The sequence below is a fragment of the Leptospira harrisiae genome (genome assembly GCF_002811945.1).
Taxonomy (GTDB): domain Bacteria; phylum Spirochaetota; class Leptospiria; order Leptospirales; family Leptospiraceae; genus Leptospira_A; species Leptospira_A harrisiae.
Genome location: NZ_NPDX01000004.1, coordinates 115,343 through 173,013, shown reverse-complemented (window position 1 = coordinate 173,013; position 57,671 = coordinate 115,343). Strand labels below are relative to the sequence as shown.

Here is a 57,671-nt window from a genome sequence, read left to right as displayed (position 1 = left end):
CCTTTGATCTGCAAAATAAAACCCAATGACAGACAAAGAGTATGCAATTGCATAAAGAAAAATTTGGTTCACTGTTTTTTGGATTCCAGAAACAACAGGCATCATTGGAATTCCCGCAAATTCATAATCATCTTTTAGGAAGATGGCGAGTGCCCAAAAATGTGCAGGTGTCCAGAGAAAAATCATCAGAAACAAAACCCATGCTTGGATGGGAAGTGCATTTGCCATAGCAGCATATCCAATCAGTGGACCGATACATCCAGAAATCCCACCAATGACAATGTTTTGCTCTGTCCTTGGTTTAAGCCAGATCGTATATAAGAACACATACAACAATAATGCAGAGAGGGCACAAACTGCTGTTAGAAGGTTGACAAAGTGGGTTAAAATGACAAAAGCAATGACTGCAACTGCTATGCCGAGGAAAAGCGCGAATCCCGGCGAGATTTCGCCTGCAGGGATTGGCCTTTGTTTCGTACGATACATTACTGCATCTCTTTCTCTTTCTATGTATTGGTTGAGAATAAAAGACGCAGAACTCATTAAATAGGTTCCAAAAAGGGTAATAGAAATTTCGAATAGAGATGGATATCCTGTTGTGCCTAGATACATTCCAGGAAGAACAGTTGCCAGTACAAGTACAGTGACCCTAGGTTTTGTCAGTTGGTTCCACAATCGGAACATTATTGGACCTCTTTTCCTGGAGACCTAAAATGATAAAAAGCCGCAAGAAAACAAAACATAAACACTAGAACGCCATTTAACGTGTGTAAACCTGTGATTAGTTTGGGGAGTTGGTACAAAACGTTCATTGCACCAAGAAAAATTTGAAAAGATATCAAATAAGCTGCAATTTTCAAAGATGTTTTGACCAAGTTATTTTTTAGGTAGAGAATACCATAAGCAGACAATGATAAAACTGACAATGCTGCTAAATAACCAAACAATCGATGTTCCATTTGGATTCGTATTGGCCCAACCATTTGAGGAAACCATTCACCATTACAAGTCGGGAAGTCTGAACAAACAAGACCCGCATAGTGAGAACTCACTTTTCCGCCGAGGAAAAGTTGATACAAAACTACAATGAGCACGAAAAGAAAAAAATATTTACCAGGCTGATTCCATTGGAATTTAGAATCAGAATCTTCTGAGATGAGTAAACGTACCGTTAAACAGGATGCTAAAAGCAATACGGCATTGAGCAAATGTAGGTTAACTGTTGTTGGGTGGAGTAGTTTGGTAACAGTGAGTCCACCAAGGATGACTTGTGAAACAAGAAAGATAAGTGATAGTGTGGCTGGGATCCCCATTTGTTTGCGAGTGTTTTGGTTTTGTATTACCCAGACAAAACCAATCCCTACAAGAATCCCTAAAATCCCAGAATAGTATCGATGGCCCACTTCCATAAAAATCTGAAATGTAAATTCTGGAACAAATTTTCCATGGCACAATGGCCAATCAGGGCATGCGAGTCCTGAATCTGTAGCTCTTACGAGTGGTCCGTAGAGGAGATTGATAAGGATCATTGCGGAAAGGATGGTGTAAAAACGTTTGAGTGTCATACGTCTATCTGTTTCCTCCAGGTTTTGTGATCTGAGTTTGGGGAAAATAAAATTAATCTTGCATCTTTTAAAAATTGTTGGATAAAAAGAGCAGTTTTTCGTATAGACTATATCAGGTAAAATTATGCAAAACACAGACCTTTATAATAAGGGTGGCTACTGGACTTTCCTTGTCACACTCGTATTAAACATTCTTTTCTTCGCTTATATTTCCTTTGTTCACCCGGGTACACCGGACAACCCAGGAATGGAATCCAAAAGCGTTCAGTCCAAATAGGGTAACAACCAAACCTTCGTGAACATTCGACTTTTCTTTTTTCTTTTTTTGTTGTTTGGGACTGGCGTGTCTGCGTATGACCCGCATTCCAATTTGACTCGGGAGAATAATCTCCCGAAAGAACTTGAGAATATTGGATTTTCTGATGTCACAGGGAAGTCTCTGAATCTCGAAATTCCGTTCCGAGATGAATCTGGAAAAACCGTTAAGTTTTCCGATTTTCTCTCCAAAGGAAAACCAATCCTCCTTTCTCCCGTTTACTTCAAATGTCCTACTCTTTGTAATATCCACCTCAACGGTGTGTTCCAAGGATTAAAAGCCCTCGATTGGACTCTTGGCAAAGAATACCAATACATTGCTGTATCCATTGATCCAAAGGAAAATGAATCTGTTTCTTTTCCTAAAAAAGGTGCTTATTTGAAGGAATATGGTAGAGAAGGTGCAGAATCTGGCCTTCATCTCCTCACAGGAACTCAAGAATCCATTGATGCTCTGACCAAACAATTGGACTTTCGGTATGCATGGGACGCGGAAGCAAAACAATTCATCCACGCAAGTGGGGTTTATGTTTTGACTCCGGAAGGGAAGGTTTCTCGCATTTTCCAAGGGATCCAATTGGAACCTAGGGATTTGAAATTTGCCTTTCTTGAGGCATCTTCTGGTAAGATTGGGAGTTTTGTAGACAAGTTTGCTTTATTTTGCTTTCAATTTGATCCGAGAAAAAATAAATATACGATATACGCATACAGGATGATGCAATTCGGGGGGGCGGTCACCTTACTCCTTCTCGGTGCGTTTTTATACATAAACTGGCGAAAAATAACAAATAACAACCGTCAAGGAGTCACATAGATGTCTTGGAGCAGTCTCATTCCAGCGACCTCGTTCATGCCTATCCAGGCAACTGAAATCGCAAAAGAAGTCGATCTTCTCTATGCGTTTCTGATCATAGCAAGCCTTGTTTCGTTTGTCATCTTGATTGGTGGAATGACATGGTTCCTCATCAAGTTCAAACGTACAAGTTTAGACCAGAAATCCGCATACATTACTCACAATAATTTTGCAGAATTTCTTTGGTCGTTTATCCCTCTCATCATTATGATGGGGATTTTCTACTGGGGTATGGTCATTTTCGAAAAACTTAGAACCCCACCAGAGGACATTGCTGCCGAAATTCATGTCACTGCTGAGCAGTGGGCGTGGACATATCGTTACGCAAACGGAAAAGAATTTTATAGCTCTGCAAATGATCCAATGATTGTTCCCGCAGGAAAAGCCACAAAACTCATCCTCACTTCTAAAGATGTCATTCATAGTTTCTATGTTCCTGCTTTCCGCACCAAACAAGATGCGGTTCCAGGAAAACTCACTCAACTTTGGTTCGAACCAAAACAACCGGGCGAATACATCGTTTTTTGTACAGAGTACTGCGGAACCAAACACTCTGGTATGATGATCAAAATCAAAGCCATTCCTTCTGAGGAATACGCAGCTTGGTATCATGCTGAGAAAAAAGGGGCGGACACTCCTGCGGATCTTGGAAAAACACTCTTTGCTCAGAAAGCTTGTGCAGCCTGCCACTCGGTCGATGGATCTAGAGTCGTTGGACCTACAATGAAAGGACTTTTTGGTTCTGAGCGTAAATTTACAGATGGTAGCAAAACAAAAGCGGATGAGAATTATCTTCGTGAATCCATTCTTGTTTCTACTGCTAAAGTTGTAGATACTTACCAACCGGTGATGCCAACTTTCCAAGGCCAATTGTCTGACGAAGACGTTGCCAACCTAATTGAATATATCAAATCCATTAAATAAGGAAGAGAGATGAGTTCAGCACATACAAAAACCGAACATGGTCACACAGACCATAATTATCTGAACCACGGATCCGGAATCTGGTCTTGGATGACCACTCTGGACCACAAACGCATTGGTCTTATGTACTTTGCAACAGTTTCTACCCTTTTCTTAATCGGTGGATTCTTTGCTTTAGGGATTCGTTTGCATCTAGCAAAATTTGGCGCTACGCCACTTTTGGAACCAGATACTTACAATAAGTTTATGACCTTCCATGGTGCCATCATGGTATTTATGGTAATCATTCCTGGAATTCCTGCTTTCCTTGGAAACTTTGTTCTACCCATCCAATTGGGTGCTAAAGACGTAGCTTTCCCAAGGTTAAACCTTGCCTCTTACTACATTTTCATTGCAGGAGCTGCCATTGCTGCTTCTTCCATGATCTTTAACCAAGTAGATACAGGTTGGACATTTTATACTCCTTACTCGACTGCAAAAACTTCCAATGGAGTGATTTTGCTTGTTTTGGGTGCATTTACAATGGGTTTTTCTTCCATCTTAACAGGACTAAACTTCATCGTAACCACTCATAAACTAAGGGCTCCTGGAATGACAATGGATCGAATCCCACTGATGATTTGGGCTTTGTATTCCACTTCTATCATTCAAATCCTTGCAACACCAATCCTTGCGATCACTCTTCTCCTCATCGGAGCAGAAAAAACTCTTGGAGTAGGGATTTTTGATCCAGATCTTGGTGGAGACCCAGTGTTATTCCAACACTTCTTCTGGTTCTACTCTCACCCTGCGGTTTATATCATGATCCTTCCTGCGATGGGTGTGATTTCTGAACTCATCACTGCGTTCTCCAAAAAAACAATTTTCGGTTACCGTGCGATTGCTTATTCATCAGTAGCGATTGCGGCAGTTTCCTTCCTTGTTTGGGGACACCATATGTTTGTTTCTGGTCAATCCACTCTAGCTGGTATCATCTTCTCCATCATCACAATGTTTGTTGGGGTTCCAACCGCTATCAAACTCTTCAACTGGATCTCTACAATGTATCGCGGAACTGTTACCTTCGAAGCGCCAATGCTCTTCGCTCTTGGTTTTATGTTTCTCTTTACTATCGGTGGTTTGACAGGAGTATTCCTTGCATCAACTGGTATGGACGTTCACTTCCATGATACATACTTCGTAGTTGCTCACTTTCATTACGTAATGGTGGGCGGAACACTTATGGCACTCATGGGCGGTATTTTTTACTGGTTTCCAAAAATGTTTGGAAGGATGACTTCTGATCTTGGTGGACGTATTTCTTGGGTTCTCATCTTTACTGGATTCAACGTAACCTTCTTCCCACAATTTGTCCTCGGAGCAATGGGAATGCCAAGACGTTACTTTGATTACCTACCTGAATATACAAACCTCAACCAAATCTCAACTGTAGGTTCTTGGCTGATTGGTCTCGGATTTTTGGCGGGCCTTATCACAATCATTCATGGAATTTTCAAAGGGGAAAAAGCTTCTGACAACCCTTGGGGTGCAAAAACACTCGAATGGCAAACGTCTTCTCCTCCTCCACACGAAAACTTTATCAATACTCCAACAGTAACTGCAGGGCCATATGACTTCCGTTAGTTCTTCAAGTGAATTTCAACATCAACACCATTTTAAGAGTGCAGAACACCAATATGCCTCTTCCAAACAAGGAATCTGGTTATTCCTTTGCACTGAAATCCTGATGTTCGGTGGCCTATTCGTAGGTTACCTCATCTATCATTCTCTTTACCCAACTGTTTTTAAAAATGGTTCGGAAACATTGGATTGGAAAATGGGCGCGGTAAACACCGTAGTCCTTCTGATCAGTTCCTTCACCATGGCTGCTGCGATTAACTACGTGCAACGTGGTTTGCATAAAATTGCAGCTATCATGCTTGCCTTAACCATAGCTTGTGCTGGTGCCTTCATGGTAATTAAATACTTCGAATACAGCCACAAGTTCCATGTAGGAACTGTTCCCGGCAAATTTTCGTTAGTTGATCCTTCTTGTGGGGCAGGTGGAAAAAGAGCAGAGTGTGAATCTAAAATTTCCGCTCTCTTAAAAAATCCTGCAGAACTAGAAAAGAACCATGTAAGCGCAGAAGAAGTCACTCGTTTGAAAGCGGTGATCTCACAGCCAAAATGGGAAATGTTTTACGGCTTTTACTTTGTTATGACGGGTCTTCACGGAGTTCACGTAGTAGCTGGCGCTTTCCTTATCTTCTGGGTTTTTATCAAAACTCTTCGAAGAAAGGTTGGTCCTGAATATTACACTCCTGTTGAAGGTGTGGGTCTTTTCTGGCACGTTGTGGATTTGGTATGGATTTACCTCTTTCCACTTCTTTATTTGGTAGGATAAAAGGTATTATCGAATGGAATACGTAATCAATTACGGACTTTACTTCATAGCCCTCGTTGCGGTGTTCACTCCAATTCTTGGATTTGGAATCTTTGCTCCGGGGATTGCAACTGCTACCATTTTAGGATTTATCGTAAACTGGTTCGGTCAGTTTTTTCAAACAGATCGTTTTGCAAAATTTACAGAAGAAAACAAAGATAACAAGTTATTGAAATTTGTTATGGGTGATGAAGATCACAAAGAAGACCATGCTTCTGCTTCCATGTGGGTTGAAGATGGAGAAGAGGAAGAAGAACCGGATCACCATGTGATTTCGATTAAAACATATGTTTTTGTTCTTTTAGCCTTATTCTTTGGAACATTCATCACAGTTTGGGTAGCGCAATATGATTTAGGAAAGTGGAACATGATTGTCGCAATGGCTGTGGCAACATGTAAGGCTTTTTTCGTTTTGGCTTACTTCATGCATTTAAAGTATGATAATATGCTGAACCGTGTTATTTTCCTATCTGCATTTGCCTTCTTGGCACTGTTGTTTGCTTTCTCTTTTGGAGACATTATTTCTAGGATTGCTCCTTCGACAGAGTTCCCAGCAAAACCATTCTTCTAGAAAAAAATAGACAAAACATTTTCAAAGAAGCCCGCCCTCGTGCGGGCTTTTTCGTCTAATGAAGAATCGTGTATCACTACCTAAAAACGATTCTCTCACAATTTTTAGATCTAATTCCTGAGAGGAAAATCTATAACGACGATTACGTAAAGGAATTAGACAGACACACTCGAATCATTCAAATTCCCGGAAGTATCATTGGCGTCTTTGGTATGTTAGGTTTTGCATTTGATACGGATGCAAAACTCCATCCCGAATTTCCCGAATTATTTTACTTTCGCATTGGATATAGCCTCTTTTGTTTTTCCTATATTGTTTTTATTTTCTACAATCATTTTAAAAACAAGTTTTCTTCTTGGGAAGGACTTACATGGGCTTACCTCACTTATGCTTACCTCTTGTTCACGGCCGCATATTATACAGGTCGGATCGCAGACGATGCACCTTATGTTTCTGGATACCAGATGCTCGTGATGATCCTTCCTTTTTTACCACTCCCTAGAAAAACTTTATTTTTCTACTATCCTATCTCTATATTGCTTTTTTTTATTTCAGTCATTGTATATAAACCTGATCTAAGCACGGCAGCGGCAAGTTATTCGATGCAAAACTTAGCAATTAGTTATGTTCTTGGGATTTTTAGTGGTCTCATTATGGAAAGATATCGATTTCATTCTTTTTTAAACCACAAACTAATTATTAATAAAAATGAAGAAGTTACCAAAACTGTTGAAGAAATACAGACATTAAAGTCTCAGCAAGACGGAGATTATTTTTTAACATCATTGCTGTTGGAACCTTTGTTGGGGCATGAAACTGATGGGAATGCTCTAAATATTGATACTATTGTCAATCAATACAAAAAATTTAAGTTCAGGAGCAAGGAATACCAGTTAGGTGGTGATTATGTATCTGTTTATAATTTAATCTTGCAGGGTAAACGATACAAAGCCTTTATTAATGGGGATGCAATGGGTAAGTCTATCCAAGGTGCAGGTGGTGCAATTGTCCTTGGGGCAGTTTATAATTCCATCGTCATCCGTTCGAAAATGGATCCAACTTCATCGAATAGGTCACCTGAAAGATGGTTACATGATTGTTATCTTGACCTTCAAAAAATCTTTGAAACTTTTGATGGGGCAATGTTGGTATCCGCAGTTCTCGGACTCCTTGAAGAATCAACTGGAACTTTATACTTTATTAATTTAGAACATCCTTGGGTCATTTTATATCGAGATGGAAAAGCAAGATTTATAGAAGATGAAATTCATTATTATAAATTAGGTGTAATGGAAGTTCCAACCAATCGATTTATTTCAGTTTTTCAAATGCAAAAAGGAGATAAAATAATTTGTGGTTCGGATGGTAAGGATGATCTTGTAATATCGGAATCAGGAAGGTATCGTGAAATTAACGAAGATCAAAATTTAATTTTAAACTGTCTTGAGGAATCTGATGGAGATATTAAAAATGTGATCTCTATTTTGAAGACAAAAGGGAAGTTCTCGGATGATTTAAGTTTGATTTCATTGGAATATAAATTAGGGTCTTTTACTAAACCGGGAGTTTACTGGAAAGAGGCTAAGAAGTTTATTAAACTAAAACAATATAGCAAAGCTTTGGATGTACTTTTGTCTTATAATTCAGCTTTAGAAATATCCATTAAGGAATTAAAATATATAACTAGGTTATATGAGAAAGAAGGTGTATTACTTAAGGCAATGGAATATGCAAGTTTGGCATTGGAAAATTTCCCATCCGACACAAGATGGATGTTTCATACCTCTGTTTTATACAAACGGCTGTATTCTATTTACAAATCAAAATCCTTTTTAGAAGAGTCTCAAGAGTTAAGTGAAAGAGTGAGGTTGCGGCAGCCTTCAAATATTGGAAATTTGGTTCACTTAGCAGATGTTTGTCGGTTAAGTGGAGATAAAGACAGATTTGTATACATACTCAAACAAATTGAAATATTGGAGCCGGATAATTCTAAATTAATTGAGTTAAGAGAAAAAACTTAAAATATCAAATCCGTGGAGAGTTTACTTTTTGAATTGAATGATTCGATCCTCAATTTCCAAGTTTTTGAATCCATAATGATTTAAGATCCATACGAAAGATTCTTTTGTATAAAAGAAAGTATGTGTTTGGTCGTTTTTGTAATACCATTTTTCGAAATCTATATCGTCATCATACGGATGAGTTAGGATATAAAGGCTTCCGTTTGGATTTAATAAATTGTATAAAGTTTGAAATTCATTTTTTGGAAAATGGAAATGTTCTACCACTTCTGTCAGGATGATGTAATCATAAGATTGTTTGATTTTTTCTGGATCATTATGAAAAAAGGGATCATACAAATGGATGGGATAACCAGCTTCATTCAATAGATATTGAACGACAGGACCGGGTCCGGCTCCATAATCCAATCCACGATCTGTAGATTTTTGATTTAACAAAACCTTTTCCACTATAGGCTTTAAAAAGTTTTGGTAACGGATGTCTTTCACATCGTTATTGTGTTCTAAATATCTTTGTTTCTCTTCCTCTTGATTTGGCCAAAACTTTGGATCCATAAAGATAGAAAGGCAATTTCGGCATCGATTGTAAGAGCGAAACCGATTGGTAAAAAACTGGTTTGATTCAGATTCACAAAGAGGGCAATTCACGATTTTGTTATCACATTTTTGAACTAGGACTAGTGGATTCAACTACGATCTAGGTGAATTTGGAATCATTCTGTTTTCATTAAAAAACAATTCTATTTTTTCGAATTGGTGTCCGACAATTAAAGTAATAGAGATACCGGAACGCCCATGCAAAATATAGACTATTCGAGAAAGCTTAGATCCGGCCGACCTTTAGAAGGTGAGGTTCCATCCTATTCTCCACAAACACATTCTTATCTCGGTAACACTCAAAAGCCTAAATCGGCCTTCATTCTTCTCATTGGTGGAATTTTATTGTTCACTTCCGGTATGGTGGTAGGCATCCAACTAGGCCAAAAAGAAACTAAATTTAAAGAAAACTCGGAGACTTCCTTTTCGAATGTCGGTGCAACACAAAGGTTACCGGCACCCAAAGTCACAACGGCAAACCCAGAAGAAGAGGGTAGGGATAAGGAAGGGAACCAGTCCAATGAACCGAGCCCATCCGTTGGATCTCCATTCCCGCAAACTTTGAAGTTCCCTCCGAAAAATGACCAGATCAATTATATGGTTCAAATTGGGGATTTCACACCGGAAGAAGCCGTGGCTGTCGGAAAACAGTTAATTGATACAAATCCTAGTCTGCGAGGAAGGATCTTTCGTACTTCAACGGGCAAACTCTTTGCCGGATATTTTTACCGTTTGGAAGACGCAAAGGAAACTTTGGAAGCTGTTAAGTCCAAACTTCCTGCTTTGTCCGATGCCCAAGTAAAAACTATTCGATTCTGAACTATTTTTGCCAACTTCCTTGACATTCGTCAATTTTCAGGTATACTCATGGCAAGAGTATTTACGGAAGTTATTATACTTACTTGGCTACAAAAAAACTAAACGAAAAAACTAAAGAGCCTAAATTCAAGGTTGGGGACTACGTTGTATACCCTATCCATGGTGTAGGTGAAGTCACAGAAGTTGCGAAAAAGCTGATTCTGGGAAAGAAAAAAGACTGTTACAGTTTGGAAATTCAAGGTTCCAAAATGAAGGTCTCTATCCCTGTGGATCGGGCAATGGATGTGGGTATCCGGTCGATCATTGATAAAAAAGAGATCAAAAAAGTTCTCACTCTCCTAAAAAAGGATGAGGTCGACACGGAAGAGGACTGGAAAGTCCGTTACCAGAACAATATGAACAAGATTAAATCTGGTTCCATTTTCGAAGTGGCTGATGTTTGCCGTAATCTTTACAGACGTGCCTATGGCAAAGAACTTTCCATTATGGAAAGAAAGCTCTATGAGAGCGCCTATAATTTAGTAAAGATGGAAATTGCACTTAGTAAAGGTGTACCCCAAGAAGAAGCAGGAAACATCGTCTCAGACGTGCTTGCGGCTTCGGTTCAGGGATTGGCTCCAGCACCACCTCCAAAAGAATTGGATGATGATCTAGATTTAGAATAAACTTCCGTTTTTGCTCAACTCTTTTACAAGGATTGAGTTATGAAACACTTACTTTCAACCCTTGGGACAATTTTTGTCTCTTCGGTATCGTTTTTCTTCTTATATTCAGAATCGCAAAACCTCGTTTTGGCGGGGTCTCTTGCTGGAATCATTCTCACGTATTCCCTAGTGCTCGTGTTAGGTGAAAGAAAATTGTTCCCTGAAATCAAAGCCGATGTTGTACTTTGTGCAAGCGTTGGAGCCCTCCTCGGTTTGTCCATTGCTGCATTCCCTGTCAGCCTCTTAAACGAATCTGGTTATAAATCCATTGCAATTTTTGTTGCGGTTCTTTTGTTTTTAACAGGAATCAAAACGGGAGTGGCTTTTGCTAAAAAACCTGGACTTGGTATTTTCGGAGGCGGAAGTTCTGCAGGTGGATCCAGTTTCCAAATTCCTGGACTAGAAACAGGAAACAGTCAAATTCGCGATAAAATTTTAGATACGTCTGTTGTCATCGATGGTCGTATTTTGGATATTGCAGACACACATTTTTTAGATGGTCCACTCATCCTTCCAAATTTTGTGTTACGTGAGATCCAACTTATCTCCGATTCTTCAGATCCTATCAAACGAGCTCGTGGTCGACGAGGCCTCGAGATGTTGAACAAACTCCAAAGAAAAGGTTCTATTGAAGTAAAAATCACTTATACTGATTATTCAGACACAAGAGAAGTCGATGCAAAACTAGTCAAACTAGCACGTGATACTGGTGGGGCAGTTGTTACCAACGACTTCAACTTAAACAAAGTGGCTGAGTTACAAGGGGTTCGCGTTCTCAACTTAAACAATCTTGCGAATGCTCTGAAACCAGTGGTTCTTCCTGGGGAAGAATTCCAAATTTCCGTCATCAAAGAAGGAAAGGACGAAAACCAAGGGATCGGTTATTTAGAAGATGGAACCATGGTTGTGATTGAAAACGGTGGTCACTTAGTTGGTAAAGATGTGCGAGTGGTTGTCACAAGTATCATCCAAACCGCTGCTGGTAAAATGATTTTTACAAAAGTGCAAAACGGTAACAATAACTACAACAAATCGTAATTTAATTTTAGTAGTCTAACGGATATGAAGCTGATACGTTTTTTAATTTCACGCGAAGGGTTCATATCCGTTTTTTGTTATTCGATCACTGCTGCATTTTCTTTTCTCTCATTTGCACCCCTAAATTTACCTTTTTTTGTTTGGTTTGCTCCCTTTGGTCTTTTTCTCATTGAAAAAAGAAATCGTGGTGAGTGGAAAAAACTAATTTTTCACGGGCTTGGTTTTTCAATTCTATTTTATTTCATTTCCTTCCATTGGATTTACCATATGACCACTGTTTTTGGTGGATTTGATTGGTATTTAGCTGTTCCTATTTTTATTGGTTCTGCGATTCTTTTGAATTTTAAATTTCCTGTTTATCTTTTGGTTTTTTCTTTTTTAGCCAAACGAGTAGGGCGATTTTTTCCTCTCATTGCTTCGTTTTCAATTCTTTTTGCCGAATTTTTCACTCCCCAAGTTTTCCCCTGGTATTTTGGGAATGTTGTCGCCGAAAATCATATTTTAGCACAAAACGCTGAATATACGAGTGCGTACGGATTGTCCGCATTTTTGTTTTTTGTTTCTTATTATTTATTTTATTTAAGAAAACCAAAAACTTTTTTTAGGTTACTGACAAACTTTCTTTCGAAACACAAAGGTTTTCAAAAACAATTTTTATTCGGTGGACTTGGTTTTGTTTTGGTTCTGGTTTTGTTTTTTGGGAACGGATATTACTTATTCCAAAAATGGTCCAAGGTAAAACCGATCGCTGAAAGGGATGTCCTAATCGTACAACCAAATGCACCTTTGGAATTTCGAGACGGCAGAAATCCTATTGAAGAGATTCGAAATTTAATGGCACGAATCGATTCTATGACGGAGAGAGAATTAAAAGAAAACCCCGTGGATCTAGTGGTTTTACCAGAGTCTGGTGTGCCTTTTTTTACAACCCATGATTCTGATATCACTCGGTACAGTCGCATTTATTGGCATCAGTTTGAATCGCTAATGGCCATTATTAGTTTAAGGCATGGAACAAATCTATTTTATAATGAATTGGATGCAGACCTAAATCCAGATGCCCCACCCGGTCGGGTCTCTCGACGAGATGTTCGGATGTATAATTCTTCTGTGATTATGAATCCCAACGGAGAAAGAAGGAATAGTTACCAAAAGGTTTTTTTGCTAATCTTTGGGGAGTATATGCCATTTGATTGGATGTATGCTTTGTCTGGACAAACCGGACAGTTTGCACCGGGAACCAATCTAAATTTAATTCCTTATTATGAACCAAGAAAGACGAGTTCTACGCAAACAAAAGACCTTCATTTTGAAGATACTGTGACGATGGGACCCGCAGCAGTTAGGGAATATTATTCCAAGGACAGAGTGGAAGAAAAACAAATCGGCAGTTTTTTGCCTTTGATTTGTTATGAAGTAATCATCTCCGAGTTTGTGAGAAAGTTTTCTGGTGATCCTGATTTCATTGTCAATGTAACCAATGACAAGTGGTATGGAAATTCAGTAGAAACATACCAACACCATACGTTAGGTCGACTTCGTGCAATAGAATTTCGTAAGTGGATTGTTCGTTCAACTAACTCTGGCACGTCGGTTTTTACGGATCATCTTGGTCGCAACATTGATAATGATTTTACTCCTATCGAAACAACGGCTATCATTCGCAAAAAAGTTCAAGTAATTCCAGGTGAAATGACTTTTTATAGATTGTATGGAAATCTACTTTCTTATTTGTATATGGGAATTGTTGGGTTAGCGTTTTTCTTTTATGCAAAAAGGAATCCTTAAATTTTTATTTGAAAGCAGGTTCTATATTGCTCTCTATATTTCGGTTGTTTTCCACATAACATTAATTATATATTCCTTCAACAACGTAGAATCTCCTTATCAAAAAATTCTTTGCGGTCCAGCTTGGATTTACGAGCAGGAAGGAGAAAAAGAACTCACTTTTCAAATGAACTTTGGTAAAATTGGAGGAGAAACTGGAAATGCTGAATCTTCTGAAGAACCTGGTGAAGGAGAAGAGGGAGAGGAAGGTGATGGAAATGGATTTTCCAAAGGCAAATATAAGGGGAGTCAGTGGGAAAATTTAGTCAAAGATTTGGAAGGGACATCCTCTTTACGTAAACAATTCAAAAATGATTACGACCAAATCAGTGAAAACTCAGGTGTTGCAGATTCGTATATCAAACGGAATCGTGATTTTGAAGATATCATTGTTAAAGATGTACTACCCACTGTAAAGGGAATTCGTGACCCTTTTCATGTGGATATTGAAAATGCAGAAGATAATTTATTTGTCCATAAAGAAAGAAACCGCATCATAGAAGAGTTTCGAAAGGGAGATGAATCTTCGCCACCGATCACAATGAGGATTTCCAAAGAAGGAGAGGCTCTGCCAAAGTCTCCTTTATCAATGCCAAAAGAAGATCGGGCTCGTTATTTAGATAAAACGCTCAAACAAAAAAAAGAAAAACAATTGGATGAGTTTATCTCTAGGTTTATGGGTTATGATCCAGACAAAGGAGATCTTAGTTATTTTGTTAGAGATTTGTATTACGAAAACTTACAAAGATTAGCATATCCTTTTAGTGGTGATCCCAGTTATTTTGCTATTGATTATTTTCAGGAGAACTTAAACAAAGAAGATTTTCTTAGGCAAATGATGGCGGCGCTTTCTGCAAATTTGGGGACAAATACAGGAACAGAAATACTATTTACGATTGAGAATATTTATGAAATTCAAAGTCGGGCGCTCGAACAATACTTTCAGGCAAAGGAATATTTGAAACTGGCAACACCAGAACAAAAACAAACTTTGCGTTATGAAACTTTACGACGAGTGGATGAAAAATATAAAAAACTTTTACGTGAAAAAAAAATACTCACGAATAAAGATGTAGAGGAAGTTTATTCTAAAAAGCGAATCGATATTTTAGAGACGTTAATTTCAAAAACACCAAAGGGGTACCGAATCAAAGATGGATATTTTGAAAAGGGGAGGGTTCTTTGGGAAGCCGGGAACAGTCGTAAAGATACAAAACTCCAATCAGAAGCCATCAAAACTTGGAATCGAATTTCCAACCTACCAACAAACGGTGACTTTTTGAATGAACATGCATATGAAGCAATTCAACTGTTGTTAAGAGATCTTGGAAATATTTCTGATGCAGATCGTTTGCCACTTCAAACAAAAGACCAAATAGAATACATTTTAAGAACACGACTCACAGAGTCGATGAATCGAAAAAAAGAACGAGAAGATAAATTACTTTGGCCTAAATTCAAACAAGAAAATCGCAGAAACTAAAACAAAAAACGAATTCTTGTGACACAGGTGTTAGTTGCCTTTTTGTGAATCATCCAACAAATTGGATTTGGTAAAGAGAGAAAGGTTTAGATCTTTAAATTTTCTAGACCGTTTTCGTGAAACTCTTGTGCCCATTTGTCATGGAAAGGAGTTTCTTTTTCGATTCTTTCTTCAATTGCCATTTGGGAAATGGCAGTTTCGCCGTAATGGCGAAGGAAATCTCTATGCGCCAGCCGTTCGATGAGGGCTTGCCAGAAAACTTCATCTTCATAATCTTCTAAAATATCAACGAGACCACTTTCTTCTTCAAATTCTCGGGTCAAATACGGTTCCCCGTTGTTTTGATCAATTTGTACAATATTGCCGAGTCCTGCGTGGTCCGCTTGAGCAAACACATGACGAACTACATCGGCAAAACGAGAGTCTGTATCGGGCTCATCTTCCGAACGATCCTTGGCTTGCAAGGTGGAAATGACCCAATCCCCCATGTACACTAACTTGAGTAGGGTTTCGTATTGTTCGAGGGACAGTTCCATTTCCATTTAGGATCAGGTTCGGTCATGAGGTTATGAAGAAAAGAGTTTTTTTACAGAAAGAATTGATCCCTAGGTGCGAAAATTTAATCTTCGAGAAGGATTTCTTTGTTACGAAGAGGCCTATATTTATCTCGCACAATTGCAGTTATGTCATCGATGGCAATCAATACCTCTTGGTTAGGATCATTATTTTCATAAGGTAAATAAAAAAAACCAAGGATTCGAATAGAACTCTTTTGTAGAAAAACTCGATCGTTTTGATCAAAATTTTTGGAAATGGATACTGTAATGGGTTTCCAACCTCGATAGTTCAATGAAGTCAAATTCAATTGCCTAACTTCTGCATCTTGTGATTCTATGATCAGTGTTAGGTTCCCGTTGGATTGTGAAGAATAAATGGGGATTGTAATTTCTTTGATAAAGGCATTTACTTCAATTGGTTTTGGAAAGTACAATGAAAAAGGAAAATTGGCATCTTTGGGAATCCGTAAAACCAATGCTTGTTTGGAACCTGGAATCGGGGCGGTGAAATTGGCAGAAAGGGTGATTTCTGGAAGTTTCGTTCCCTTTTCTAATTTTGTGCGTAAATTTTCCTGATTGTAATTGGACAATTCAAAGTTTTCGAGTAGAATTTCCCTCCAAATCCCAGCTTCAGCCAAAACAGGAACCATTCCAAAGAAGAAAAGAAAAAGTGTAAGTTTCCTTAAGTTTATCAGTGCAATCATGTTGACAATAATTCCTTAGAAGGGGGATATATATGTTTTATCTGTAAAAAGGAGACTTATACAAATGCAGGCGCACAAATATCTTTTGGCCATACTGACAATATCTTTCGCAGGCCAAATCACAGCACAAGTTGCTGCACCAAAAGCCACTACTTCCACAAAAGACCAGGCAATCAAAAAAACAGAATCCGCTTCTACTCAAACCAAAAACGGTGTTGATAAAGTTGAGACTACTGTAAAAGACATATTGGGTGACAAAAATGAATCAGGAGCTTCTTCTGATGCATCTGCTCTTTTTATTACAAGTAAAACTACTTTTTCATTAGATGCAAAAGACGAATCTTCCACAATCGATTTTATCGAATGGAAACCGAAAAACGGCGAATACAGAAAATTCACTCAACCAATTCGAATTGCGGAAGAAGGTTTAACTGAAATTTACTACCGTTCTGTAGATAAAGTTGGAAACGCAGAGACTCCAAAAATTCTAGTGGTTCATGTTGATAACACAGCTCCAAGAGTGAGCTTGGTGCCACAAGAACAGTTTTTCGTTTTAGATGGAGTTCCTTTCGCTTCAAAAAACAATACTTATACACTCGTTGCAGAAGACCAACAAACAGGTGTTGAAAAAATCCAATTCAGCATCAACCAAGAAGCAGCAAAAGCATATGCAGATCCAATCAAATTGGAAAATAGCGGAGCAAACGTAGTAAAGTATTCTGCCACTGATAAGTCAGGAAATGCTTCACCAGAATCTTCTCTGATTATCACTGTAGACGATGTAAAACCAACTGTTGAAATCGTTCCATCTTTCCCATTGGTTGACATTAATGGAAAAAACTTTCAAAGAAAAGGTAACGTTTTCTATGTCAATGCAACTGACAAAGAATCTGGTATCAAAAAAGTTTTAGTCAAAATTGACGAAGAAGAATACAAACCATACGTTGAAGCAATTGCAATCGAAACACAGGGTGACCATGTGATCAAGGCTATGGCTGTTGACAATGTGGGTAACCAATCTGATGTTGTGGAAGTAAAACTCACTGTAGATTTAACTCCTCCAACTTCTACGATTCAAAAATCAACTGAAGCTCCAAAGGTAGAAACGCAAACTCCAGCTGCGACAACACCTGCTAAGTAATTTTACCAAAAAAAATTAGAACCGCAAGTCTGCGGTTGTGAACCCCTTTCGATATGAGAGGGGTTTCTTTTTTATCCTTTTTTTTCCCAAAATTTTGTGTGAATTGTGGTAATTCCGATTTTTTTTCCGAAATAACTGCTGTTTGCAAACCCTGCACAAAACAAAACTACTTACCGCAAAAACAAATTGAGTATCGAAGGCAGGTCAAACCACCTTTGGATCGCTTTCTTTTTTATGACCAAGTTTATTATCTGCAAATTCGAAACAAATTTGAAAGAACCTTATTTCAATCTTTGAAATTTGAAAACGAGAGGTTACTTGCAGAATATTTCTGCTTAGGGCATAGATCCCTTTTTAGAGAATTTCAGAGAGACAATCCCGATCTTTTGGTTCTAGTTCCCTCCTCAACTAAATCGGGGCCAAGACCGTACCATGCCTCCATTGCTCTACTCAACAAATGGAAAAAACTTTGGAAAATCAGGGAAGATACTAGTTTGCGTAAGGTTTCATCGGACAAACAATCTTCGTTAGGGTTTGAGAACCGGTTTTTTCATGCAAAAAAGGCATTCCAATTCACAAAAAGTGATAGAATCATGGAAGGACTTCATGTTCTAATCGTAGATGATATATTTACGACAGGTGCCACAGTCAATGAAATCGCTAGGCTGTACAAACAGGCTGGTGTTAGAAAGGTATCTTGCGTTGTTTTACTGTTAAGTGGGGGTGATTGAATCGAATGGATGTTCAAGTCAAGGATGACATAAGGATTATTAAGTTTTCTGGGGCCATCCTCAAGGTTGATTCCGATGAGATTGAAAAAGAACTTTCGAAACTTACACAAAGTTCTGTCAAAAAAATCATTCTGGATTTAACCAAAGTACATCATATTTGTTCTACTGCTTTAGGTATTTTTGTTGCCACCAAACGCAAGTTAAAGCCAATGAATGGTGATATAAAGGTCATCGTTGTAGACGAAGATTTGATCCAACTTTTTGAAATCACTATGCTCGACAAAGTGTTTGAAATTTTCCCTGATTTATCCGCTGCGATGGAAGGATTCCAACTCGACGAGGAAGATTCCCACTGACCAAAAGAACGTTAGCATTTGCGTCCGGAAGTTTACACAAGTGGAAGGAAATGCAAATGTTACTATCGCCTTACGGTTACGAGGTAGTCTTACCAAAAGATTTAGGCATCACCTTTTCTCCAGAAGAAACGGAAAAAACGTTTACCGGAAATTCCTTCATCAAATCAAAAGAACTCTATCGGCTCACTGGTTTTCCTGCTTTTGCAGACGATTCGGGGATATCTGTTCCAGCTCTTGGTGGGGAACCTGGTGTCTATTCGGCAAGGTATGGCGGTCCAGGACTTACTGACAAAGAACGTGCGGAATTTCTTTTACAAAAGTTAGGTGAAAGTGTAAATCGAGAAGCATACTATAGTTGTGTAGTAAGTTATGTAGATGCAGACAATGCAGTTTCATTTGAAGGCCGAGTGGACGGTGTTATTTGTAAGGATTATGATGTGGAAAGTAAATATGGATTTGGTTATGATCCAATTTTTTATTTTCCGCCATTTGGGAAACGGTTTTCCCAGGTTCCTGAATCCGAAAAAAATACAGTTTCCCATCGCAAAAAAGCAATGGAACTTTTTTTAGATTGGCTTTCCAATCTAAAGTAACAAAAGTTAAGTTTTCTATTTAACTAGTTTTGTTGGAAATATGAGATTTTTATTCTCCTTTTTATTCTTTAGTTTCCCTTTTTTTCTTATGGGAAATTCAATTGAGGCGCAAGTTCTCTGTTTGGGAGGAGAATGTTCTAATATCCCGAGCGAATACCAATTGTTAGGAAATTTTGCAGAACCAGTTTTTGACAGAATTTATACGAATGGATTCCTTCGTTCGATGGGTGACAATGCGGTTTTACAGAATTTAAATTCCAACCAATCAGGTGGATCCAAAGTTGAACGTTACCGATTGGGACTTGGGTATACGGTTTCACAAGGCCAAGAAAAAGCTCGAGATTTTTATTATGAAAATTCGGAGCTAAGGACTCTTCCGAAAAAAGGAGTGGCTGCGTCACCTTCACTAAGTTTTACGGTGAACTTAGGTGAATGGCTGAATGGACCTTCTGCAAAACAATGGAATTTAACTACCCATTTTTTTCCTTATGAGTTTGGCGAAGCGAATATCCCTTTTGTAAAAATTAGGAATACGGATGTTAGGGGGCGCGTATTTAATTATGGCGCTGTCCTTAGATACTTTCCAATTGATTCCGGATTTTCCTTCGGCATTGGGGTATTTCAAACCAACCAAGATATTTATTTAAATTCCTATGACAGAAGACCCACACAATTTAGAATTGATGGAGACAAACGTCGTTGGATTGGCCAGAATGATTTGTTTTATCAGTCGAGAATTGTCTCTGGTTCTTTGGATTTAAAATATAAATATACGATCGGATTTTTATCGATCATTCCTGGAATCGGCCTTGTGTATAACCATGGTTTTACCGCTATTCAGGCGAGTCGGTTTGCTGCCATTTCTACCATGGAAAATCCAGATGACTTTGGTTCTTCGCCCAGTGCCATCGGCATTAGACTTGCCACAAGACACAACCATCGGTCTGGATTTGGATACGGAAGTTTGGGTCTAAACATTGGTATGGGGAGTTTTAGTTTAGTGACGGAATTAATGGCAGGGAAGGAGATGCAGTCGATCAACCTTTCCCTGCAGAAACAATTTTAAGTAGAAAGAATGGCTCCACCAGTAAGTCGTTTGTAAAAATCGTTTCCTTCTCTCTCCAAAAATTCTTCGTAGTTTCCTTTGAAGTCCTTAATACCTTCTGGAGTCACTTCGATGATTCTTGTACAAAGTGAAGAGATAAACTCCCTATCGTGAGAAACTAAAATCACAGTTCCCTCAAACAAGGATAAGGCGTAGTTTAAAGCTTCAATGGTTTCTAAATCCAAGTGGTTTGTTGGTTCGTCAAGTGCAATGACGTTGTCTCCGGCAAGGATCATTTTACCAATGATCATCCTTGATTTTTCCCCTCCGGAAAGAACAGTCGTGGATTTGTTTGCCATATCACCCGAAAAAAGCATCCGTCCAAGGATGGCACGAATTTCTTGCACTTCTGTTCCTTGAGGAGCATTACGTAACAACCATTCAACAAGAGTGTCTGCATCTGGTTCCATCGCCTCACGGTGGTCTTGCGGAAAAAATGAAGTTTCGACAGAATCCCCCCATTTCACTTGGCCAGAATCTGGTTCTAATTTTTTTAATAACATTTTGAGAAGGGTAGTTTTACCAACGCCGTTTGTGCCGACAATCCCAACTTTTTCGCCTTTTGTAATCGAAGTACTAAACTCTTTGATTACTGGTTTTTCATCATAGGCTTTTGAAATATTAATGGCTTCAAATACATCTTTCCCAAGAGTACGTTTAGCCTTGAAACGAATGTAAGGTGCAACTCTTGAAGATGGTTTTACATCCACCATATCTGCTTTGATTTTTTCGATCATCTTTTGGCGAGAAGTGGCTTGTTTCGATTTACTGGCGTTAGCAGAGAATCTGGAAACAAACTCTTGTAAGTCGGCAATTTTTTCTTTAGCACGTTTACTATCGCTCATCAGTTGTTCGCGAGATTGTTCGGCTGCAATCATAAAGTCATCGTAGTTTCCTGGGAACATACGGATGGTATTATAATCCAAATCGGCAATATGTGTGGCTACTGAGTTAATGAAGTGACGGTCGTGGGAAATGACGATGACCACACCTTCATAATTGATTAGGAGTTCTTCCAACCAGTGGATGGTTTTGATATCTAAGTGGTTCGTTGGTTCATCTAGAAGCAGCACATCTGGTTTTAAAAATAATACTTGGGCGAGAAGGACTCGGAGTTTGAATCCGCCAGTGAGGAAGTTTAAGGGACGGCTATGGGCCGAGGTGGGAATTCCTAGGCCTTCGAGAAGTTCACCGGCAACAGATTCGGCTTCGTACCCACCCATGTCGGCAAATTGTTCTTCAATTTCAGAAATTCTGATCCCTTCTTCGTCTGTCATGTCCTCTTTCGCGTAGATGACATCTCGTTCCGACATAAGGTTCCAAAGTTCAGGATTTCCCCGTAGGACGGTGCCTAGAACAGTCTCATTTTCGTATTCGTAGTGGTCCTGTTTGAGGTATCCTACCTTTTTGTCCTTGTCTACGACAACAGAACCGGCTGTAGGCTGCAAAATACCGGCTAAAACCTTCATAAAGGTCGATTTTCCGGAACCATTGGCTCCGATCAGACCGTAACGGCATTCCGGTTTGAATTTAATGGAGACGTTTTCGAAAAGAGGTTTTTTCCCGAAGGAGACTGTAATGCCGCTAGCTTGGATCATAGGTCAATTTTCTAAGGGAATCGGAGGTTTCAACCGACATTTCGTATGGTATGGCACGGATTCTCATCATCATTCTCCTCCTTTTTGGGAATGGGCTCACAAGCTCACAAAGTATAAAAAATGGAATCCAGGTTTTGGAGGGGGACCTCTTAAATACCGGACATCTCCTCCGCACAGACAAACAAGTTTTTCGGATTCAGTCAGGTGTTTTACAAGAAGAATTGGCTTACTTGGCTGGGAAAAAGATACGGATGTTATGCGATGTGTTAGGTGAGACTTGCAATCCCATTCGTTACGAAATGGAACCATTCGAATCTGGCAAAACACCAGATTGGACTTTAAAAAAAATCCCTCGTTATGTGACTGGGGGCCTGTTTTCGTTTAACCCGCAGTGTACTCCAGATGGAAAAATTCTATTTTGGACAGCCCTTGTCAAGGAAGGGGGAAGGTCCACACAGAAAATTTGGGCCGCCAAACGAGACCAATACGGGTTTTGGATGCAAGGAGAACAACTTCCTACTCCACTCAATAACCGTTTTCCATCTGCGGTGATTTCTGCTCTTCCCGGTGGGAATGAACTTTTTGTTTTTGGTAATTTTGGTGAAGAGGAGATGTTGGATAACTTAAAACGAGAGATGATGTACAAATCTCAAATTGCATCCAGGGAAGCCCAAAATCCAAAAGAGTTTCATATCGTTTTGACAAAGTTAGAAACGGAATACAAGGAACGAACCGATAAAATTCAAAATCGGGCACCTCTGTACAAAACACGTAAAACAGAATCAGGTTGGTCTATGCCAACCCCAATTAATTTTCCTAGTTTTTACAATTGGTATAAAAAAGCAGACAATCCAAACCAACAGGTGTTTGGTGGTTCTGCTTTGGCATCGAGTGGTCGGACTTTGCTTTATTCTGCCCAACAAAAGAAAAATTTTGGTAAGTTGGATTTGTATGTAAGTTTACAAAATGAGTCTGGTATATTTGAAGAAGGGATCAATTTAGGAAATACTATCAATACTGGTGAAGAGGAGATGGCACCTTTCCTTGCTCCCGATGACAAAACCTTATACTTCTCTTCCTCTGGAAGGAAAGAGGGAATCTCCATTTTTATCACAAGAAGACAAAATGATACCTGGACTTCTTGGTCAGAACCACAAGAGTTATCTTCTAACCTAAGAGGTGTTAATTTTTTTAGCATCCCGGCAGTGGGAAATTGGGCCTATGTTTCTCGGGAAGGGGAATTGTATATGGCGGCCATTCCCAATCATTTCCAACCAGAACCTGTGGTGGTGATTAAAGGAAAGGTAGTTGATGAAGAAGGAAAACCACTTTCGGCTTTTGTGCAGTATGAATCTTTAACTAGAAAAAAATCCATCGGTTCGACTGTGAGTGATCCAACTACTGGCGAATTTAGCATCATACTTCCGTATGAGGAAAACTATGGGTTTTATGGAGAGAAGGAAGGTTACCTCCCTGTTTCACAAAACCTCAATTTGGTGGGTAAAGAAAAAGAAGACAAAGAAAAAACTGTCCTTCTTGTGCTTCCCAAGTTGAAAAAAGGAAACCAAATTGTGATGAACAATTTATTCTTTGCCTTCCGTTCTGCAGAACTCACCAAGGAATCGGAGCCAGAACTAGACAGATTGGCAGGTATTTTAAGGAAATCTGCAAATCTAAAGATTCTTATCGAAGGACATACGGACAATGTGGGAACCAAATCTGCCAATCAAAAGTTGTCTCTGGAAAGAGCAAATTCGGTTGCTAATTATTTAAAGTCTAAACATAAAATAGAAGAGATGCGGATTGCTGTGATGGGATTTGGACCCTCGGTTCCATTAGCGGATAATCAGACCGAAGAAGGTCGCGGGACCAACCGAAGGGTCGTCTTTAAAATTTCGGAAGAGTAACCAGTGGATATCAAAAATATAAACATACCCAAAGTCAATGTAGACACCCAAAAGATGATGGGTGCTGTTGATGGACTCGTGGACAAAATTCCGTCACAAGTCCAAGACCTTCTCAAAAAAATCGCCATCTCATTATTTGTATTTTTTCTAATTATGGCAATTTATGTGGGATGGACCAACGGTTGGGAAAATGCCAAACCCCAAGGGATGCAACTGGCCCAAGATACTAGAAGTTTGTTTTTGACTGAGATTGAAAGGGACTACAATCGGAAAAGAAAAGATGTTCGTATGTCTGATCCTGAAGATTTAAAATACGAATCCAATCGCCGGATGCAATTTGATTTTATCAGTGAAAGAGAATCCAATGGATACACTCATGATACAATCCCTGAAGAACAAGATTTTTTAGGAAAAGAATACGACTTTAGAAATAGAAAAGCAGAAGACACATCGGTTCCTCCCATCTATACTCCGTCAGGTGATGGTTTGATTCCTGCTCCGATCGATATCCAACCGGTTGTACCAAAAGAAGATTCAAAAACTGGATCAGAATCCGATTCTGAATCAGACCTTCGTATGCAAAGGATGTTAGACCGAGTTTCTGATTTGGAAAAAAAAGTGAAGGCTAAAAACGAAGAGAAAAATTTAGAAACTTTGAAATTACCGAAACCTCCTGAATCAAACGAAGGTTTTGGGAAACCTCGAAGTTTAGAACGTATTCCAAAAAATTTACGATGAAGGGTTTGTTGTTGTTTCGTAAATTTATTTTGTCATTTTCGTTATTCTTTTGTTTTGCCATCTTAAACGGTAATCCCATACTATATGCCCAAACAACGGAATTGTTTTTACCATTCCCGGAAACTTGGACAAAAGATTCAGGAAATGAACGAACAGAGAAACCAACAAACCTTCAAACAGATGGTTCATCGATAGTAAGTTCTAACTCCGAAATTAATTCCAAAACTCAAAACTCTTCTTCCAATCAAAACAATCCAGAATCAACTACAACTAAGAATCAATCGTCAGATCGTCAAGAGACTACTGCTACAAACGCAAAACCTTTGGATAAAAAGAAAAAAAAGAAGGAAGTGATCGATCCATCCAAGGCTTCTTTCCAAAAAGGAAAGGCTTATTTAACCAGAGGACAAAAGAAATCCGCCGAATCGGAGTTTGCTGATTCTTATGGAAAAGAAGGAGATGCTGCAAAGTTCTCTCGAGTGGAAAATACAAATCTTTTTGGATTGGATGGGAAAGAAAAGGATTCCGCTGGTCTTGTCGAAAAACAAGAAGATTCTGATCTCAAAATCAAAACACAATTTGAACTGGCACGCTCTTTGGATCGAATTGGAAATGCTGATTCAGAAGAAAAGGCATATAAAGAATACTTAAAACTTGTGACTGAGTTTCCGAAACACCCTGACCTTACACCTAGATCGCATTATGCGATGGCAGTTTTACTCATTCGTAAAAAGGAATTTCGTTCTGCTGCCCACCAACTTGTGAATATCATAAAAAATTTTAAAGAATCTTCAGAGTTTCTTCCAGCACATTATTACTTGGGAAAGGTTTATGAAAGTAGTTGGGAAGAACGAGATTTGGAACGCGCACTAAAATACTATCAACTCTATATGAACGGAGTGGAAGGAAAAACTCCCGTGCCTGGATATGATTTTAGAAAAGAAACCCGAGAGAGACTCCGGGTTTTAGGTTCTTCGATTTAAAAATTAGCGATTAAGCAATCGCAACATTCACTTCGATTCTTCCAAACTTAGAATATAAGTTAATAGAGAGAGTTGGTTTTTTATTGAACCGAACTGAAGTGTTATTTGTTTCTTGGATGTTAGGTGTAGTAATTTCTACAGATTGGCCAGCAGAGGTAAAAATGTTCATCGCATTACCAGTGGTCATGTTGGCAATCTCACCTAGGATGTCTTTGTATTCATTTTTAACATCTTCATCGGAAAGGCCTGGGACCAGTTTGCGAGACACTTTGTAAGCAGCATCGAGGTTCATACTATAAACCACTTCCCCACTAAAAGATCCCACCACACCGATGATGATTGCAATTTCATGGCTTGGCGCAGGAGAATCCTTGATTCCGATTTTTCCTCGGATGAGATCCTGTTGTAGGACATCGCGAAACACGATGGTAGCTGCTTCCAGGAAGGGGTTGATGAAGTCGGCTTTAATTTGCATTATTCTAAAGAGAGAAGGCCTTTTTTCTCTACGTTGTATTCTGCTGCTAAGGACTGGTTTATTTCAAGAAAAAAGCTAAGAAGTTGCCTTTGTTTCAAAAAATCTGCAGCTTGGTCCGCCGGTTTTTTGGCTGTGGATTGTCCGTAGGTTAATGCGCCAAATTCCACATAAACCTGTTTATCGTTATCGGAAAATGGACCAACTACCGTTTTTTTACTAAACGGATCGTTTGCGAGAGTTTCCCAAAATTTTGCAGAGTTCGCCAAACGGTAGCTATTGCCACGATTGGATGTTACCAGTTTTAAGTCAGACAAAGAAACATTGGAGACCGTTTCAATTGGTTGGAGGGTTTCTGCTGCAATGGCTTCCAGAGCATTTGGCTCGGAAACTTTGGAAGCAATTCTACCTTTCCAAATTTCGACTTCTTTTCTTTTGCGATCAAATTTCATTTTTGAAAGTAATAAGGGTTTCCTTGATTCAAAACTGACGAAATTTCCCGAAGCATCCTTAGCAAGAGACCCATCTTTTTTTTCTTTCTCGTATTCTTTGTTTAGTTCTTCGTCAGAAATACTGATTTTGGCTTCCACTGCATTCAGGAGGTTGACTTCGGATACAGCAACGATGCGGAAAGAAATTTTTGCCCGTTTGGCCTCATCTTCCAATTCCACTTCATTTTCAGTGGGAGTGAATGGTTGGTCCAAAAAGTTAGGGTACAATGCGTATCCGGTAGCGGAATCGATACGGTAGTTCATCGGGGCAGAACGGTAAATTTGTTGGTAGATTTCTGTTAGGGAACGAGAGTCTTCTTCCCCATACCCTGCTTGGGAAACTGATTCTTTATGAACTTCTCTGGCTTGCCTAGACATCTCGCGTTTGATGCTGATTTCCGAAACTTGGAAACCAACGGCTGCTGCAATATCATTGGCAATATAAATTTCCTTAACAGTCGAAAAGGCACAAGAATTGAGAAGTTCCTGATTTTGGGCTGTTTCCCGGCCGTATTGTTGGTAGCGGTAGTAACAATCACGTTTTGCTGCGTTGAAGTAGTCCACCGGAATGCTTCGACCAGCGATGGTCCCTGCTTTGGTGGAATTTTGGCCAGTGATGGCACCTACAAGGCTTTGTTCGGCGTCCCCAGGCAAAAAGGTGATGATAAGGGTTCCGACCAATATAAATAAAAAGAGAGCAATAATCACACGATAGATTTTTTCTTTGAGGGTAGAGGGTTCTTCTTCGAACATAAAGGAAGCGTTTCCGTTTCCGAAACCCTTGTAAAGAAAAAATGTAATCAAGGGAATCGTCGTTTGGCAAGATAATATAGGTAGTATGTTGTTTGCAGCCTTTGCTATGATCCTTGTGGGTGTCCTATGTTTTGTTTACGTAGCCCTATCCCCACAAAAATCCAAACCAGCTGCCTATTCGCCAAGAAAAACACAAACCCCTGGGCAATACCGTATGCCACAAAACCCTTCTGTTTCGCCCCAATTGGATGAGCGGATTCGAAGGGAACGAGCCATCTCGGATGACAAACACCTTTCCTATTCTTTGCCAGAAGAAGTGACTCCGTCTGTAGTGCAAAAATCTGAAGTTTTACTTCCGACAGAAGACGGAAATTTGGAACAAGAGCCTCAGGCTCCCAAGGAAAGTAGGTTTCAGATTGAAGGCACTTTGTTTTTGGATTATTCCGGTAAACTTACGTTTGGTGAAGAATCATCAGACATTGATTCTATGGAAGATGGCCTGAAAAATTTCAAACGAATTGGTTCGGGAAGTTTGAGGGAAGAAAATGGAAAGTTTTTGTTTCATTCGGGAAATGTAACTTATACATACACACCTGAAGAATTAGAACAAGTGGTTCTCCATAACCAAGGGATCGTGTTTCTTTTGAAAGATACAAAAGCACCAAAACCAGTGTTTTTCACAAAGGACATTGACACCTTTAAAGACTTCTTAAAACAAGCTGCTTTAGTTTAAAAACATTTTACCTAAATTTTCAAAATAGACACTTAAATTCTGATGATTTTCAATCTAGTTTTTTAACACTTCCCTTGTAATCAGTTCGATTTGTTTTTCTCCCGTTCGTAGTTGTAAGTATCGTTCTAGTTGTATTTTTTCTTTTTGAGTTGGGAGTTTTGTCCATTCCGAATCAAAAAGATTGGTATCCAAATATAGGTTTTGGTTCATATCAAACTTTTTGGTTTTTGTAAAACTTGCAGAAACTAGATTTGGAAAAAAAATCTGAATTTCTTTTGAGACCATTTCTGTGTTTGTTTGCCCAATACTCATTTGGTTTTTATAAATTTCAGATAGGATTTCGAATTTTAATTTATCTACATTTGTTGCGGATAGGTCTTGGTGTAAGATAAGTTTTGTATTTGTTAGGTTGTAATACTTTAATTTGTTTTGTAATTCTTTCTCATGGGTTTCATCAATTCTAGGGCCAATGATTGTGAGTTCAATGGTCGGTTCTTTTTCGTATCTGATTTCTTTTTCCAGAACTCGCCGGTTATCAATTAAAATTTCACTACGAATGAATTCTTCTGCTTTTCCTTTAAAGTAAGATGACCTTACAATTTGATAAGCAGTAAAGACGGATGGAATGAGAAGAACCAGCGTAAATATTCCTAAATAAATTTTTACCTTTCTTTCTTTTTCTTTGTACAAACCCCAACTTACTTTTGGAAATTCCATATACCGAACAAAAATAAAGGTAGTGATGGCAATGAAGATGGAATTGATTAGATAAAGATAACTGGCGCCAAAAAAATAAGACCAGTTCCCTTGCGAAAGGCCATACCCTGCAGTACAGAGTGGGGGCATAAGAGCGGTCGCAATGGCAACACCGGCAATGGCGGTTCCTTTTTCTTTTCTTGTATTGGCGATGATTCCTGTGGCACCACCAAAGATGGCGATCAGTGCATCGTAAATGGTTGGTGAGGTTCTTGCGAGTAGTTCCGACTGTGCTTCGCTAATCGGTGATAAGGAAAAGTAAATAAATGAAGTGGTTATACTTGCGAGTGTGGCCAGTGCCAATGCACGAAGGAATTTTTTTAAGTTGTCAAAGTCGTTAGTTGCGGCAGCAAATCCAATCCCGACTATGGGTCCCATTAGAGGAGAAACGAGCATGGCGCCGATGATGACAGCAGTGGAGTTGACATTGAGTCCGATGCTTGCAATAAAAATCGCAAAGATCAAAGTCCAGAGATTGGATCCTTTTAATTCAGCACCTTTTTGAATGGACTCAATCGTGCCTGGTTTATCCAAATCATCAAAGAGATGGAATCTTGGTGCTAACCATTGAAAAATAGAAACAATCGGATTCTTTTGAGATGCCATAGTCTCTTAGACATCCGATTGCCTTTATTTGTAATTTAGTTTTTAAACCCCACCCACCATTACATGTTTAGTGATCAAATAATCACCTACTGATTCGATAGAGAGATCCTTTCCAAAACCTGATTGTTTGAATCCACCATGAGGTGTTTCCGATGCAAGAGGAAGATGATCATTGATCCAAACGGTTCCAAATTCAAATTGTTTTGCAACTCGCATAGCGCGCGCTATGTCCTTTGTCCAGATGGAAGAAGCAAGACCGTAATTGACATCGTTTGCCAGTTTAATTCCTTCTTCTTCTTTGTCGTAAGTTTGGATGGTAAGAACCGGACCAAAAATTTCGTTCTGCACTATGTCATAGTTTTGTTTGACATCGGTGATGACAGTCGGTGCAAAAAAGTATCCTTTGTCTAGACCTTTGGGGATAGATCCACCAGTGAGAATTTTTGCTCCTTGTTTTTTGGCACGATCCATAAACCCAAGGACACGTTCTCTGTGGATGGCAGAGATGAGTGGGCCCATTTCTGTTTTGTCATTAAAGGGATCACCCACTTGTACAGCTTTCATTGCATCCACAACAGCATTGGTGATTTTTTTCTGTAAGGATTTGGGAACGATGATTCTAGTGGCAGCAGTGCAGTCTTGTCCTGAATTGCAAGTGGCACCAAATGTCGCTTTGGCGGCAAAAAGATTTACGTCCACATCATCAAACACTAGAAGTGGTGCTTTTCCCCCGAGTTCTAAATGCACTCGTTTTAAGGAATCGGAAGCCGACTTCATAATATTTTTTCCAGTTCCTGTGGAGCCGGTAAGAGAAACCATTCTGACAAGTGGATGGTCGACTATGGCTTGGCCTGTGGCATTTCCACCGGTGACAATATTGATCACACCATCAGGGATTCCTGCTTTTTTCGTTAGCTCAGCTAACATGAGAGAGGTGATTGGTGTTCCTGGTGCTGGTTTTAGAATGATTGTACAACCGGCAGCAAGAGCAGGTCCAAACTTCCAAACGGCCATAAGTAGAGGATAATTCCAAGGAGCAATTTGGCCTACCACACCAACGGGTTCCCGGCGTAAGATAGAAGTGTATCCAGGTTGGTATTCGTTTGCACGACTTCCATGTACGTCACGAGCTGCTGTTGCAAAAAAACGAATGTTATCGACTGCAAAAGGAATGTCACCCGCAAGGCTTAAGTTTTTATAAGGTTTCCCTGCATTCAGGGATTCTGCTTTCGCAAACTCTTTTGTTTTTTCTTCTAAAAGATCAGCAAGTTTCCAAATGGCTTTAGAACGTTCCCCTGGAGTGAGGCCAGACCATCTTCCATCATAAAAAGCTTTATGTGCGGCTTTGGCAGCTTTGTCAACATCGGCCACACTTGCGTCGATCACCTTAGCAATTTTTTTGCCAGTGGCTGGATCTTCGATGTCCATGAGTTTTCCACCACTTGTGTTTGTCCACTTTCCATCAATCCAAAGTTTATATTCTTTCATGTAAGTTTTAGATTTCCTTTAGTGATTTTGTTATGATACTTAAGCCCTCTTTGACGATGGAATCTTCTGCGGTAATCGGAACAAGGATTCTGATTACATTTCCATACACACCACAAGAAAGTAAAACAAGTCCATGTTCTAATGCTTTGGCTGTTAGTTTTTTTGCTAAATCAGCAGACGGTTTGTTTGCATCACCATTTTCTACTAGTTCGAATGCAACCATAGCACCTAACCCTCGTATTTCGCCAATATGTGGATAAGATTTTTTGATTTCATTTAGTTCTGAGATCAATAGTTTACCGAGTTTGACAGACTTCTCTAAAATTCCTTCTTCTTCGATCAGATCCATCACTGCAATTCCTGCGGCACAAGCGACTGGGTTTCCAGCATAGGTTCCACCAAGTCCACCAGGTTCTACGGCATCCATAATGGAAGTTTTTCCGATCACAGCAGAAAGAGGCATCCCTGCTGCGAGTGATTTTGCCGTAGTGATGAGATCTGGTTTGACTCCCGAATGTTCGATCGCAAACAGTTTTCCTGTTCTTGCAAACCCGGATTGTACTTCATCAGCGATGAGAAGGATTCCATGTTCATCACAAATGGCTCTCAGTTTTTTAAGGAAACTCGGAGAAGCAATATAAAAACCACCTTCACCTTGCACGGGTTCGATGGCGATGGCTGCCACTCGAGAAGGATCAATGTCTGCTTTAAACAAATTGTTTAGAGCTTTGATAGAATCATCTTCTGTCACACCATGGTATTCCATTGGAAAAGGAATGTGATAAACATCACTGGCAAAGGGTCCAAAACCTTTTTTATAAGGAACCACTTTCCCTGTGAGGGCAAGGGCCATCATGGTTCTACCATGAAATCCACCAAGAAAACTAATGATTCCTGGTCGTCCTGTAGCTGCTCTTGCAATTTTCACGGCATTTTCAAGTGCTTCGGCGCCGGAAGAAAAAAGTATAGTTTTGGCTCCTCCCTCAATCGGTGCTTTTGCATTTAGTTTTTCAGCGAGAACGATATAAGGTTCATAAGGCATAATTTGGAAAGCAGTGTGAAGCACTTGGTCCACTTGTTTGTGGATGGCAGCAACCACTTTCGGATGGCAGTGACCTGTGTTTTGGACACCAATTCCACCCCCAAAGTCAATGAACCGTTTTCCTTCGATATCCCAAATTTCTGCATTTTTTGCCTTTTCAGCAAACACTGGATAGGCGGTTGTGACACCTCGTGGCACGTTTGCCAGTCTTCTTTCCCATAGAGTTTGGTTTGTTTGTTTTTGATTGCCCGTCATGTGATTCCTCCGAGGCAGAGATATTTGGTTACTGTATAATCATCGAGTCCGTATTTAGAACCTTCGCGTCCCATTCCTGAAAATTTGACACCACCGAAAGGAACTTGTTCTGAAGATATGAGTCCTTCGTTAATTCCCACCATTCCGTATTCTAGTTGTTCGGCGACTCTAAAAATGCGAGCCATATCTTTTGTATACAAATAGGAAGCGAGTCCAAAGTCAGTGTCGTTGGCCAATTGGATGGCTTCTTCTTCTGTTTGAAAGGTTTGGATGCATGAAACTGGTCCAAAGGTTTCTTCTTTTGTGACAACCATGGATGAATTTACCGGATAAAGTACGGTGGGTTCAAAAAAATTCCCACCAAGACTGTGTTCCTTCCCACCTGTGAGAACTTTTGCACCTTTGGAAATGGCATCAGCAATATGTGATTTCACTTTTGTGAGAGCTGCATCGTTTATCAGCGGGCCTTGTTGTGCATTTGGTTCCATTCCATTGGCGACCACAAGTTCCTTAGCTTTCTCTGCTAATTTTTTAGAAAACACTTCAGCAACGGAGGCATGTACTAGAAAACGATTCACACAAACACAAGTTTGTCCTGTGTTTCTATATTTGGATAACATGGCGCCTTTGATGGCCTCGTCCATGTCTGCATCTTCAAAGACTATAAATGGTGCATTCCCACCTAACTCGAGTGAAAGTTTTTTTAAAGTGGCCGCGGATTTTTCCATTAAATAGATCCCAGTTTTTGTGGAACCAGTAAAACTCAGTTTACGAACTTCTTTACTTTCTAAAATGGTTTTTCCAATTTTAATTGGATCACCCACTAACACATTCCATACGCCTTTGGGGAGTCCTGCTCTTTCCGCGAGAACTGCCATTGCTAGTGCAGAGTAGGGTGTGAGTTCCGCCGGTTTTGACACAACAGTGCAACCTGCGGCCAGGGCCGGTGCCACTTTTCTGGCAAGCATGGCTGCTGGAAAATTCCATGGTGTAATGGTCCCCACCACACCGATAGGTTCTTTTAATACAAGGATTCTTGTATCTTTTCTGTGAGATGGAATGATATCCCCATAAGAACGTTTTGCTTCTTCGCCGAACCATTCGATATAAGATGCTGCGTAAGCAATCTCTCCCCTAGCTTCCGTTAGGGGCTTACCTTGTTCTTGGGTCATGATGAGAGCTAGGTCTTCTTGGTTGTCCATCAAAAGTTGGAACCATTTGCGTAATATTCCTGCCCTTTCTTTTGCAGGCCTTGATTTCCAATCAGAGAGTGCTTTTTTTGCAGATAGGATGGCATTTGCCGTATCATTCTCTGTTGAATGAGGAATGTTTCCAATGACTTCACCGTTTGCAGGGTTATGCACTAAAATTTCTTTTTTGTTTTCTGCAGGGCACCAAACCCCACCTATGAAGTTTTCTTGTCGGAAAAGGTCTTTGTCTTTGATGTATTTCATACGAAACCTGTGCTTTCATCGAAATCCCACGGCAGAAAAATTCCTACCTTTTTTTTGAAAACCTAGGAAGTGGTTGCTTAATTTTGAATCGTTGGTATCTAATTCCTGACATAAGTAAAACCAGGAGCACATAGGTTTATGAAATTCGATTCATACAAACGAGTGATTTCTTCTGTTGCAGTTCTCGCAATCGCATTCACGATTGCCTGCGGCAAAAAAGAAACTAAGGTTTCCGAAATCGGACAAGGCGAAGGAGAAGTTTCCATCGTTGCTTGGCCGGGGTACATTGAACGTGGTGAAACAGACAAAGGATATGACTGGGTCACTGAATTTGAAAAAAGTTCTGGCTGTAAAGTAAATGTAAAAACTGCCGCTACATCTGATGAGATGGTGGCACTCATGAATGAAGGTGGATTTGATCTTGTGACTGCATCTGGTGATGCATCCTTACGTTTGGTTGCTGGTGGAAAGGTGCAAGAAATCAATACAGACCTTATCCCTAGTTGGAAAAACGTAGATTCTCGTTTACAAAATGCTCCTTGGCATACTGTAGAAGGAAAACATTACGGTGTTCCTTACCAATGGGGTCCAAACGTTCTTATGTACAATACAAAAGTTTTCAAAAAAGCGCCAACTAGTTGGAATGTTGTTTTTGAAGAACAAGTTTTGGCTGATGGAAAATCAAACAAAGGGCGTGTACAAGCGTTTGATGGTCCAATCTACATTGCAGATGCTGCATTGTATTTGAAACAAGCAAAACCAGAACTCGGAATCCAAGATCCTTACGAATTGGATGAAAAACAATACGCTGCTGTTATTGAATTATTAAAAAAACAAAGACAACTTGTTCCAAAGTATTGGCATGATGCAATGGTTCAAGTGGATGATTTCAAAAAAGAAGGACTAGTCGCTTCTTCTACATGGCCTTTCCAAGTAAACTTACTTGTTGGTGAAAAACAACCGGTAGCTTCTATCGTTCCGAATGAAGGTGCAACAGGTTGGGCGGATAGCACCATGTTACATAAAGATTCCAAACACGTAAACTGTGCATACAAATGGTTAGAACACTCTCTTTCTCCAAAAGTGCAAGGTGATCTTGCTTCTTGGTTTGGATCTGTGCCATCTGTTCCTTCTGCTTGTAAAGGAAATGCTCTTCTTGGTGATACAGGTTGTGCCATCAACGGATTCAATAACTTTGAAAAAATCTCTTTTTGGAGAACACCAAAAGAAGATTGTTCCGGTGGAAGAAAATGTGTGCCTTATAAAAAATGGGCTGAAGATTATATTTCCATCATTGGAAGTAAATAATATCCTAACATCATAGAATACTGAAGGAGAAGGAATGGACCAAGTTTACGATGTTGAATTTCAGAATGTAACAAGGAAATTCGATCAATTTATAGCGGTGGATGATGTCTCCTTCGGAATTAGAAAAGGTGAATTCTTTTCAATGTTAGGCCCTTCCGGGTCGGGAAAAACAACCTGCCTTCGTATGGTGGCAGGTTTTCAGGATACCACTTCAGGAAGGGTTCTTTTGGAAGGTGTTGATGTGACCGGAATTCCACCTTACAAAAGAAATGTGAATACTGTCTTTCAGGACTATGCTTTATTCCCACACATGACCGTTGCTGAAAATGTTGGGTATGGATTAAAAATCAAAAACACTCCCACAAAAGAAATAGGCCAAAGAGTGGCGGAGATGCTTTCTATGGTACGTTTGCCCGATGTGGGAAATCGTAAACCATCGGAATTATCTGGTGGGCAACGGCAAAGGATTGCATTGGCAAGGGCACTGATCAATCGTCCTGGAGTCTTACTACTCGATGAACCACTTGGTGCTTTGGATCTCAAACTCAGAGAAGAGATGCAAATGGAACTAAAAGCCATTCAAAAAGAAGTAGGGATCACTTTTATTTTTGTCACACACGACCAAGAAGAAGCACTTTCGATGTCTGATCGGATTGCAGTCTTTAACAAAGGAAAGGTGGAACAAATTGCCACTCCAGAAGAATTATACGATCGTCCTAAAACTGAGTTTGTCGCCAACTTTGTAGGAACTTCTAATATTCTCTCTTTAGAAGAAACGAAAAGACTCACCGGCCAAAATGGAAAAGGAATGATTCGTCCAGAGCGAGTCCATGTATTTGCCAACGCCAAGGAAGATAATCACTCCACGGGATATAGAACTTTTAAAGCCATATTGAAAAGCCAAGTTTATTCCGGTGCTACATCCAAAATGCATTTTGAAACTCCGAGTGGTTCACGGATCATTGCATCCACCCAAAACTTAAAAATCTCTGCAGAACACATTGCTGTTGGATCGGAAGTGCTTGTGGGTTGGAAAGACTCGGATATGCACTTACTTTGAGGATTTGTAAATGACAAACACTCTAGATAAGTTTTTTACCTTTCTATTTTATCGGAAGGGACTCGTCATTTTTCTGTTACTTGCACCACTGCTTATTTGGCTTGGAGTTGTGTATTTAGGTTCTCTTTTTACTCTTCTCATCCAAAGTTTTTTCTCTATCGATTCTTTTTCAGGAGTCATCAAACGAGAATTTACATTAGAATCTTATTATGATTTGTTTCGCCAAAGTACAAATTGGGATATCATCATCCGCACAACAACCATGGCATTTACTGTCACTGTCGTAAGTGCCATCATTGCATTTCCCATTGCATATTATATGGCGATGTATGCAGGGCCTAAACTAAAACCCATTTTGTATTTGGGAGTGATGTTACCACTTTGGTCAAGTTACCTTGTGAAAGTTTACTCCTGGAAACTGATTATGGCAAAAGAAGGAATTCTCACTTGGTGTTTAGAGGAACTTGGACTTTTACATGTGTTAGACGTGATTCTTTCCATACCGGTGATTGGCGGAACGTCTCTATCATTTTCTTACATTGGGATGTTCCTTGTTTTTGTTTATATTTGGCTTCCGTATATGATCCTTCCGATCCAAGCCTCGTTAGAACGTATTCCTAAATCATTACTTGAGGCATCATCCGATTTAGGTGGTGGGCCGGCGCAAACCTTTCGTAAAGTGGTATTGCCTTTGGCCTTTCCTGGAGTTGTCGCTGGTTCCATTTTTACTTTTTCTCTTACGTTAGGTGATTATATCATCCCTACCATCATTGGAAATTCTAGTTATTTTATTGGGATGGCAGTTTACACTCACCAGGGAACGGCAGGTAACATTCCTTTGGCGGCTGCTTTTTCTGTAATCCCCATCATCATTATGATGGTTTACCTGATGATTGCAAAACGATTAGGAGCCTTCGATGCCCTCTAAATGGAATTTAGGTACAATCGGAATTCGGGTAGCAACCATCCTAGGGTTTTTGTTCATCCATATCCCTATTTTTATCATCATCATGTATGCGTTTTCTACTGATGAAAAAACATTCCAATTTCCATTGCCAGGTTTTACGCTGAAGTGGTTTGGAGTGGCTTGGGAAAGAAATGATATTTGGGAAGCCATCATTTTGTCTTCGCAGGTGGCTACCATTTCTACCATTATGGCCATCATCCTTGGAACCTTGGCTTGCCTTGCTGTTTACAGAAGTAAATTTTTTGGAAGGGAAGTCATTTCCTTTCTTGTAATTTTGCCCATTGCACTTCCTGGAATTGTGACAGGGATATCTCTTCGTTCTGCTATGTCGCTATTTGGAATTCCTTTTAGCACTTGGACCATTGTGATTGCGCATGCTACATTTTGTATTGTTACTGTGTATAACAATGTCCTCGCAAGACTTAGGCGAAGTTCTCATTCTATGGTAGAAGCATCAATGGATTTAGGTGCCAACCCTTGGCAAACCTTTCGATTTGTGATTTTGCCAAATATCGCCACTGCATTGTTAGCTGGTGGTATGTTGTCATTCGCATTATCATTTGATGAAGTGATAGTCACTACATTTACTGCAGGCCAACAATCCACAGTTCCTATTTGGATGTTAACAGAGTTCATTCGTCCGAGACAAAGACCTGTCACAAATGTGGTTGCAGTTTTTGTTATTCTTGTGACGACACTTCCGATTCTCGTTGCTTATTACTTAACGAAAGAAGATGAGGGTGGGAAAAAATAATCCCACCAAATTCTATCCTTATTTTTTTTCCGATGATTTGGTTCCTAATTTGGATTCGTTCAATTTAAGAAATTTTGACAATTATCAATGGAATTTCACTTTCACAATTAAGATAAAGTGGTAAACTTTTTACATGGAAAAATTGATTCAAAAACTGATCATCCCTATTGATGGTTCACCAAGTTCTGCAAGAGCACTGGAATTTGGATTGGCAATTGCGAAAGCAAGTAATGCAAAATGTTTCGTCGTTGAAGTGATTGAAGATTTTGGCCCTTTGCCTGGTTATTATGATGCAGCACCGGCTGGAAAAGATCGAGTCAAATGGATTTCTGAGCAACGTTTTGAAAAAATACATCCTATTTTGGATGAAACATCCGTGAAATGGGAACGTGTCATTTTAGAAGGATATCCCGCTGAAGAAATATGCAAACTTGCTGAAAAAGAAAAGGCAGATTTGATCGTGATCGGAAGCCGAGGCCATGGAATCCTTGGAAGATTCATTATGGGTAGCGTTTCTGATCGCGTTGTGCATTATGCTCCTTGCTCGGTAACTGTTGTTAGGTGAATTAAACATAAATTTGTCAATAGCTTGTTAATTTAGTTGCGCTGAATTGTATCCTATCGGAATCTACGGACTAATCCTAGAGTAGATTTCCGGTAGATATATATGAAGGTTTTTGAAAAAGAAGAACTCCCCGCAGTTTTACCTCTCGACAAACGATATACAAGAACATATTTCCAAGACGATAGTTTTGTTTCCAACATTCGTAGAGCACTTCCAAGGATGATCACTACTGCGGTCATGGAAGAACATGTCTTTCCGATACTTTCTCATGATGAAATTGATTTTTTGCTACAATACTATGCAAAAAGACAAGATACTAGTGGGGATTATTACCAACTCAAAACAATTCCGTATCGCATTCGTAAAGAATCAGCAGAAAGAATTTTAGCAGAATCTGGCGTGGATGATACCCAAAGGGATTTTATTAGTACATTCTATCATTTTGATACAAATTTGCAGCAATATGTTTTGAACGATAAAGTTACTGAAGCAGATGAAATTAAAATATTGCAAATAATCAAACGAAGGGACTATTACGTTGGGAATGTAGAGAAGTCAAAGATATCTGCAATCTTTGAGCCAATCGAAGAAATTCCCAAAAAAGATACTTTTTTTGCAAACCTCTATATTCCGCCCACGCATAAGTTTTTCTCCCCACCCAATCTAAAACATATTTCTGGTATGCAGATTGTAGAAGCTGCAAGACAATTTGGAATCGCTTGTAACCACATGTATGGCAAAGTCCCTTTTGAGGGTGTCACCTTTTTATTGTTATATTTAAATTCGGAATTTTTTCAATACGCCAAGATGAATATGCCAATCAAATTGCGTGCCAAAGCCATTGAGACCAAAAACAGTAAATCTGGATATTGGAACTACTCAAAATTGGAAATCACTGCTTATCAGGAAAACCAAGAAATTACCCGAATCGAAATGGCTGCCAGTATTTTGCCTTTAAAAGTATACAAACGCTTAAAAAGCACACAGGAAGAAGTTTATGAGATTGATCCAAGATTTCGGATTTTGGATCAATTTAAAAACAATATCTCAGTTAGGGAAAATGGGCGAAATATTGTCTCCACCATTGAAAATATTTCTAGTTCTGGGTTTATGGTGCGCTGCTCAGGAATCCATCCAGGTGATTTAGCCAACAGTGGGCAACTAGAATTTTTTATGCATTTTGATATTGTCGGTTTCGTTCATGGAACTTGTATTTTATTATGGGTCAAAGAAGACGATAATAATGAAGACACCTTTTTTGCCGGATTTCGTTTTGAATCCATTTCTGAATTGGATCAGGCAAACGTAAAGGAAGCAATCAATCGTTATGGACGTTTGATCGAAGAAAGGGAAATCCAATGAGTGGAAAAAAAGTAGCACTAGTGACCGGCGGAACTTCTGGTCTTGGAAGATCAATTGTTTTGGAATTTGCAAACGCTGGTTATGTGGTTGGATTTTGCGGAAGAAGAAAACAAGAAGGTGAAGAAACTATGGCTCTCCTTGAAAAACAAGGAGGTACGGGAATGTTTGTTAAGTGTGATGTCACACAATCGGAAGCAGTTCGTAATTTGGTTGAATCAATTGTTGCTAAATATGGTTCCATCGATGTAGCTGTGAACAATGCTGGGATTTCAGGAGTTTTAAAAACAACTGCGGATTATCCATTAGATATTTTTGATTCTGTGATGGACGTAAACTTAAAAGGAACCTTTCTTTCTATGCAATTTGAATTAAAACAATTCCTAAGCCAAGGGAATGGTGGTGTGATCATCAATGTCTCTTCAGCCCTTGGTGTTCGAGGAAAAGAAAAAGCAGGTCCTTATTCCATGACAAAACATGGAATTATCGGGCTTACTAAATCTGCTGCCTTGGAATATGGATCGGCTGGAATTCGTGTGGTGGCACTTTGTCCAGGTGGAATCCAAACTGAGATGGATGATGTTTTTTACGCAAATGTTCCTAATCCCGAAGAAGTAAAAAAAGAAAGAATGAAATCTTATGCATTGGGTAGAATGGCAACTCCTGAAGAAGTTGCAAAAACTTGTGTATGGTTATCCACTGATGGAGCAGCCTTTATCACGGGCGCAGTGATACCGGTCGACGGTGGTAAAACAGCTAGATAGGAAATTTTCGTGTTCACTGTAGGAAAATATAAAGCGTTAAAGGAACTTCATTTAGGAAAAAGAAGTTCCGTATATTCAGGGGAATCTCTGTCCGGTGAACCTGTCGTGATCAAACTATTGAATCGCGATTACCCAGATAACCAAGAAATTACTCGTTTTAAAAATGAATTCGAAATACTCCGATCCATCGATTCACCTTATACACTAAGGCCACTAGATTTAGAATCTTACCAAAATACAGTGGCAATCGTGTTTCCCAATGTAGGGTTTACTGATCTCGCAAAACTACAATTAAGTGGAAAATATAGCAATATTGTAACATTCTTAAATATTTCAATTGAAGTTTGTAGGGCGTTGGTTGATATTCATAAAGCTAAAATTGTACATAATGATATCAAAGCTCAAAATATCATATACAATCCAGACACAGGTGCATTAAAAATAATAGATTTTGGTTCAGCGACACTTTTGACACATCGAAGTTTTTATCTTCCGATGAATCAGAATTTAACAGGAACTCTTGCTCATATTTCACCCGAACAAACGGGCCGAATGAACCGAACAGTTGATTACAGAACGGACTTTTATTCTTTTGGTGTCACCTTATACCAGTTAATTACTGGTGATCTTCCTTTTTTATACACTGATAGTTTGGAAATGGTGCATGCACACCTTGCAAAAACTCCACTATCACCAAAAGATAGAAGCGGGGCGCCAAAAATTGTTTCGGATTTGATCATGAAACTTCTGGAAAAAAATCCAGAAGATCGTTACCAAACAGCAACTGGTTTACTCTCTGATCTTTCGGCAATCCAATCGGTACTTCTGGAAAATGGGAGAGAAACGCTAAACCATTTCGAAATGGAACTGGCAAAGAATGATAAGTCTTCTCGATTCCAAATTCCTAAAAAATTATATGGAAGAGAAGCTCAACTTCATGTTTTTGAAGAAAAATTTCTCGATGCAAAAGATGGTCGAATTGAAACGTTTCTAATTTCTGGCCGATCAGGAATTGGAAAATCGGCTCTGATCAACGAAATCCAAAAGCCTGTCACAAGAGAGAAGGCATATTTCGCTTCTGGTAAATTTGATTTATATAAAAAATCAATTCCATATCGTGCTATTAATTTAGCATTACAAGGCCTCGTTCGACAATTACTCTCTGAGAGTGAATCTGCTGTTAAGGAATGGAAAACAATTTTATCTGATGCATTAGGTGCTAATGCCAAATTGATAATCGATGTAGTTCCTGAATTAGCACAATTGTTAGGTGATAGACCTACGCCGCCAGAACTAGATAGTTTGGAAACTGAAAATAGATTTCACTTAGTATTTCGAAAATTTCTGCGAACAATTTGTACAAAAGAACATCCGGTTGTTTTGTTTTTAGATGATATGCAATGGGCAGATTCTTCGAGTATACTTCTTTTAAAAGAAGTACTGACTGACCCTGAAATTTCACATTTTTTTATTATTTTATCATACCGTGATAATGAAGTATTACCAACAGATCCATTTTTTAGGCTTCTTGAAGAACTTCGTGAGATGCAAATTGCGATTACTGAGATCAGATTAGAACCTCTAAGGGAGCGTGACGTGGCTCTTCTGGTTTCTGAAACATTGATGGTTCCAGAATCGGAAATTCGCCCTATTGCAGAAGTCCTTTGGAAAAAAACAAAAGGAAATCCGTTTCATGTCAATGAAATGTTTAAGAACTTATATGAAAGGTCATATATATACTTTGCAGATGAACATTGGTCCTGGGACAAAGACAAAATAGATGCAGTTAATATTTCTGACAATGTGATTGATCTTATCATTGATAAAATTAATCTGCAACCTCCAGAACTAATTGATGCTCTAAAGTTAACTGCTTGTATCGGAAACTGGTTTCGGCATGATATTTATGCAACCATTGCGGATAGACCTTTTCACAAAGCATCAATGGATTTGGTGACACTTGCCAATGAAGAATTTTTGATCCTTGGAATGGAGGATGCAAATTTTACTCACGATAAAATTCGAGAAGCAATTTATAAAATTATTTCACCTGAAGAAAAAGCAAAACTTCATTATAAGATTGGGAAAACTTATCTTTCTATCCTTTATAAATATAAACTTGAAGACCACCTGTTTACCATTGTAAACCAATTGAATTTAGGTGCTTCCCAAATGAAAGGAAGCGAAGAGTTAGCCGAACTAAGAGTTTTAAATGAAAAAGCAGGATTTAAAGCGCTAAATTCCTCCGCTTATGATGCTGCTTTCACTTTCTTTGACCGAATGGTCGGACTTATGAAAGATGAAGAATGGAAAACTGATTATGAAGATGCCTTAAAACTTCATTTAGCATATGCGAGGTCAGCGTATCTCTCCAAAAATTTTGAAGCCGCAGAAAAAAGTTTTAACTATATACTTAGTTTCGTAAGGAATGATTTAGATAAAATTTTAGTTTATGAACTTCAATCTTCTATGCTTGTCACCCAAAACAAGATGAAAGAAGTATTGGAAACATTAAAACAAGCGTTAAAGCTTGTTGGAGTTAGGTTACCTAAGAAAGCAACTTCACTTTCTCCGCTTCCTGAGTTAATTAAGTTTAAATTGAAATTAGGCAACCGTTCGATTGAAAGTTTGGAACAACTACCTGTCTCAAATGATCCTAAATACCTTGCTATCATGCGGCTTTTGAATGCATGTATTGCACCATCATTTTTAGCAGAACCGGATTTATTTCCTGTTATTGTTTTGAAGTTGGTGAATCACACATTGCGATTTGGCTTGTGTGAGATAAGTGCTTTCGGTTTTTGTGCCATGGGTGTGATCCAAGGTTCTGGATTGGGAAATTATAATGATGGTCTCAAATTTGGTCAGTTAGGTGTTCGTTTGCTTGATACCTTGGATGCCAAACCATTCCAATGCCGAACTTTATTTATGTTCGCATGTATGATTGCTCCTTGGAAAAATCATGCAAGAGATGGCCGTTCTATTTTTTGGGATAGTTTCCTTGCCGGTATGGAAACCGGTGATTTACAATATTCCTCTTACTCATTAAACAATATTCATTTTCAAGGTTTGTTGTTTCGCGAAAATTTAGAAGACCTCTATAAAAGCCAACTTCGTTATGATGCTTCGTTACTAAGTTTACGTCAAAATCATGCATACCAAGTACATCGTCTTAATCTCCAGTTAGTCGAAAATATGCGAGGTGAATCTCCAGACCCAATGAGTTTAGAGGGTCGGTACTTTGCTGAAACTGAAATAGTAGCAGAATGGTTGTCTACTGGAAACGCCAATGCATTATTTGATTATTATCTTTGTAAGTTACGAATTGAATACTTCCTCGGAGATAAAGAAAAAGCTTATGAATACTCCTTAAAGTTAGATGGTTTGGAAGGTGCAATGTTTGGGATGATGTTTGTTCCTGAACATGTATTTCTAGGAGCCCTTGTCGCCTTCTCGATGATTGTAGATAACATCATCCCAACGGGAACCACAAAATCAAACCTTAAGAAACGATTATTATCTTTTGAAAAAAGAATGAAGGTTTGGGCAAAAAGTTCGCCTGAAAACTTTGGGCACAAATACGGAATCATATCGGCTTTATTACTATATTTAGCAAATCAGAAAACACAAGCGGTGATTGTTTGTAAAGCAGCGATTACTTCAGCTAGAGAATTTAGTTATATATTGGAAGAAGCCATTGCCAATGAATTTTTGGTTCGAATGTGGAAAGAAACTGGATTTGAACAATACAGTAACCTGCATTTGGTGGAAGCACATTATCGATATGGTAAATATGGGTTTTTGTCTAAAGTCAAACAATTAGAATTGAATCATATTTCATTAAAAAAATATATTGGAAGAAACTTTAGAACAGACTCCACAGATAGTCTGGCACTCTTTAGCACAACAAAGGATATTTTTGGTGATGTTGGTTCTTCCTTAGATATCAACACTGTCATCAAAGCTTCTCAAACCATTTCGGGAGAGATCCAACTCAATCGTCTCTTGGAAAAGATGATGAAAATCCTGATCGAAAATGCAGGAGCAGAGAGGGGATACTTTATCCTTAAATCAGATTCTGGATGGCAAGTTTTAGCTGAATCAGAGGCAGAAAAAGAATCTGTATCTGTTTATTCAGAAACACCATTTGCCATCGATTTCCTTGAACCAGTGGCCTATGTAAATCAAAACAAAATCCCTTCACAAATCATAGGTTATGTGGTTAGAACAGGGCTTGTAGTCATTTGTGGAGATGCCGCAAGGGAAGGGGATTTTAAAAATGACCCTTATGTAAAATCTACGTTACCAAAATCATTACTTTGTTATCCAATTTTAAGTCATGGAACAGTGGTTGGTATTGTTTATTTAGAAAACAATTTAACAACTGATGCGTTTACTCCTGGTAGAGTTGAGATTTTGAAAATATTATCTTCACAAATTGCAGTTTCTATTGAGAATTCCCTTCTTTATACCAATTTGGAACAGAAAGTAGATGAAAGAACTAAAGAACTAAATTTTGCATTAACAGAAGTTCAAGGATTAAAGGAACAACAAGATGGAGATTATTTTTTAGCATCTTTACTCATTGAACCATTAACACAAAACCTTGCGAGTTCTTCTCATATGAAAATTCAGTTCCTTACAGAACAAAAGAAAAAGTTTTCATATAAACAATGGAGTTCCGAAATTGGTGGAGATTTATGTGTATCATCTTCCATTCAATTACAAAACAAAAAGTATATTGTTGTTTTAAATGGTGATGCCATGGGAAAATCGATGCAAGGAGCCAGTGGTGCTCTTGTTATTGGGTCGGTATTTGAAGCAATCATCAAACGAAATGGTCAGTCAGAAGAAGTTAGGGACATCACACCTGAAAAATGGGTGAGTAATGCTTATATAGAATTACATAATACTCTCGTAACATTTGACGGTTCAATGCTTATCTCTATGTTTCTTTGTTTGATTGATGATGAAACAGGATTCTTTTATTTTTTAAATGCTGAACATCCAAGGCCTGTTATCTACCGGAATGACAATACTTTCTTTTTACCACATAACTATGTTTGTGCGAAGTTGGGACTTTTGGCTTCCAAAAAAGCCCTTCAAATCAATACTTTCCAATTAGAAAAGGGAGATATACTTCTAATAGGTTCTGACGGCCGTGATGATATTTTGATCGGTTCTGAAGCGGAAATGGAAGTCAATGAAGATGATGAACTGTTTTTGAAAACAACTTACGAAGGCCAAGGAGATTTAGAGGCAATTCGTGATGCAATCAAAAGCCATGGTGAATTGATCGATGATTTGTCCTTAATTCGTGTGGAGTATACTGGAGAGGGTTCACCCATCCATGTCCCAACCAACCACCCAAAACATTTTGTTTATTTACGAGCACTCACTCTTTATAAACAGAAAAAATGGAAAGAGGTGGAAAAAATGATCTCAAACAATTTTGAATTCATTCACGATGCACCACTTTCTGTTCAAAAAATTTACCTTTATACCGAACATCGTATGTCCGCTTTTCCTTTAGAATTTGCAGTTCAGTATGTGCAAAAAAATCCATCGGATAGCCTAACTCTTTTTTATATTGCAGAAGCTCTTTATGAAAACGGCGATTTTTCTGCGGCTTTTGATTATTCTGAACGGGTACAACTCAGGCGACCATACCATAAAGAAAACAATATTTTATTTGCTCGACTCTTGGAACTTCGGCGAAAATAAATCATCTTATGTTATCCGTCGGAAACGACATCGTTGAAAACCATAGAATCCGTGAACTCCTAGAAAAACACGGAGACCGCTTCCTGAAGCGGGTTTTTACCGACGAAGAAGTCGAATACTGCCACAAACACAAAGACCCCGTCCCTTTTTTGGCAGGCCGTTTTGCCTGTAAGGAAGCTGTCATCAAAGCTCTCAACTTAAGCCCAGGTCAAGTTGCCGATATGCGAGAGATTGAACTTGCTGGCACAAATTTTGGTAAAAAAACGCTAGTCATCCATGGGAAAACTGAGAAGTTTTTCCGAGAGAAAGGATTTACTGGCAGTTCCGTATCCATCAGCCATGCTGACCATTACGCAACAGCTGTTGTCATTTTTTATAAGGAGCCCAAATGATCGTTAGTGATAAAATGAAGGCAGTTTTGGTTCATTACAACCATGCCCTTTCGTTATACAAATCGCGAAAGTTCGCAGAAGCAAAAGAAGAGTTTAAAAAAGGATTAGCGATTCATCCTAGCGATGGCCCCTCGAAACTATACATTGAACGTTGCGATGATTATATCGCTGATCCCCCTCCAGAAGATTGGGATGGGGTTTATAATATGAAAACAAAATAGGAACTATGTCAAAAAAAGAAATGCAAACAACCATCACCGAACACGGAGTCATTGCCACAATTCTAGGAAAAGAAACTGCATTTAGCGGAACTTTGGCGTTCAAAAAACCCTTACAGATTTCTGGTGATTTCACTGGCGAAATCATCTCGGATGGTTATCTGGTAATTAGCGAAGGTGCTAGAGTCAAAGCAAATATCAAAGCTGGTACGGTTGTCGTAGGTGGTACCATCATTGGGAATGTAACCGCAACACAAAGACTCGAAATGTTATCCACAGGAAAAGTCCAAGGAAACATTCGTACAGCAAAACTACAAATTGCAGATGGCGTTGTATTTGACGGGAATTGTGAAATGCTAAGCAGCGAAGAGACTTAGTTTGTGGCAATTTCATCCCTATAGCTTACTACTATTTCTTGCTTTCAGCTTCAATCTTGTATTGGGGCTTTTTGTTCTAAAATCTTTCCGCCTAGATCTTGTTAAATACCTTTTAATATTAGTTTTCGGTTCTATGATGTGGACCGGATTCTATGGAATTGATTTTGTATTTATAAGCCCAGCTTTACACAGATCCTTTATTGCTTTTTTGTATATAGGTGTTGCTCTTGCTAATTTGGGAATGGTTCTTGTTTCACTTGAGTTCACACAAAACAGACATTTGCTGACGAAAAAGTTTTGGGTAATGTTAACAATCCAGCCGCTGTTTACACTTGCGGTTTGTGTTCTTGATCCTATTTTTAAAACTTTAACACTCGATACATATTTAGTAAATATCAATGGAAGAATCCAGTGGATTCAGGAAACGAATGTCGGTGGGTTTATAGTATCTTACTTTTTTTCTTTTTTCTGGTCCGCATTTGTCGCATATTTATTAATCAAAGGGATTTTTGTTTCTAAATCTACCGAACGCCGAAGGTATCTGTTAATCTTAGTCTCCTACTTGTTCATTTGGGTCACAGCAATTTTACATAAGTTAGGTTTCCGTCCTTTACCCGGTCTCAACATTACAGCTGTAATGAGTACGATGCAGGTGATTTTGATTTTTTTTGCAATTGGATACTACAGAATGTTTGATCTCGTACCATTGGTGCGTGGTGAAATTGTTGATGAGTTGGACGAAGCTGTAGTGATCCTTGATTTCAATAATCGTATTGTTGATTGGAATATGTCGGCGGAACATTTGTTCCAAATTTCTAATAAGAACTCTACACTACTGTCGTATAAATATTTTTTCGCATCCGCTCCTGGAATCATTTCTAAACTCGATCATTTGTCTGATAAAAAAACACTTACAAAATGGATTTGGGAAAAAGATGAAAAATATTGGGAAGTGACTGCAAAACAAATAAGAGATTCCAATCGCAAAAAAATTGGTATGGTTATTGTGTTTAGAGATATTACTGAACAACGAAACTTAGAAAAACAAATGGTAAGTGTCAATCGTGAGTTAATGGTTGCGAATGGAACCAAAGATCGTTTTTTATCAATCATCTCACATGATTTACGTGGCCCTCTCGCTGGCATTAAAATGTTACTCAAAGTATTAAATGAGGACATGAAAAAGAAAGAAGATGCCCTCGCTGGTATGACTCAATCTTTAGTGGATGCTACAGAATCTGTTTTTTCCTTATTAGAGAACCTATTGGAATGGTCTAAGTTACAAAGGGGTCAAGAAGAATATCGACCTCATTACTATCGTTTGGATAACATTGTAAAGGAGTGTTTAGAGCTTTTTGCTCTGAGTGCTTCGAATAAAGGGATTGGTTTGGATGTAAATGTTCCTTCTCATGCGATGGTATTTTGTGATGATCGAATGATCATTACTGTCATTAGAAACTTAGTTTCGAATGCACTGAAGTTTAGCCATAACAATGGAAAAATTCTTATAGAGACAATTGATTTAGGTGACGATTGGCAGGTTTCAGTCATCGACTCAGGAGTAGGTATGTCGAAAGCCATCTTAGACAAACTATTCAAAGTTGGGGAAGTGATTAAGTCAACCGGGACACAGGGTGAAACTGGGAACGGAATTGGTCTTTTGCTTTGCCATGAATTTGTTACGGTCAACGGTGGAACTATGTATGCAGATAGTGATGGAGTTTCTGGTTCGAGATTCGTTTTTACCATCCCCAAAAAAATGAAAGAGGAGATCATCTCATGAAGAAAACAATTGTTGTTACTGGTGCTACCGATGGAATCGGAAGGGTATGCGCTCATTCCTTTGCAAAATCACAAGAAGAATTAATTTTAGTAGGCCGAAATGCAGACAAATTAGCTGCACTAGTTTACTCATTACAAGTCACGGGTGCAGTAGTACATTCTTATGTTGCTGATTTATCTTCTGCCAAAGAAACATTTTTGTTGTCAGAAACCATTCGTAAAAATCATCCAAAGATTGATGTATTACTGAACAATGCTGGTGCCTATTTTGACCAATACACCCTTACAAAGGAAGGGATTGAGTCTACTTTTGCATTAAATCATTTGAATTATTTTATTCTAACTCTGGGTTTACTCCCTTCCTTAAAAAATACAAATGAAACACGGATTGTGAATGTGGCTTCTCGTGCACATATGGGTGTTTCGTTAGATTTTGATAATCTGTTAGGTGATAAAGACTATTCTGGTTGGAAACAATACCAAAGATCTAAACTAATGAATATATATTTTACTTATGAACTTGCAGAACGTTTGAATCAAACAAAAATAACCGTGAATTGCCTTCATCCTGGTTTTGTAAAAACTAAATTTGGACAAAACAATGATGGGTTAGCTAAATTTTTGTTAACTTTCGCACAGAATGTTTTTGCAATCTCAGAAGAAAAGGGAGCAGAAACTTCTATTTTTCTCTCTACTGATCCTTCGGTTTCGGGAATTTCTGGAAAGTATTTTGTAAAAAAAGAAATTCAAAAAAGTTCTGAACCTTCTTATGATGTTGCAGCGAGAAGAAATCTTTGGTCTTACACCGAAGACTTATTAAAACATAAGTTTAGTTTTAAATTTCCTGGATTCTAATATGGGTTACCAACACCAAAAAAATCCAATACAAATCCCAGTGCCTGGAGGAAAAACCATTGAAGAACATTTTGGGATTCCTTCCACAGGTCATTCTGAGGTTTCGGTAGCGCATATGGTTGCGCCACCCGGTTGGGGAGAACCGTTTCAAACACCTAACTTTGATGAGTGGACTTTGATGGTTCGCGGTAAAAAACAAATTGAAGTAGATGGCGAAATTGTTATTTTATCTGCCGGCGAATCATTGTTGATTGAGAAAGGTACAAAAGTAAGGTATTCTAATCCGTTTTCTGAAGACGCAGAATACTGGTCTATTTGTAAACCCGCCTTTTCTTTAGATTTAGTCAATCGGGAACCGGAAGTCTAAGGTCACATTGTATGGGAACCGAGGAAAAACCAACTGCGGATTTAAGTTTCCTGAAAAAGGAAATGAAAAAGGTCGAGTTTTCAGAAGGTTCTCTCATTATCCAACAATACTCATTAGGTGATTCTTTTTATTTTATTGAATCAGGTAAAGTTGAAGTTTGGAAATATTTAGATGAAAGCAAACAAGAAATACTTGTGATAGGTGATCTTTCCTCTGGTGATTATTTTGGTGAAATTGCTCTCATTGACTCTGCACCTCGTACTGTAAATATATCAGCGAAAGAAAATTCTATTCTTTATGAATTAACTAGAGAAGATTTTCATCGTTTATTACAAACAAACCCGGAATTGACATTAACTCTTTTGAAATTATTAACTGCAAGAATTCGAAATGCAGACCAAAGAGAAAACCAAGTATTGATACAAAAAAACAGGGAACTTCGCCGCCAAAATGAAACTCTCGAAGAAATGGTCAAAGAAAGAACGGCCAAGTTAACCCAATCTTTAAAAATTATCCAAGAAGATCTAGAAACTGCAAAAACCATCCAAAGAAATATTTTACCACTGGGACTTCGGTATGTGGCACATTTGGACTTTGGATCTTCATTTGAACCAATGGCTGAAGTGGGTGGAGATATATTCGATGTCATTCGTTTAGAAAAATCAAAAATAAGATTATTTTTAGCAGATGCCATAGGCCATGGAGTTCAGGCTGCACTCATTACGATGGCGATCAAAGCGGAATATGATCATATCAAACGCAATGCAATTTACCCTGCAGACGTTTTATATGCATTGAACCAAATTTTTATTGAGAGTTATGGGAAAAAATCCAACCAATTTACTGCTGTCATTGTTGATTTGAATTTAGAGGAAAACAGTTTAACCTATTCTTCTGCCGGTCATAATGAACCCTACGTACTGACAAAAGATCGAATCCTCTCACTTCCAGAATCGGGAGTGATGTTGGGTTTAGAAAAGGATGTCGAGTATACCAATCATTCTATCTCATTTGGGTTGGGGGATCGTTTATTTATGATTTCGGATGGTTATTTGGAACAGGAAAACTCGGAGGGAATTCTCCTGGGAGAGTCCAAATTGCTTTCCAGTTTTGAATCTGCTAAGAGTTTGGATTTAAATCTAACAGATACAATTAATTTGTTAATGGATGATTTCCATTCATTTCGGGGTTCCGCTTCGATGATGGATGATGTGACGATTCTAGGAATTGGAACTACGCATTAAATAGGAGTTTACTTTGGGATTAATCATTGCTTATATTTTGTTTCTATTGAATTTATTGTCGATCATTCCAACGATGTATCCGCTTTATATTTGGAAGTTGTTAACAACCGGATCGTTAAGAAGATTTGGTGACCGCTTACTTTTGAAGGTAGGAGAAGCTTGGATCGAAAATAACTACCGTATTTCACGAATGTTATATGGTGTACAATTTGAAGTGATAGGTGATGGGTATAAAAATTTAAAACAAAACGGAAAATATATGATAATCTGTAATCACCAATCTTGGTCGGATATTTATATCATTCAATCTGTTTTGAATCGTAAAATCCCTCTCATTCGTTTTTTCATCAAAGATTCGTTAAAGTATGTTCCGATCCTTGGGCATGCATGGTTGGCATTAGATTTTCCTTTTGTCAAACGCAGTAGCCGAGAGCAGTTGAAAAAAAATCCAGAACTTGCAACAAAGGATTTAGAGAACGTCAAAAAAGTTTGCGAAAAATTTGCGGATATGCCTTTTTCTATTTTGAATTTTCTGGAAGGTCATAGAAGGACTCCAGAGAGAGTGCAAAAATTACTTAAGAAAAATCCGTATCAAAATTTGTTACGTCCTCATAGTGGCGGAATTTCTGTAGTGTCCACTGCCTTAAGAAATTCGCTTGATGCTTTTATCGATTTAACGATTGTTTATCCTACAGAAAATCCAAGTTTTTTAGATTTGATGCGTGGAAAAATTCGAAAGCTAAAGGTGTTTGTGGAAGTGATTCCGGCATCTTTAGTTCCAATCGAGGAAAACGAACAATTTGCACCAATGTCTAAAAAAATGAAACGTTGGGTTGATGAGCGCTGGGCTTTAAAAGATACTTTGATCACTAAGGAGAAACTTCCAAAATGAAATATTTATTAACAAATATCCTTGTTTTTTCATCCCTTTTTTCTTGCAGATCGTTTGCTCCTGTCTCTTATGATCCGCCAATCAAACCAGATTTTGTTGGTGTTTATGCACCTAATACCGAATTACAAAAGTCTATATTGCTTGCCATTGGGAAAGTGAAAGGACTTGAGTCTTTGGATGTTGATGCGGATGGAAATATTTATGGTGGTGATAAAGACGGACGTATCATTCGCATCACTCTAAAAGGAGAAATTAAACCCATTGCCAATACTTCGGGAAGGCCACTTGGAATTCAGTTTGATAAACTTGGAAACCTCATTATTGCCGATGCTTACCGTGGCCTTTTGTCTTTGGACAAGTCTGGAAAAATAACCGTTTTGGTTTCCGAATACAAAGGAAAACCATTTAAATTTACTGATGATTTGGACATAGCCCAAGATGGGAAAATTTATTTTTCGGATGCTTCAATCTATGAACAAAAAGAATACCTTTATGATCTGTTAGAAGCAAGACCTTATGGTAGAGTTTTTGTATATGATCCTAAAACTAAAGAAACTGAATTACTTGCGGACGGATTGTACTTTGCCAATGGAATTGCATTGTCTAAAACAGAAGATTTTCTGCTAGTCAATGAAACTTATAGATATAAAATCACAAAACTTTGGTTAAAAGGTCCTAAGAAAGGTAATAAAGAAACAGTCATTGAGAATTTACCAGGATTTCCAGATAATATCACTAGAAATGAAAATGGAGATTTTTGGGTCGCGTTATTTACAGTAAGAAACGATCGAATGGACAATATGCATCCATCTCCAGTTGTTAAAAGAATGATATCCTATCTGCCTAAATTCCTCTGGCCTAAAGCAGAACCTTATGGATATGCTTTGAAAATGGACGGTAATGGAAAAGTGCTAATGACTCTTCAAGATCCTGGTGGTGAACACTTAAAGGAAGTCACTAGTGTTTTGGAAAAGAAAAGACAATTGTATATTGGAAGTCTTTACAATGATCGTGTTGGGATTTACGTATTACCTTAACCACTAAGTTAAGGTGTACAACCAAATTCGTATTCTACTGCACCAAGGCTCACAGCTCCATCCCCACCGGGCCTTGTTCCGTTTCCATTATAACTGTCTGTTATCAGTAGATTTGGCGATTTTGTAATTAGACAGGAGGTTGCAGAAGTTGGTGTGTAAACTGCAACTGTTCCAAAATCGGAAACGAAGTAAGGATCCATTTTTAGATTGTTCGCAAAATTTCCACCAACGCCAATGGGGGATGAACATGCTACTGTTATATTGGGAATTCCTCCGGGACAAAGCTCAGGATAGTTGGAACCGTTTTGGTAAACCATATTCGCGCAGTTATGAAATACATTGTATTTAATAGCAGTTTGGGCTCCCGCTCCTGAATTGTAAATACATGCATTGCTAGCTGAGTCATTATTGAGCAGAAATACATTGTTTTGGATGTCTGCCAATGTGGACGGGGTCGAAATAAATAGGGCAGATTCATTCCCGTTAGCACCGGTTCCTGAGCTAACTGTGTTGTGGTAAATTTTAATAGCGGAAAAAGTTCCGCTTAGTTCGATACCTCGAGCCCTGGTCGTGCTTATTCCATTTTGAATCCAATTGTTAGAAACTAACATCGCTGATGGGGCAGATAAGCTGATTCCTGAAACACTGGTTGCCGATATTCCACTGGCTTGACCTAAGCGAAAATAGTTACCCGAAATATTGGATGTTGCCGTAAGAGAAGCACCGTAGACACCGACCACTGTTGCACTTGCTGTTGGCGACGTTGCATTCCCAATGGAAAAGGAATTATTTTCGATTGAAGCGATCCCACCCCCTGCCGAAGTATAAATTCCCGTAGAGGTTGAAGAACCAGCTGAGTTTGATGAATTTCCTGTTTGAATGACATTTCGTCTTACCGTATGGCCTGCGGTTAAGTAGATTCCATAAGATGATAAAACCGTGTTGGAACCAGAAGTGATTAAGTTCCCTTGTGTGGGAGATCCAATTTGGATACTTGATGCAGCTTGGATTCTGATTCCTATTGATTGGTATGCGGTGCCTGCAGTGAAAATATTACCTGAAAGAATTCCCACAGAACTTGCGCCACCATTAATATCCATAGCGATGCTGTCACTTACTGAAAGTGGAGCATTATTCACCATTTGACTTTGAATTGAATTTCCTCTAATATTTGTAACGTTAATTCCAGAAGTTCCGATGTACTGAATTCCTTTTGATTTACCATCTTTTATGGTAGGTAAATTCCCACCTGAAATTGTATTCGATAGTAAAATTGGAGTGATGGTCGCAGCGGATGACAAATATAATCCAACAGAGTAACAGCCATTAAGTGTACATTCACCTCCGTCTACGTTGTTTAAGATTAGATAGGGATTACTATTAATTGCAATAACGCCAGTGGCACCATTGATTCCATAACCAGCGGATATGACGTTATTAATCAATCTTACATTGTTGGTTGAATCTAAAAACACGCCCGCCATATAAGGAGCTGTATCCGGTCCGCCTACGATTTTAAATCCAGAGATAGTAACATTGGCCGTGACGCCTGCGTCTCCAGTGACAGCAGCGCAAGGCGAAGTCGCCGTCGCAACAGCACAACCTACAGGAGTTGTATCCATCAATATCACCGAGGAATGGGAGTTTGGATCCCAGGTTCCAAAATTAGATCCTGTCACATAACTACCATAAAGTGAAATTCCTGAGACAAGTTGGATGGTTCCTCCTACAAAGGCTGGGTCATAAGATCCTGCTTCTACAAGTACGGCACAATCCGAACCGGGACAACCGCCAAAACTATCGATTGCCACTTTTATATTTCTCTTAGGAGTGAGCGGTGTGAGTCCATCGTTTGCATCGTTCCCAGTTGTATCGGCCACATATCGAAGGGAATTGGGAATCAAATATAGTAAATTTACATTAGAGGAAAGTGGATATCCACCTACGTTATTACAATTGAGGGTTAAGGTTCTATGGCCACTCATCCAAGAATCACTGGCTGCTGGCGTTACAGTCAGTGTATCATTAGTTAGGGTTGTCGTACTAACCGAATATTGAACCGTAAAACCTAGGTTTGTGTTTAGTGTTCCCGTTGAACCAGTGCAACTCCCTACATTGATCTCATCCGAAAATTGTAACTTAATACTTTCTAGGGGTTTGAGAACGCCACCATTCGAAGGTCCAATACTTAAGACACTAAAACAATTTGCAATGATAGGTATAGTTCCGGTGACTACGCCTGTTGTGGAGGAGAGCGTACATTGGTGATTTGGCGGTGTAGAAACAATTTGTAAACTATACGAATTATTTGTCACTACGTTCGTTGGAAACCGATGGAGCCCGTTAGTGGATATAGAGAGAAATTCTGAATTATTATTACGAATGGTCAAAGTTCCAGAGCCAATTCCTACTGCAGTGACTTCGATAGGAAAGGCAATGGAAGTACAGGCTATGGTGATATTGGTAATGTTTGTCCCTGCAATGACTCCCGCACCATTGGTTGTGAGACAATTTTGTAATGGATGGTTAGGTTGTGTGGTCACGGATACATTATATGAAGTACCGTCAATATACGTTTGAGAAAATGCAAACGTTCCAGAAGCTACTGCCACGCCCAGTGTAGAACCATCGACGGAGTTCGTTAAAGTAAGTCCTGTGATTCCATCTAAACCAGTAATGGTTCCGCCAATTGTATACTTTAAAGGATCACAATTAACAATGATTGAATTGATATTGCCAAATCCCACCACTCCCAGTCCGCCACTCACAGAACAGACTTGGGTAGGAAGGGTTGGTTGTGTTTTGATTGTGACACTAAAGTTGGTACCCGTTGTAACAGTTGTGTTAAACTGGTAATTGCCATCCGAATTGATGAGGAGAGTTTCTGTTCCCGAATTTAAATCAATGGCTAAACCAGATCCAACTAGACCAGAAACGGTGACTGAGATTTTAAAAGGTCCTGTGTTGACCAAACTTTGTAACTGTAAAAAATCACTGACAGATTGTAATAATCCTTTGGACAAACTGGGGATACAAGCTTGGAATAAAAAAGTTGGAATTAGAATGGCATTCCTAAAAACTCTAGCAGTCGACTTCATCTCTATTCTATACAACAACTGACAGGTGGGAACATTGTCATTTTATTTTACGTCTAATCTCCAAAAGCAGGTTAAAATCGGTGGATTTTAGTTTTTCTTATTACATTGGACTTTCGGGAATCATGGTTTTCACTATGTCCGGAGCTCTAGCTGCCTTGGAGCATAAAGACCACCACCATGATCTATTTAGTGTTTTTTTTACAGGATTCATCACTGCGATCGGTGGAGGAACCTTAAGAGATATTACTTTAGGAAATTACCCTGTGTCTTGGGTCCGAGATGAGAATATCCTTTGGGCTATATTCGTTGGTTTTTTACTAGTCATCCTTTTTCCAGGAATCTTAGCCAAATTAAGAGATGAATTATTTTTATTTGATACTTTAGGAATTGGAATCTATACAGTCCTTGGAACAAGAATCGCTTTGGACCATGGAGTTAATTTTTTTGCATCGGCACTTCTGGGAATGATCTCTGCTATTTTTGGGGGAGTCATTCGAGACACGTTGATGAATGAAGTCCCATTTATTTTTCGAAAAGAAATTTATGCTACTGCTTGTTTGGTGGGATCTGTTTTATACATCATATTAAACGAATGGAACATAAATGCCAATTGGAACTTAGTCATCTCCGCCACTGTTGTCGTTGGAATAAGGGTTGTTGCTGTTCGCTATAATTTAGGTCTTCCTAAGATTAAAATTTTTGATTAATTAGTACGCATACGTAGTAAATTCACGGATTAAATCCCTCTTTGTTTTCGTACTTACCGCAAGATTTTTAGGATTCGTTATTTTATTGTTAAACGCTTGCACAAGCAAAATATTTCCATTCAATGGAATAGAAGTATCGTCAATTCTATTGGCTTAGGGAATACCCTTTTGATACTCCTTCATTACTTGAGGTATTATGGCAAGTCCAAAGGCTGTCGCATTAGAATACAAACAAGACTTAGGTCTACATTCCAATATTGATGATATCAATCATCCCATTCTAGAAAACTCACCATTTCATTTTAAGTTTTTTCAAATCACCGATGAAGTAGAGAATACTTTATTTCAAGTATTGGATCGATTTTTATTGCAACTTGACCTAATTATAGTTAGAGATTCTGTTCTGGCTGCTATGAAAGAAACAGTCACAAACGCAATCAAAGCAAATGCTAAACGTGTATTTTTTAAAAACCGAGCCAGTAACATTGAAGACCAAAAAGAATATGAAGCAGGTATTGTAGAGTTTAAAAAAACATATTTGGAAAATCGAGAACTCATCGAGGATTCTCTACAAAGAAATAATTTTGGTGTTTTTGTTT

The 57,671-nt window shown here is 38.8% G+C and carries 53 protein-coding genes (2 of these 53 running past the window's edge); 40 read left to right on the top strand and 13 right to left on the bottom strand.

The window, feature by feature from the left end:
- Together CH364_RS14090 and CH364_RS14085 are read right to left on the bottom strand one after the other, a co-directional pair.
- On the bottom strand, window positions 1–684 hold the 5' portion of the coding sequence (locus CH364_RS14090; protein WP_100744304.1) for a heme o synthase. It extends 171 nt beyond the left edge of the window; only the first 684 of its 855 coding nucleotides appear in the window; the start codon lies at window positions 682–684; its stop codon lies beyond the left edge, outside the window.
- On the bottom strand, window positions 684–1,565 hold the full coding sequence (locus tag CH364_RS14085) for a COX15/CtaA family protein (protein WP_100744305.1): 882 nt from the start codon (window positions 1,563–1,565) through the stop codon (window positions 684–686). The genes CH364_RS14090 and CH364_RS14085 overlap by 1 nt, the downstream gene beginning before the upstream one ends.
- Window positions 1,566–1,689: 124 nt before the next feature.
- Between CH364_RS14085 and CH364_RS18710 the strand changes: the two genes are divergently transcribed.
- From CH364_RS18710 to CH364_RS14055, 7 genes are all read left to right on the top strand, one after another.
- The gene (locus CH364_RS18710) at window positions 1,690–1,842 is read left to right on the top strand and encodes a hypothetical protein (RefSeq protein ID WP_002974556.1); all 153 of its coding nucleotides are present in this window, start codon (window positions 1,690–1,692) and stop codon (window positions 1,840–1,842) included.
- A gap of 18 nt (window positions 1,843–1,860) precedes the next feature.
- On the top strand, window positions 1,861–2,694 hold the full coding sequence (locus CH364_RS14080) for an SCO family protein (RefSeq protein WP_100744306.1): 834 nt from the start codon (window positions 1,861–1,863) through the stop codon (window positions 2,692–2,694).
- Entirely contained in the window at window positions 2,695–3,657 is a 963-nt protein-coding gene (gene coxB, locus CH364_RS14075) for a cytochrome c oxidase subunit II (protein ID WP_100744307.1), read from the top strand.
- Window positions 3,658–3,666: 9 nt separating this feature from the next.
- On the top strand, window positions 3,667–5,280 hold the full coding sequence (locus CH364_RS14070) for a cytochrome c oxidase subunit I (protein ID WP_100744308.1): 1,614 nt from the start codon (window positions 3,667–3,669) through the stop codon (window positions 5,278–5,280).
- The gene (locus CH364_RS14065; RefSeq protein WP_100744309.1) at window positions 5,267–6,040 is read left to right on the top strand and encodes a cytochrome c oxidase subunit 3 family protein; all 774 of its coding nucleotides are present in this window, start codon (window positions 5,267–5,269) and stop codon (window positions 6,038–6,040) included. Before CH364_RS14070 ends, CH364_RS14065 begins: the two co-directional genes overlap by 14 nt.
- Window positions 6,041–6,053: 13 nt before the next feature.
- The gene (locus CH364_RS14060; protein ID WP_100744310.1) at window positions 6,054–6,650 is read left to right on the top strand and encodes a cytochrome C oxidase subunit IV family protein; all 597 of its coding nucleotides are present in this window, start codon (window positions 6,054–6,056) and stop codon (window positions 6,648–6,650) included.
- A 68-nt stretch (window positions 6,651–6,718) separates the two neighbouring features.
- Entirely contained in the window at window positions 6,719–8,671 is a 1,953-nt protein-coding gene (locus CH364_RS14055; RefSeq protein ID WP_100744311.1) for a PP2C family protein-serine/threonine phosphatase, read from the top strand.
- Between the two features lie 21 nt (window positions 8,672–8,692).
- Here CH364_RS14055 and CH364_RS14050 read toward each other — a convergent pair whose 3' ends face one another.
- On the bottom strand, window positions 8,693–9,361 hold the full coding sequence (locus CH364_RS14050) for a class I SAM-dependent methyltransferase (protein ID WP_243401391.1): 669 nt from the start codon (window positions 9,359–9,361) through the stop codon (window positions 8,693–8,695).
- A 105-nt stretch (window positions 9,362–9,466) separates the two neighbouring features.
- Between CH364_RS14050 and CH364_RS14045 the strand changes: the two genes are divergently transcribed.
- The 5 genes from CH364_RS14045 to CH364_RS14025 all read left to right on the top strand — a co-directional run bounded on the left by CH364_RS14045 (window position 9,467) and on the right by CH364_RS14025 (window position 15,139).
- Window positions 9,467–10,087, top strand: a complete 621-nt coding sequence (locus CH364_RS14045; RefSeq protein WP_100744313.1) for a hypothetical protein — start codon at window positions 9,467–9,469, stop codon at window positions 10,085–10,087.
- A gap of 83 nt (window positions 10,088–10,170) precedes the next feature.
- Entirely contained in the window at window positions 10,171–10,752 is a 582-nt protein-coding gene (locus tag CH364_RS14040) for a CarD family transcriptional regulator (RefSeq protein WP_002978378.1), read from the top strand.
- Between the two features lie 39 nt (window positions 10,753–10,791).
- Window positions 10,792–11,829 (top strand): PIN/TRAM domain-containing protein, encoded by a 1,038-nt coding sequence (locus CH364_RS14035; RefSeq protein ID WP_100744314.1) that lies wholly within the window; start codon window positions 10,792–10,794, stop codon window positions 11,827–11,829.
- Window positions 11,830–11,853: 24 nt separating this feature from the next.
- Complete coding sequence (lnt, locus tag CH364_RS14030; RefSeq protein WP_100744315.1) at window positions 11,854–13,617, top strand: apolipoprotein N-acyltransferase; 1,764 nt, start codon at window positions 11,854–11,856, stop codon at window positions 13,615–13,617.
- Window positions 13,598–15,139: a hypothetical protein gene (locus tag CH364_RS14025; RefSeq protein ID WP_100744316.1), complete on the top strand. Its 1,542-nt coding sequence runs from the start codon at window positions 13,598–13,600 to the stop codon at window positions 15,137–15,139. Before lnt ends, CH364_RS14025 begins: the two co-directional genes overlap by 20 nt.
- A gap of 86 nt (window positions 15,140–15,225) precedes the next feature.
- On the opposite strand, the gene CH364_RS14020 is transcribed toward CH364_RS14025, so the two are convergent.
- Complete coding sequence (locus CH364_RS14020; RefSeq protein ID WP_231292532.1) at window positions 15,226–15,675, bottom strand: hypothetical protein; 450 nt, start codon at window positions 15,673–15,675, stop codon at window positions 15,226–15,228.
- Window positions 15,676–15,758: 83 nt separating this feature from the next.
- Window positions 15,759–16,400, bottom strand: a complete 642-nt coding sequence (locus CH364_RS14015) for a flagellar assembly protein FlaA (RefSeq protein ID WP_100744317.1) — start codon at window positions 16,398–16,400, stop codon at window positions 15,759–15,761.
- Window positions 16,401–16,464: 64 nt separating this feature from the next.
- On the opposite strand from CH364_RS14015, the gene ompL47 reads away from it, so the two are divergent.
- From ompL47 to CH364_RS13990, 5 genes are all read left to right on the top strand, one after another.
- Complete coding sequence (gene ompL47, locus CH364_RS14010; protein WP_100744318.1) at window positions 16,465–17,541, top strand: multi-beta-barrel domain surface protein OmpL47; 1,077 nt, start codon at window positions 16,465–16,467, stop codon at window positions 17,539–17,541.
- Between the two features lie 215 nt (window positions 17,542–17,756).
- A complete protein-coding gene (locus tag CH364_RS14005) occupies window positions 17,757–18,272 on the top strand; it encodes a ComF family protein (RefSeq protein WP_243401392.1) in 516 nt (171 codons plus the stop codon).
- 5 nt (window positions 18,273–18,277) lie between these two features.
- Window positions 18,278–18,628 (top strand): STAS domain-containing protein, encoded by a 351-nt coding sequence (locus tag CH364_RS14000; RefSeq protein WP_002974559.1) that lies wholly within the window; start codon window positions 18,278–18,280, stop codon window positions 18,626–18,628.
- Entirely contained in the window at window positions 18,625–19,221 is a 597-nt protein-coding gene (gene rdgB, locus CH364_RS13995) for an RdgB/HAM1 family non-canonical purine NTP pyrophosphatase (protein WP_100744320.1), read from the top strand. The genes CH364_RS14000 and rdgB overlap by 4 nt, the downstream gene beginning before the upstream one ends.
- A gap of 40 nt (window positions 19,222–19,261) precedes the next feature.
- A complete protein-coding gene (locus CH364_RS13990; protein WP_100744321.1) occupies window positions 19,262–20,287 on the top strand; it encodes an Lsa36 family surface (lipo)protein in 1,026 nt (341 codons plus the stop codon).
- Here CH364_RS13990 and CH364_RS13985 read toward each other — a convergent pair.
- Window positions 20,284–21,924, bottom strand: a complete 1,641-nt coding sequence (locus CH364_RS13985; protein WP_100744322.1) for an ATP-binding cassette domain-containing protein — start codon at window positions 21,922–21,924, stop codon at window positions 20,284–20,286. The genes CH364_RS13990 and CH364_RS13985 overlap by 4 nt on opposite strands.
- A 50-nt stretch (window positions 21,925–21,974) precedes the next feature.
- Here CH364_RS13985 and CH364_RS13980 point away from each other — a divergent pair, with 50 nt between their 5' ends.
- Genes CH364_RS13980 through CH364_RS13970 form a run of 3 tightly spaced genes read left to right on the top strand, consistent with a single transcriptional unit; the run spans window position 21,975 to window position 25,552 of the window.
- The gene (locus CH364_RS13980) at window positions 21,975–23,831 is read left to right on the top strand and encodes an OmpA family protein (RefSeq protein WP_100744323.1); all 1,857 of its coding nucleotides are present in this window, start codon (window positions 21,975–21,977) and stop codon (window positions 23,829–23,831) included.
- Window positions 23,832–23,834: 3 nt separating this feature from the next.
- Window positions 23,835–24,569 carry an LIC_11485 family protein gene (locus CH364_RS13975; protein ID WP_100744324.1) on the top strand — a complete coding sequence of 245 codons (735 nt, stop codon included), beginning with the start codon at window positions 23,835–23,837 and terminating at the stop codon, window positions 24,567–24,569.
- On the top strand, window positions 24,566–25,552 hold the full coding sequence (locus tag CH364_RS13970; RefSeq protein WP_207762268.1) for a tetratricopeptide repeat protein: 987 nt from the start codon (window positions 24,566–24,568) through the stop codon (window positions 25,550–25,552). Before CH364_RS13975 ends, CH364_RS13970 begins: the two co-directional genes overlap by 4 nt.
- Before the next feature lie 10 nt (window positions 25,553–25,562).
- On the opposite strand, the gene CH364_RS13965 is transcribed toward CH364_RS13970, so the two are convergent.
- A complete protein-coding gene (locus CH364_RS13965) occupies window positions 25,563–26,027 on the bottom strand; it encodes a chemotaxis protein CheX (protein ID WP_002974575.1) in 465 nt (154 codons plus the stop codon).
- A complete protein-coding gene (locus CH364_RS13960; protein ID WP_100744325.1) occupies window positions 26,027–27,268 on the bottom strand; it encodes a hypothetical protein in 1,242 nt (413 codons plus the stop codon). Before CH364_RS13960 ends, CH364_RS13965 begins: the two co-directional genes overlap by 1 nt.
- Before the next feature lie 85 nt (window positions 27,269–27,353).
- Between CH364_RS13960 and CH364_RS13955 the strand changes: the two genes are divergently transcribed.
- Window positions 27,354–28,001, top strand: coding sequence for an LIC_11490 family protein (locus CH364_RS13955; RefSeq protein WP_100744326.1), 648 nt, complete (start codon window positions 27,354–27,356; stop codon window positions 27,999–28,001).
- Between the two features lie 54 nt (window positions 28,002–28,055).
- On the opposite strand, the gene CH364_RS13950 is transcribed toward CH364_RS13955, so the two are convergent.
- Genes CH364_RS13950 through CH364_RS13935 form a run of 4 tightly spaced genes read right to left on the bottom strand, consistent with a single transcriptional unit; the run spans window position 28,056 to window position 33,602 of the window.
- Window positions 28,056–29,363, bottom strand: a complete 1,308-nt coding sequence (locus CH364_RS13950) for a DUF389 domain-containing protein (protein ID WP_100744327.1) — start codon at window positions 29,361–29,363, stop codon at window positions 28,056–28,058.
- Window positions 29,364–29,405: 42 nt separating this feature from the next.
- Window positions 29,406–30,851, bottom strand: a complete 1,446-nt coding sequence (locus tag CH364_RS13945; protein WP_100744328.1) for a gamma-aminobutyraldehyde dehydrogenase — start codon at window positions 30,849–30,851, stop codon at window positions 29,406–29,408.
- Between the two features lie 7 nt (window positions 30,852–30,858).
- On the bottom strand, window positions 30,859–32,148 hold the full coding sequence (gene gabT / locus CH364_RS13940) for a 4-aminobutyrate--2-oxoglutarate transaminase (protein WP_100744329.1): 1,290 nt from the start codon (window positions 32,146–32,148) through the stop codon (window positions 30,859–30,861).
- Window positions 32,145–33,602, bottom strand: coding sequence for an NAD-dependent succinate-semialdehyde dehydrogenase (locus CH364_RS13935; protein ID WP_100744330.1), 1,458 nt, complete (start codon window positions 33,600–33,602; stop codon window positions 32,145–32,147). Before CH364_RS13935 ends, gabT begins: the two co-directional genes overlap by 4 nt.
- Before the next feature lie 138 nt (window positions 33,603–33,740).
- On the opposite strand from CH364_RS13935, the gene CH364_RS13930 reads away from it, so the two are divergent.
- The 17 genes from CH364_RS13930 to CH364_RS13850 all read left to right on the top strand — a co-directional run bounded on the left by CH364_RS13930 (window position 33,741) and on the right by CH364_RS13850 (window position 53,267).
- On the top strand, window positions 33,741–34,910 hold the full coding sequence (locus tag CH364_RS13930; RefSeq protein WP_100744331.1) for an ABC transporter substrate-binding protein: 1,170 nt from the start codon (window positions 33,741–33,743) through the stop codon (window positions 34,908–34,910).
- Between the two features lie 34 nt (window positions 34,911–34,944).
- Window positions 34,945–35,970 carry an ABC transporter ATP-binding protein gene (locus tag CH364_RS13925; protein WP_100744332.1) on the top strand — a complete coding sequence of 342 codons (1,026 nt, stop codon included), beginning with the start codon at window positions 34,945–34,947 and terminating at the stop codon, window positions 35,968–35,970.
- Window positions 35,971–35,980: 10 nt separating this feature from the next.
- Window positions 35,981–36,898, top strand: coding sequence for an ABC transporter permease (locus CH364_RS13920; RefSeq protein WP_100744333.1), 918 nt, complete (start codon window positions 35,981–35,983; stop codon window positions 36,896–36,898).
- Window positions 36,888–37,691, top strand: a complete 804-nt coding sequence (locus tag CH364_RS13915) for an ABC transporter permease (protein WP_100744334.1) — start codon at window positions 36,888–36,890, stop codon at window positions 37,689–37,691. The genes CH364_RS13920 and CH364_RS13915 overlap by 11 nt, the downstream gene beginning before the upstream one ends.
- 133 nt (window positions 37,692–37,824) lie before the next feature.
- Window positions 37,825–38,256 (top strand): universal stress protein, encoded by a 432-nt coding sequence (locus CH364_RS13910; RefSeq protein ID WP_004785377.1) that lies wholly within the window; start codon window positions 37,825–37,827, stop codon window positions 38,254–38,256.
- 102 nt (window positions 38,257–38,358) lie between these two features.
- Entirely contained in the window at window positions 38,359–39,618 is a 1,260-nt protein-coding gene (locus CH364_RS13905; protein ID WP_100744335.1) for an AfsA-related hotdog domain-containing protein, read from the top strand.
- Window positions 39,615–40,379, top strand: a complete 765-nt coding sequence (locus CH364_RS13900) for an SDR family NAD(P)-dependent oxidoreductase (protein WP_100744336.1) — start codon at window positions 39,615–39,617, stop codon at window positions 40,377–40,379. The genes CH364_RS13905 and CH364_RS13900 overlap by 4 nt, the downstream gene beginning before the upstream one ends.
- Window positions 40,380–40,388: 9 nt before the next feature.
- On the top strand, window positions 40,389–46,103 hold the full coding sequence (locus CH364_RS13895; protein WP_100744337.1) for an AAA family ATPase: 5,715 nt from the start codon (window positions 40,389–40,391) through the stop codon (window positions 46,101–46,103).
- 8 nt (window positions 46,104–46,111) lie between these two features.
- Window positions 46,112–46,495, top strand: coding sequence for a holo-ACP synthase (acpS, locus tag CH364_RS13890; RefSeq protein WP_100744338.1), 384 nt, complete (start codon window positions 46,112–46,114; stop codon window positions 46,493–46,495).
- Entirely contained in the window at window positions 46,495–46,716 is a 222-nt protein-coding gene (locus tag CH364_RS13885; protein ID WP_207762294.1) for a tetratricopeptide repeat protein, read from the top strand. Before acpS ends, CH364_RS13885 begins: the two co-directional genes overlap by 1 nt.
- Window positions 46,717–46,721: 5 nt before the next feature.
- Complete coding sequence (locus CH364_RS13880; protein ID WP_002974586.1) at window positions 46,722–47,090, top strand: bactofilin family protein; 369 nt, start codon at window positions 46,722–46,724, stop codon at window positions 47,088–47,090.
- 1 nt (window position 47,091) lies between these two features.
- Window positions 47,092–48,873 (top strand): sensor histidine kinase, encoded by a 1,782-nt coding sequence (locus tag CH364_RS13875; protein ID WP_100744340.1) that lies wholly within the window; start codon window positions 47,092–47,094, stop codon window positions 48,871–48,873.
- The gene (locus tag CH364_RS13870) at window positions 48,870–49,727 is read left to right on the top strand and encodes an SDR family oxidoreductase (RefSeq protein ID WP_100744341.1); all 858 of its coding nucleotides are present in this window, start codon (window positions 48,870–48,872) and stop codon (window positions 49,725–49,727) included. Before CH364_RS13875 ends, CH364_RS13870 begins: the two co-directional genes overlap by 4 nt.
- Before the next feature lies 1 nt (window position 49,728).
- Entirely contained in the window at window positions 49,729–50,094 is a 366-nt protein-coding gene (locus tag CH364_RS13865; RefSeq protein ID WP_100744342.1) for a cupin domain-containing protein, read from the top strand.
- An 11-nt stretch (window positions 50,095–50,105) separates the two neighbouring features.
- The gene (locus tag CH364_RS13860) at window positions 50,106–51,338 is read left to right on the top strand and encodes a PP2C family protein-serine/threonine phosphatase (RefSeq protein ID WP_100744343.1); all 1,233 of its coding nucleotides are present in this window, start codon (window positions 50,106–50,108) and stop codon (window positions 51,336–51,338) included.
- A 13-nt stretch (window positions 51,339–51,351) separates the two neighbouring features.
- Window positions 51,352–52,230, top strand: a complete 879-nt coding sequence (locus CH364_RS13855) for an acetyltransferase (protein WP_100744344.1) — start codon at window positions 51,352–51,354, stop codon at window positions 52,228–52,230.
- The gene (locus CH364_RS13850) at window positions 52,227–53,267 is read left to right on the top strand and encodes an SMP-30/gluconolactonase/LRE family protein (protein WP_100744345.1); all 1,041 of its coding nucleotides are present in this window, start codon (window positions 52,227–52,229) and stop codon (window positions 53,265–53,267) included. The genes CH364_RS13855 and CH364_RS13850 overlap by 4 nt, the downstream gene beginning before the upstream one ends.
- A gap of 8 nt (window positions 53,268–53,275) precedes the next feature.
- On the opposite strand, the gene CH364_RS13845 is transcribed toward CH364_RS13850, so the two are convergent.
- On the bottom strand, window positions 53,276–56,365 hold the full coding sequence (locus CH364_RS13845) for a beta strand repeat-containing protein (protein ID WP_100744346.1): 3,090 nt from the start codon (window positions 56,363–56,365) through the stop codon (window positions 53,276–53,278).
- Between the two features lie 80 nt (window positions 56,366–56,445).
- On the opposite strand from CH364_RS13845, the gene CH364_RS13840 reads away from it, so the two are divergent.
- Together CH364_RS13840 and CH364_RS13835 are read left to right on the top strand one after the other, a co-directional pair.
- Window positions 56,446–57,072 carry a trimeric intracellular cation channel family protein gene (locus CH364_RS13840; protein ID WP_100744347.1) on the top strand — a complete coding sequence of 209 codons (627 nt, stop codon included), beginning with the start codon at window positions 56,446–56,448 and terminating at the stop codon, window positions 57,070–57,072.
- A gap of 196 nt (window positions 57,073–57,268) precedes the next feature.
- On the top strand, window positions 57,269–57,671 hold the beginning of the coding sequence (locus CH364_RS13835; protein ID WP_100744348.1) for an HDOD domain-containing protein. It continues 1,118 nt past the right edge of the window; 403 of the gene's 1,521 nt are visible here — the first part of the coding sequence; it begins with the start codon at window positions 57,269–57,271; its stop codon lies beyond the right edge, outside the window.

Excerpts from the sequence above, each read along its gene's own strand:
- CH364_RS14000 (WP_002974559.1), top strand. The coding sequence starts at position 18,278 with ATGGATGTTCAAGTCAAGGATGACATAAGGATTATTAAGTTTTCTGGG.
- CH364_RS13850 (WP_100744345.1), top strand. The coding sequence starts at position 52,227 with ATGAAATATTTATTAACAAATATCCTTGTTTTTTCATCCCTTTTTTCT.
- CH364_RS18710 (WP_002974556.1), top strand. The coding sequence starts at position 1,690 with ATGCAAAACACAGACCTTTATAATAAGGGTGGCTACTGGACTTTCCTT.
- coxB (WP_100744307.1), top strand. The coding sequence starts at position 2,695 with ATGTCTTGGAGCAGTCTCATTCCAGCGACCTCGTTCATGCCTATCCAG.
- CH364_RS14035 (WP_100744314.1), top strand. The coding sequence starts at position 10,792 with ATGAAACACTTACTTTCAACCCTTGGGACAATTTTTGTCTCTTCGGTA.
- CH364_RS13955 (WP_100744326.1), top strand. The coding sequence starts at position 27,354 with ATGTTGTTTGCAGCCTTTGCTATGATCCTTGTGGGTGTCCTATGTTTT.
- CH364_RS14070 (WP_100744308.1), top strand. The coding sequence starts at position 3,667 with ATGAGTTCAGCACATACAAAAACCGAACATGGTCACACAGACCATAAT.
- CH364_RS13905 (WP_100744335.1), top strand. The coding sequence starts at position 38,359 with ATGAAGGTTTTTGAAAAAGAAGAACTCCCCGCAGTTTTACCTCTCGAC.
- CH364_RS14045 (WP_100744313.1), top strand. The coding sequence starts at position 9,467 with ATGCAAAATATAGACTATTCGAGAAAGCTTAGATCCGGCCGACCTTTA.
- CH364_RS13880 (WP_002974586.1), top strand. The coding sequence starts at position 46,722 with ATGTCAAAAAAAGAAATGCAAACAACCATCACCGAACACGGAGTCATT.
- CH364_RS13910 (WP_004785377.1), top strand. The coding sequence starts at position 37,825 with ATGGAAAAATTGATTCAAAAACTGATCATCCCTATTGATGGTTCACCA.
- CH364_RS13925 (WP_100744332.1), top strand. The coding sequence starts at position 34,945 with ATGGACCAAGTTTACGATGTTGAATTTCAGAATGTAACAAGGAAATTC.
- CH364_RS13845 (WP_100744346.1), bottom strand. The coding sequence starts at position 56,365 with ATGAAGTCGACTGCTAGAGTTTTTAGGAATGCCATTCTAATTCCAACT.
- CH364_RS13945 (WP_100744328.1), bottom strand. The coding sequence starts at position 30,851 with ATGAAAGAATATAAACTTTGGATTGATGGAAAGTGGACAAACACAAGT.
- CH364_RS13870 (WP_100744341.1), top strand. The coding sequence starts at position 48,870 with ATGAAGAAAACAATTGTTGTTACTGGTGCTACCGATGGAATCGGAAGG.
- CH364_RS13920 (WP_100744333.1), top strand. The coding sequence starts at position 35,981 with ATGACAAACACTCTAGATAAGTTTTTTACCTTTCTATTTTATCGGAAG.
- lnt (WP_100744315.1), top strand. The coding sequence starts at position 11,854 with ATGAAGCTGATACGTTTTTTAATTTCACGCGAAGGGTTCATATCCGTT.
- CH364_RS13950 (WP_100744327.1), bottom strand. The coding sequence starts at position 29,363 with ATGGCATCTCAAAAGAATCCGATTGTTTCTATTTTTCAATGGTTAGCA.
- CH364_RS14065 (WP_100744309.1), top strand. The coding sequence starts at position 5,267 with ATGACTTCCGTTAGTTCTTCAAGTGAATTTCAACATCAACACCATTTT.
- CH364_RS14025 (WP_100744316.1), top strand. The coding sequence starts at position 13,598 with ATGCAAAAAGGAATCCTTAAATTTTTATTTGAAAGCAGGTTCTATATT.
- CH364_RS13985 (WP_100744322.1), bottom strand. The coding sequence starts at position 21,924 with ATGATCCAAGCTAGCGGCATTACAGTCTCCTTCGGGAAAAAACCTCTT.
- CH364_RS14060 (WP_100744310.1), top strand. The coding sequence starts at position 6,054 with ATGGAATACGTAATCAATTACGGACTTTACTTCATAGCCCTCGTTGCG.
- CH364_RS14085 (WP_100744305.1), bottom strand. The coding sequence starts at position 1,565 with ATGACACTCAAACGTTTTTACACCATCCTTTCCGCAATGATCCTTATC.
- gabT (WP_100744329.1), bottom strand. The coding sequence starts at position 32,148 with ATGACGGGCAATCAAAAACAAACAAACCAAACTCTATGGGAAAGAAGA.
- CH364_RS13860 (WP_100744343.1), top strand. The coding sequence starts at position 50,106 with ATGGGAACCGAGGAAAAACCAACTGCGGATTTAAGTTTCCTGAAAAAG.
- CH364_RS14020 (WP_231292532.1), bottom strand. The coding sequence starts at position 15,675 with ATGGAACTGTCCCTCGAACAATACGAAACCCTACTCAAGTTAGTGTAC.
- CH364_RS13965 (WP_002974575.1), bottom strand. The coding sequence starts at position 26,027 with ATGCAAATTAAAGCCGACTTCATCAACCCCTTCCTGGAAGCAGCTACC.
- CH364_RS13970 (WP_207762268.1), top strand. The coding sequence starts at position 24,566 with ATGAAGGGTTTGTTGTTGTTTCGTAAATTTATTTTGTCATTTTCGTTA.
- CH364_RS14015 (WP_100744317.1), bottom strand. The coding sequence starts at position 16,400 with ATGATTGCACTGATAAACTTAAGGAAACTTACACTTTTTCTTTTCTTC.
- CH364_RS13930 (WP_100744331.1), top strand. The coding sequence starts at position 33,741 with ATGAAATTCGATTCATACAAACGAGTGATTTCTTCTGTTGCAGTTCTC.
- CH364_RS13900 (WP_100744336.1), top strand. The coding sequence starts at position 39,615 with ATGAGTGGAAAAAAAGTAGCACTAGTGACCGGCGGAACTTCTGGTCTT.
- CH364_RS13915 (WP_100744334.1), top strand. The coding sequence starts at position 36,888 with ATGCCCTCTAAATGGAATTTAGGTACAATCGGAATTCGGGTAGCAACC.
- CH364_RS13990 (WP_100744321.1), top strand. The coding sequence starts at position 19,262 with ATGAGATTTTTATTCTCCTTTTTATTCTTTAGTTTCCCTTTTTTTCTT.
- acpS (WP_100744338.1), top strand. The coding sequence starts at position 46,112 with ATGTTATCCGTCGGAAACGACATCGTTGAAAACCATAGAATCCGTGAA.
- CH364_RS13980 (WP_100744323.1), top strand. The coding sequence starts at position 21,975 with ATGGCACGGATTCTCATCATCATTCTCCTCCTTTTTGGGAATGGGCTC.
- CH364_RS13935 (WP_100744330.1), bottom strand. The coding sequence starts at position 33,602 with ATGAAATACATCAAAGACAAAGACCTTTTCCGACAAGAAAACTTCATA.
- ompL47 (WP_100744318.1), top strand. The coding sequence starts at position 16,465 with ATGCAGGCGCACAAATATCTTTTGGCCATACTGACAATATCTTTCGCA.
- CH364_RS13865 (WP_100744342.1), top strand. The coding sequence starts at position 49,729 with ATGGGTTACCAACACCAAAAAAATCCAATACAAATCCCAGTGCCTGGA.
- CH364_RS13960 (WP_100744325.1), bottom strand. The coding sequence starts at position 27,268 with ATGTTCGAAGAAGAACCCTCTACCCTCAAAGAAAAAATCTATCGTGTG.